The 57,671-nt window shown below is 64.5% G+C and carries 50 protein-coding genes and 1 riboswitch (2 of these 51 running past the window's edge); of the genes, 25 read left to right on the top strand and 25 right to left on the bottom strand.

The window, feature by feature from the left end; all coding sequences use genetic code 11:
- The 3 genes in view from RF638_RS03655 to RF638_RS03645 are tightly spaced (at most 22 nt apart) and all read left to right on the top strand, a layout consistent with a single transcriptional unit that may run on beyond the window.
- Positions 1–561: the 3' portion of an adenylyltransferase/cytidyltransferase family protein gene (locus tag RF638_RS03655; protein WP_368841450.1), read on the top strand. Its footprint begins 24 nt before the window's first position; only the last 561 of its 585 coding nucleotides appear in the window; its start codon lies beyond the left edge, outside the window; the stop codon is at positions 559–561.
- Positions 562–583: 22 nt separating this feature from the next.
- The gene (rfbB, locus tag RF638_RS03650; protein ID WP_095796792.1) at positions 584–1,582 is read left to right on the top strand and encodes a dTDP-glucose 4,6-dehydratase; all 999 of its coding nucleotides are present in this window, start codon (positions 584–586) and stop codon (positions 1,580–1,582) included.
- On the top strand, positions 1,579–3,048 hold the full coding sequence (locus RF638_RS03645) for a sugar nucleotide-binding protein (RefSeq protein WP_315276116.1): 1,470 nt from the start codon (positions 1,579–1,581) through the stop codon (positions 3,046–3,048). Before rfbB ends, RF638_RS03645 begins: the two co-directional genes overlap by 4 nt.
- A gap of 323 nt (positions 3,049–3,371) precedes the next feature.
- On the opposite strand, the gene RF638_RS03640 is transcribed toward RF638_RS03645, so the two are convergent.
- Together RF638_RS03640 and nirB are read right to left on the bottom strand one after the other, a co-directional pair.
- A complete protein-coding gene (locus RF638_RS03640) occupies positions 3,372–3,749 on the bottom strand; it encodes a hypothetical protein (protein ID WP_368841449.1) in 378 nt (125 codons plus the stop codon).
- 92 nt (positions 3,750–3,841) lie between these two features.
- Positions 3,842–6,508 carry a nitrite reductase large subunit NirB gene (gene nirB / locus RF638_RS03635; protein WP_129702259.1) on the bottom strand — a complete coding sequence of 889 codons (2,667 nt, stop codon included), beginning with the start codon at positions 6,506–6,508 and terminating at the stop codon, positions 3,842–3,844.
- Between the two features lie 233 nt (positions 6,509–6,741).
- Between nirB and nirD the strand changes: the two genes are divergently transcribed.
- On the top strand, positions 6,742–7,074 hold the full coding sequence (nirD, locus tag RF638_RS03630; protein ID WP_095796788.1) for a nitrite reductase small subunit NirD: 333 nt from the start codon (positions 6,742–6,744) through the stop codon (positions 7,072–7,074).
- A gap of 137 nt (positions 7,075–7,211) precedes the next feature.
- Here the strand turns inward: nirD and RF638_RS03625 are convergent, their stop codons facing one another.
- Positions 7,212–8,030, bottom strand: coding sequence for a purine-nucleoside phosphorylase (locus tag RF638_RS03625; RefSeq protein ID WP_095796787.1), 819 nt, complete (start codon positions 8,028–8,030; stop codon positions 7,212–7,214).
- A gap of 543 nt (positions 8,031–8,573) precedes the next feature.
- Positions 8,574–9,062: a GNAT family N-acetyltransferase gene (locus tag RF638_RS03620; protein WP_368841448.1), complete on the bottom strand. Its 489-nt coding sequence runs from the start codon at positions 9,060–9,062 to the stop codon at positions 8,574–8,576.
- Between the two features lie 183 nt (positions 9,063–9,245).
- Here RF638_RS03620 and RF638_RS03615 point away from each other — a divergent pair, with 183 nt between their 5' ends.
- Positions 9,246–10,679: an NAD(P)H-quinone dehydrogenase gene (locus tag RF638_RS03615; protein WP_095796785.1), complete on the top strand. Its 1,434-nt coding sequence runs from the start codon at positions 9,246–9,248 to the stop codon at positions 10,677–10,679.
- 92 nt (positions 10,680–10,771) lie between these two features.
- Here RF638_RS03615 and RF638_RS03610 read toward each other — a convergent pair whose 3' ends face one another.
- From RF638_RS03610 to RF638_RS03550, 13 genes are all read right to left on the bottom strand, one after another.
- Complete coding sequence (locus RF638_RS03610; protein ID WP_095796784.1) at positions 10,772–12,190, bottom strand: MFS transporter; 1,419 nt, start codon at positions 12,188–12,190, stop codon at positions 10,772–10,774.
- 213 nt (positions 12,191–12,403) lie between these two features.
- Positions 12,404–14,182: a biotin carboxylase N-terminal domain-containing protein gene (locus RF638_RS03605; RefSeq protein ID WP_368841476.1), complete on the bottom strand. Its 1,779-nt coding sequence runs from the start codon at positions 14,180–14,182 to the stop codon at positions 12,404–12,406.
- Between the two features lie 142 nt (positions 14,183–14,324).
- Positions 14,325–14,963 carry a nucleoside triphosphate pyrophosphatase gene (locus RF638_RS03600; RefSeq protein WP_095796783.1) on the bottom strand — a complete coding sequence of 213 codons (639 nt, stop codon included), beginning with the start codon at positions 14,961–14,963 and terminating at the stop codon, positions 14,325–14,327.
- 449 nt (positions 14,964–15,412) lie between these two features.
- Positions 15,413–15,883 (bottom strand): DUF779 domain-containing protein, encoded by a 471-nt coding sequence (locus RF638_RS03595; protein WP_129702255.1) that lies wholly within the window; start codon positions 15,881–15,883, stop codon positions 15,413–15,415.
- Positions 15,884–15,910: 27 nt separating this feature from the next.
- Complete coding sequence (locus RF638_RS03590) at positions 15,911–17,434, bottom strand: aldehyde dehydrogenase family protein (RefSeq protein WP_315276136.1); 1,524 nt, start codon at positions 17,432–17,434, stop codon at positions 15,911–15,913.
- Between the two features lie 132 nt (positions 17,435–17,566).
- Positions 17,567–19,009 (bottom strand): dicarboxylate/amino acid:cation symporter, encoded by a 1,443-nt coding sequence (locus tag RF638_RS03585; RefSeq protein WP_129702430.1) that lies wholly within the window; start codon positions 19,007–19,009, stop codon positions 17,567–17,569.
- Between the two features lie 114 nt (positions 19,010–19,123).
- Entirely contained in the window at positions 19,124–20,860 is a 1,737-nt protein-coding gene (locus RF638_RS03580) for a DUF885 domain-containing protein (protein WP_238663349.1), read from the bottom strand.
- Positions 20,861–20,875: 15 nt separating this feature from the next.
- A complete protein-coding gene (locus RF638_RS03575) occupies positions 20,876–21,169 on the bottom strand; it encodes a hypothetical protein (RefSeq protein WP_129702429.1) in 294 nt (97 codons plus the stop codon).
- 24 nt (positions 21,170–21,193) lie between these two features.
- The gene (locus tag RF638_RS03570; protein WP_368841447.1) at positions 21,194–22,213 is read right to left on the bottom strand and encodes an MFS transporter; all 1,020 of its coding nucleotides are present in this window, start codon (positions 22,211–22,213) and stop codon (positions 21,194–21,196) included.
- Positions 22,210–23,292, bottom strand: coding sequence for a MauE/DoxX family redox-associated membrane protein (locus RF638_RS03565; RefSeq protein ID WP_158222901.1), 1,083 nt, complete (start codon positions 23,290–23,292; stop codon positions 22,210–22,212). Before RF638_RS03565 ends, RF638_RS03570 begins: the two co-directional genes overlap by 4 nt.
- A 37-nt stretch (positions 23,293–23,329) precedes the next feature.
- Positions 23,330–23,605 carry an acyl-CoA carboxylase subunit epsilon gene (locus RF638_RS03560; protein ID WP_095796777.1) on the bottom strand — a complete coding sequence of 92 codons (276 nt, stop codon included), beginning with the start codon at positions 23,603–23,605 and terminating at the stop codon, positions 23,330–23,332.
- On the bottom strand, positions 23,602–25,185 hold the full coding sequence (locus RF638_RS03555) for an acyl-CoA carboxylase subunit beta (protein ID WP_368841446.1): 1,584 nt from the start codon (positions 25,183–25,185) through the stop codon (positions 23,602–23,604). The genes RF638_RS03560 and RF638_RS03555 overlap by 4 nt, the downstream gene beginning before the upstream one ends.
- Before the next feature lie 152 nt (positions 25,186–25,337).
- Positions 25,338–25,622 carry a YciI family protein gene (locus tag RF638_RS03550; protein WP_259913644.1) on the bottom strand — a complete coding sequence of 95 codons (285 nt, stop codon included), beginning with the start codon at positions 25,620–25,622 and terminating at the stop codon, positions 25,338–25,340.
- 118 nt (positions 25,623–25,740) lie between these two features.
- On the opposite strand from RF638_RS03550, the gene RF638_RS03545 reads away from it, so the two are divergent.
- From RF638_RS03545 to RF638_RS03530, 4 genes are read left to right on the top strand one after another with little or no spacing between them, the layout of a single operon-like run.
- Entirely contained in the window at positions 25,741–26,676 is a 936-nt protein-coding gene (locus RF638_RS03545; protein ID WP_368841445.1) for a biotin--[acetyl-CoA-carboxylase] ligase, read from the top strand.
- Positions 26,673–27,266, top strand: coding sequence for a hypothetical protein (locus RF638_RS03540; RefSeq protein ID WP_129702425.1), 594 nt, complete (start codon positions 26,673–26,675; stop codon positions 27,264–27,266). Before RF638_RS03545 ends, RF638_RS03540 begins: the two co-directional genes overlap by 4 nt.
- A complete protein-coding gene (locus RF638_RS03535) occupies positions 27,259–28,419 on the top strand; it encodes an adenylate/guanylate cyclase domain-containing protein (protein WP_095796772.1) in 1,161 nt (386 codons plus the stop codon). The genes RF638_RS03540 and RF638_RS03535 overlap by 8 nt, the downstream gene beginning before the upstream one ends.
- Complete coding sequence (locus tag RF638_RS03530) at positions 28,416–29,333, top strand: PP2C family serine/threonine-protein phosphatase (RefSeq protein ID WP_129702424.1); 918 nt, start codon at positions 28,416–28,418, stop codon at positions 29,331–29,333. Before RF638_RS03535 ends, RF638_RS03530 begins: the two co-directional genes overlap by 4 nt.
- 65 nt (positions 29,334–29,398) lie before the next feature.
- On the opposite strand, the gene RF638_RS03525 is transcribed toward RF638_RS03530, so the two are convergent.
- Entirely contained in the window at positions 29,399–31,465 is a 2,067-nt protein-coding gene (locus RF638_RS03525; protein ID WP_238663354.1) for an acyl-CoA dehydrogenase, read from the bottom strand.
- Positions 31,466–31,509: 44 nt separating this feature from the next.
- Complete coding sequence (locus RF638_RS03520) at positions 31,510–32,187, bottom strand: TetR/AcrR family transcriptional regulator (RefSeq protein WP_238663348.1); 678 nt, start codon at positions 32,185–32,187, stop codon at positions 31,510–31,512.
- A gap of 73 nt (positions 32,188–32,260) precedes the next feature.
- Between RF638_RS03520 and RF638_RS03515 the strand changes: the two genes are divergently transcribed.
- From RF638_RS03515 to RF638_RS03485, 7 genes are all read left to right on the top strand, one after another.
- Positions 32,261–33,586: an acetyl-CoA C-acetyltransferase gene (locus RF638_RS03515; RefSeq protein ID WP_129702422.1), complete on the top strand. Its 1,326-nt coding sequence runs from the start codon at positions 32,261–32,263 to the stop codon at positions 33,584–33,586.
- 41 nt (positions 33,587–33,627) lie between these two features.
- Entirely contained in the window at positions 33,628–35,010 is a 1,383-nt protein-coding gene (locus RF638_RS03510) for a 3-oxoacyl-ACP reductase (protein WP_129702421.1), read from the top strand.
- 4 nt (positions 35,011–35,014) lie between these two features.
- On the top strand, positions 35,015–36,088 hold the full coding sequence (locus tag RF638_RS03505) for a MaoC/PaaZ C-terminal domain-containing protein (protein ID WP_095796766.1): 1,074 nt from the start codon (positions 35,015–35,017) through the stop codon (positions 36,086–36,088).
- A 157-nt stretch (positions 36,089–36,245) separates the two neighbouring features.
- Positions 36,246–38,564 carry an NAD-dependent DNA ligase LigA gene (gene ligA / locus RF638_RS03500; RefSeq protein ID WP_254049276.1) on the top strand — a complete coding sequence of 773 codons (2,319 nt, stop codon included), beginning with the start codon at positions 36,246–36,248 and terminating at the stop codon, positions 38,562–38,564.
- Positions 38,565–38,568: 4 nt separating this feature from the next.
- The gene (locus RF638_RS03495) at positions 38,569–39,426 is read left to right on the top strand and encodes an inositol monophosphatase family protein (RefSeq protein ID WP_095796765.1); all 858 of its coding nucleotides are present in this window, start codon (positions 38,569–38,571) and stop codon (positions 39,424–39,426) included.
- A gap of 421 nt (positions 39,427–39,847) precedes the next feature.
- A complete protein-coding gene (locus RF638_RS03490) occupies positions 39,848–40,576 on the top strand; it encodes a transglycosylase family protein (RefSeq protein ID WP_095796764.1) in 729 nt (242 codons plus the stop codon).
- Between the two features lie 136 nt (positions 40,577–40,712).
- Positions 40,713–41,819: an NAD(P)/FAD-dependent oxidoreductase gene (locus RF638_RS03485; protein WP_368841444.1), complete on the top strand. Its 1,107-nt coding sequence runs from the start codon at positions 40,713–40,715 to the stop codon at positions 41,817–41,819.
- A gap of 16 nt (positions 41,820–41,835) precedes the next feature.
- Here the strand turns inward: RF638_RS03485 and RF638_RS03480 are convergent, their stop codons facing one another.
- A complete protein-coding gene (locus RF638_RS03480; RefSeq protein WP_259915512.1) occupies positions 41,836–44,040 on the bottom strand; it encodes a S9 family peptidase in 2,205 nt (734 codons plus the stop codon).
- A 36-nt stretch (positions 44,041–44,076) separates the two neighbouring features.
- Here RF638_RS03480 and RF638_RS03475 point away from each other — a divergent pair, with 36 nt between their 5' ends.
- On the top strand, positions 44,077–44,853 hold the full coding sequence (locus tag RF638_RS03475) for a CPBP family intramembrane glutamic endopeptidase (protein ID WP_311198958.1): 777 nt from the start codon (positions 44,077–44,079) through the stop codon (positions 44,851–44,853).
- A 70-nt stretch (positions 44,854–44,923) separates the two neighbouring features.
- On the opposite strand, the gene RF638_RS03470 is transcribed toward RF638_RS03475, so the two are convergent.
- Positions 44,924–45,562, bottom strand: coding sequence for a VOC family protein (locus RF638_RS03470; protein ID WP_259915511.1), 639 nt, complete (start codon positions 45,560–45,562; stop codon positions 44,924–44,926).
- 115 nt (positions 45,563–45,677) lie between these two features.
- Positions 45,678–45,796, top strand: a riboswitch (SAM riboswitch).
- Between the two features lie 76 nt (positions 45,797–45,872).
- On the opposite strand from RF638_RS03470, the gene RF638_RS03465 reads away from it, so the two are divergent.
- Both RF638_RS03465 and RF638_RS03460 read left to right on the top strand, forming a co-directional pair.
- Positions 45,873–47,267, top strand: coding sequence for a bifunctional o-acetylhomoserine/o-acetylserine sulfhydrylase (locus RF638_RS03465; RefSeq protein ID WP_259915510.1), 1,395 nt, complete (start codon positions 45,873–45,875; stop codon positions 47,265–47,267).
- Positions 47,264–48,439 (top strand): homoserine O-acetyltransferase, encoded by a 1,176-nt coding sequence (locus tag RF638_RS03460; protein ID WP_238663346.1) that lies wholly within the window; start codon positions 47,264–47,266, stop codon positions 48,437–48,439. The genes RF638_RS03465 and RF638_RS03460 overlap by 4 nt, the downstream gene beginning before the upstream one ends.
- Here the strand turns inward: RF638_RS03460 and RF638_RS03455 are convergent.
- Positions 48,436–49,260, bottom strand: coding sequence for an SGNH/GDSL hydrolase family protein (locus RF638_RS03455; protein ID WP_095796973.1), 825 nt, complete (start codon positions 49,258–49,260; stop codon positions 48,436–48,438). The two genes, RF638_RS03460 and RF638_RS03455, sit on opposite strands and share 4 nt — an antisense overlap.
- A 181-nt stretch (positions 49,261–49,441) precedes the next feature.
- Here RF638_RS03455 and RF638_RS03450 point away from each other — a divergent pair, with 181 nt between their 5' ends.
- Positions 49,442–50,086 (top strand): alpha/beta hydrolase, encoded by a 645-nt coding sequence (locus RF638_RS03450; RefSeq protein ID WP_259915509.1) that lies wholly within the window; start codon positions 49,442–49,444, stop codon positions 50,084–50,086.
- A gap of 101 nt (positions 50,087–50,187) precedes the next feature.
- Entirely contained in the window at positions 50,188–51,228 is a 1,041-nt protein-coding gene (locus RF638_RS03445; protein ID WP_095796759.1) for a DMT family transporter, read from the top strand.
- Here RF638_RS03445 and RF638_RS03440 read toward each other — a convergent pair.
- A complete protein-coding gene (locus tag RF638_RS03440) occupies positions 51,194–51,454 on the bottom strand; it encodes an RNA-binding S4 domain-containing protein (RefSeq protein WP_095796758.1) in 261 nt (86 codons plus the stop codon). The two genes, RF638_RS03445 and RF638_RS03440, sit on opposite strands and share 35 nt — an antisense overlap.
- Between RF638_RS03440 and RF638_RS03435 the strand changes: the two genes are divergently transcribed.
- The 3 genes from RF638_RS03435 to mmsB all read left to right on the top strand — a co-directional run bounded on the left by RF638_RS03435 (position 51,453) and on the right by mmsB (position 54,757).
- Positions 51,453–52,073 (top strand): cation transporter, encoded by a 621-nt coding sequence (locus RF638_RS03435; protein WP_259915508.1) that lies wholly within the window; start codon positions 51,453–51,455, stop codon positions 52,071–52,073. The two genes, RF638_RS03440 and RF638_RS03435, sit on opposite strands and share 2 nt — an antisense overlap.
- 210 nt (positions 52,074–52,283) lie before the next feature.
- The gene (locus RF638_RS03430) at positions 52,284–53,780 is read left to right on the top strand and encodes a CoA-acylating methylmalonate-semialdehyde dehydrogenase (protein ID WP_095796756.1); all 1,497 of its coding nucleotides are present in this window, start codon (positions 52,284–52,286) and stop codon (positions 53,778–53,780) included.
- A 41-nt stretch (positions 53,781–53,821) separates the two neighbouring features.
- A complete protein-coding gene (gene mmsB, locus RF638_RS03425) occupies positions 53,822–54,757 on the top strand; it encodes a 3-hydroxyisobutyrate dehydrogenase (RefSeq protein WP_368841443.1) in 936 nt (311 codons plus the stop codon).
- A gap of 154 nt (positions 54,758–54,911) precedes the next feature.
- On the opposite strand, the gene RF638_RS03420 is transcribed toward mmsB, so the two are convergent.
- A complete protein-coding gene (locus RF638_RS03420; RefSeq protein ID WP_095796754.1) occupies positions 54,912–55,439 on the bottom strand; it encodes a MarR family winged helix-turn-helix transcriptional regulator in 528 nt (175 codons plus the stop codon).
- Positions 55,440–55,531: 92 nt separating this feature from the next.
- Entirely contained in the window at positions 55,532–57,280 is a 1,749-nt protein-coding gene (locus tag RF638_RS03415; RefSeq protein ID WP_095796753.1) for an AMP-binding protein, read from the bottom strand.
- 182 nt (positions 57,281–57,462) lie between these two features.
- Between RF638_RS03415 and RF638_RS03410 the strand changes: the two genes are divergently transcribed.
- Positions 57,463–57,671, top strand: partial view of an acyl-CoA dehydrogenase family protein gene (locus RF638_RS03410; protein WP_095796752.1) — the 5' end (the start) only. It continues 991 nt past the right edge of the window; the window shows 209 of its 1,200 coding nt (coding positions 1–209); the start codon lies at positions 57,463–57,465; its stop codon lies off the right edge, out of view.

The following is a 57,671-nucleotide window of genomic DNA, read 5'->3' as shown; positions in this document are numbered from 1 at the left end:
TCACTTTCCGAAACGATTTCGGAGCAGGACAGCCACGGGCACAGTGGTTTAGGACTGTCCGCTGCGGAATTACGGGGCTTACCCCAAGACAGCGTGGTGGGATATGCGGCCGGTGCATTTGACCTGTTCCACGTGGGGCACCTTAACATTCTTCGCCAAGCCAAGCGACACTGTGATTACCTGATTGCCGGAGTCGTCAGTGACGAAATGTTGGAGCTGACCAAGGGCCGTGCCCCGGTGGTACCCGCGGCCGAACGCGCCGAGATCGTCTCCCACGTGAAGTTCGTGGACGAGGTCCACATCGAATCCGTCGAGGACAAGCTCGATACCTGGGCCCATGTGCGGTTCGACCTGTTCTTCAAGGGCGACGACTGGAAGGGCACACCGCGCGGTCGTGACCTGGAGGAACGTTTCTCGGAAGTGGGGGTGGAGCTCGTGTACTTCCCGTATACCGTGCATACCTCCTCGACACGGCTGCGCACGGCACTCGATCTGTTGAGCACCCCGCAGGCCAGCAAGGCACCTCAGACACTCAAGGATGGTAGCCAGGTCAGCTCCTGACGTGCCCCTAGGATTGAGGACCATGGGCAAATTACTCGTCACCGGGGGCGCCGGTTTCATCGGATCCAATTTCGTTCGTCACATCCTCGAGAACACAGAACATTCGGCGACGGTATTGGACAAACTCACATACGCGGGAAATCGGGCGAACCTAGACGGTCTTGATCCTCAGCGCTGCGAATTGGTCGCGGGAGATATTACGGACGCTGAGCTCGTGGATTCTTTGGTCCGCGATTCTGACGCGGTGGTGCATTTCGCCGCGGAATCGCACAATGACAATTCTTTGCGCGATCCGTGGCCTTTTGTTCATACCAATCTGATCGGCACGTACACGCTGGTTGAGGCGGTGCGCCACCATGGAACCCGGTTCCACCATGTATCCACGGACGAGGTGTTCGGGGACCTCGAGCTGGATGACCCGGCCAAGTTCACGGAGGAAACTCCCTACAACCCGTCCAGCCCATATTCCTCGACCAAGGCGGGATCGGACCTGTTGGTCCGTGCGTGGGTGCGCTCCTTCGGCGTTGCGGGAACGCTGTCAAATTGCTCCAACAACTACGGTCCGTACCAGCACGTGGAGAAGTTCATTCCGCGTCAGATCACCAACGTGCTCAGCGGCAGCAAACCCAAGCTCTACGGTGCGGGCCACAACGTGCGGGACTGGATCCACGCGGACGATCACTCCGCCGCCGTGCTGCGCGTCCTGGAAGCCGGCGAGATCGGCCGCACCTATCTGATCGGCGCTGATGGCGAGGCGGACAATCTCACGGTGCTGCGAACCATCCTGCGGCTCATGGGCCGGCCGGAGGACGAGTTCGACCATGTCACCGACCGCGCCGGTCACGACCTGCGCTACGCCATCGACGGCGAACGCACTCGCCAGGAGCTGGGCTGGGAGCCGCAGTTCACGGACTTCGAATCCGGCCTGCGGAACACCATCGAGTGGTACACCGAGCACCGCGATTGGTGGGAACCCGTCAAGGAAGCCACCGAGGCCAAGTACCGGGAGGCCGGTCAGTGAGCGCTACGCAGGTCCAGGTCCACACCACGGCGATCGACGGTCTGCTGATCGTCGACCTCCCGCGCCCAGGGGACAATCGCGGTTGGTTCAAGGAGAACTGGCAACGCGCCAAAGCGGTCGAGGCGGGGCTTCCGGACTTCGTTCCCGTGCAGAACAACATCTCCTTCAACGGCACCCGTGGCACTACGCGCGGCATCCACGCCGAGCCGTGGGACAAATACGTCTCCGTGGCCACCGGGTCCATTTTCGGCGCGTGGGTGGACCTGCGCCGCGGTCCCGGCTTCGGCACCGTGGTCACGCACGAGATCACGCCCTCCACCGCCGTGTTCGTGCCACGAGGGGTGGGCAACGCGTTCCAGACCCTCGAGGACGCCACCGCCTACACCTACCTGGTGACCGACCACTGGTCCGCTGACGCGCAGTCGGCCTACAGTTTTGTGAACCTCACGGATCCCCAGTTGGCCATCAATTGGCCCATTGCGCTGGACCAGGCGGAACTGTCCGAGAAAGACCGCAACCACCCGCTGCTCGCAGCCGTTGAGCCATTGCCGCCCGCGCCGGTTCTGGTGATCGGTGCCGGTGGCCAGCTTGGTTCCGCGCTCACACGAGAGCTGATGGAGCGGGACTTGCCTTACACCGCCTACACTCGCTCCGACCTGGACCTCGCCAACCCCGACGGCTGGCCAGAAGACGTCCGCACGGGCGAGGGGCTGCGCCGCTATCGCGCCGTTATCAACGCCGCTGCGCATACCGCGGTCGACGCCGCCGAGACTCCCGAGGGCCGCATTGACGCCTGGGCCGCCAACGCCACGGGCGTTCGTGCCCTGTCCGGAGCGTGTCAGCGCGGGGGGGTGCCCTTGGCACACGTGTCCACGGACTACGTGTTCGACGGTCAGTTGCCGCTCGGGCAGTTCTATACGCCCGACGCCGCTCCGGCACCCGTCTCCGTGTACGGCCAGTCCAAGGCTGCGGGCGAGTGCGCGGTGACCGCGTGGCCCAAGCACTACCTGGTGCGAACCAGCTGGGTGATCGGCTCCGGACACAACTTTGTGGCAACCATGGCCAGGCTCGCGGAGAACGGCGTGGACCCTTCTGTGGTCTCGGATCAGCACGGCCGCCTGACGTCCGCGGCCGATCTAGCCGCGGGACTGCTGCACCTGGTCGACAGCGGAGCTCCGTACGGCACGTACCACCTGACCGGTTCGGGCGAGCCGACCACGTGGGCGGAGATCGCCCGCTGGACGTTCGAGGAACTGGGCCACGATCCGCAGCGGGTGACCCCGGTGACCACCGAGGAGTACACGGCGGGCAAGACCGGCATCGCTCCGCGTCCGAGCAACAGCTGCCTGGACATCTCCAGCCTCGACGTCGTGGGCTTCACGCCCCGGGACAGTGCGGCGGTGGTGCGCGAGGCGCTCGAGCGCCGAACCGAGGACCGAGCCGAGCGGCGTCGTGGACTGAACTGAGAACCAAGCCGAGCGGTGTCGCGGACCAAGCCGAGCGGTACCGAGGACCGATCTGAGCGGTGTCGCGGACTGAACCGAGCGGCGTCGTCGGCTCGTGGCATTCTGTGCGCCGCGGGAACCTGGCCAGACGTTGCCTGCACCGGTAGAGCCCCTGTGGGGTCCCGCGAAGGTCCTCACGCCCCTCAAGGTGATCCTTTCGGCTCTAACGGCCCCTTAGCCGCGCCGTCGTCTGCCTGGCGTCTACTCCACAGGCCTGCAGCCGCGATCACAACGAAAGAACCCCGCCACCGGAACTTCGGTGACGGGGTTCTTTGCGGTGAAACTTAGTGGTTGACCTGGGCCCCATTGGGCACGTTGGGGCGCTGGGCCATTTCGTGCGGGCCGGCGGGCAGGTCCAGCGTGAGCTCGGTGCCACCGGTGGAGTGTTTGGCCGTTGCACCGGAGGTGATGGTGGTGGGCACGAACAACGCGAGACCGTATGCGAGGATGCCCAGCAGGAAGATCCACCAGCTGTTGGGGTAGCTGGCGAACATCCAGAGGCTGGCCACAATGGTGATCATGCCGCCGAGAAGCAGGATCAAGCTCTTGATCGTCTCGCCCTCACCCGAGAAAGTGCGGGGCTTGATGGCGTGGCTTCCGCGTTCGGCCAAGCGACGAGTAGTCTCCTGCTCGTTGACGGAGGCTTCATCTCTTCTGACCATGAGTGCACCCTTTCAGACTGCAACCGCGAGGGGTAAATAAATTCTTTGTCCAGTCTAGACGGTTGACCGCCCCGTTGCTGACATTCCGCCAGTTACGGGGTGGGTGCGCCCACCGGAATTTTTGCCCCGGTGACCAAGACCGGCCCTTCACCGGATTCGGACGCCGCAATTTCCTGCGCGGTGGCCGGACGAATCTGGTCGCGCTCCAGAACATACATGCGTGCACCGTTGTCCTGGGTCTCGGGTTCGTTGACGAACGGGCGGAATCGTCGCAAGCGATCCGGGTCCTTGAGGGTCTCGGCCCACTCATCCCGGTACTCCTTGACGTGGGTTTCCATGGCACGGTCCAAATCTGCGCAGATCCCCAGGGAATCGTCCATGATCACGGAGCGCAGGTGGTCCATGCCGTCACCGTTGTATCGCTCGTCCAGGTCTTCCATCCAGCGGGCGGTGCGCTGCAGCTTGTCCGCAGTCCGGATGTAGTACAACAGGAAACGGTCGATGTAGGTGATCAGGGTTGTCTCGTCCAGACCCTGCGCGAACAGCCGACCGTGCACCGGGTTGGCGCCGCCGTTGCCGGCCAAGAACAGGTTCCACCCGTCGGTGGTGGCCACCACGCCAACGTCCTTGGCCTGTGCCTCCGCGCACTCGCGAGCGCAACCGGAGACACCGAATTTGAACTTGTGGGGTGAGCGCAGCCCCTTGTACCGGTTCTCCAGGTCGATGCCCATGGCCACCGAATCCTGCACACCGAACCGGCACCACGTGCTGCCAATGCAGGACTTCACGTTGCGCAGTGCCTTGCCGTACGCGGAACCGGACTCGAAGCCGGCGTCCACCAGCTGCTTCCAGATCAGGGGGAGCTGTTCCAAGCGGGCACCGAACAGCCCGATGCGCTGGGCCGCAGTGAGCTTGGTGTAGAGGTTGAACTCCTGGCCCACGCGGGCGATGACCGCCAGCTTTTCCGGTGTGATTTCGCCACCGGGGATTCGGGGGACCACCGAGTACGTACCGTCCTTCTGCATATTGGCCAGCGCCCGGTCGTTGGTGTCCTGCAGGGTGCCGCGGCCGGAATCCAGGGCGTAGTCGTGGCGGATCGAGTGCAGGATGGACGCCACGGTGGGCTTGCACACTGCACAGCCGTCTTCGCCCGTGCCGAAGCGCTCGAGTACGGCGGGAAAGTCGGCCAGGCCGGTGACCAGCACGGCCTCGAAGAGTTCTGCGCGGGACATCTCGAAGTGCTCGCACAGCGACTTGGACACGGTGAGGCCCAGCTTGCCGAGTTCCTGGCCCAGCGTCTTCTGCAGCATGGGTACGCACGAACCGCACTGGGTGCCGGCGTTGGTGCAGCCCTTGAGCGCGGGAACGTCGTGGTTACCATCGCGCACGGCCTCGCGCACGGTACCGAACGAGACGGCATTGCAGGAACACAGGATGGCGTCGTCGGGCAGTTCGGTGTCCGGTGCCTCGGAACCGGCGGCGGAAAGGTAAGCGCCGGGTTCACCCGGAAGCGCGCGGCCCAGGAGGGGGCGCAGGGAATCGTAGGGAGCGGCGTCGCCAACGAACACGCCGCCCAACAGGACCGAGGCATCCGAGGACGTCACGATCTTCTGGTACAGGCCTCGCGCGGGATCCGCGTAGACGATTTCCAGGCAGCCCTCAGTGGTGCCACCGGTATCACCGAAGCTCGCGACGTCGATCCCCGAGAACTTGAGTTTGGTCGCGGTGTCGAAGGACTCGACCACCTTGGAGCCGCCGGTGAGCTGTTCGGCGACCACGTCCGCCATGGTGTTGGCCGGTGCCACCAGACCCCACGTGCGGCCCAGGATCGAGGCGACCTCGCCGATGGCCCACACGTGCGGCACGGAGGTGGCGCAGCGCTCGTCGACCACCACGCCGCCGCGGTCGGCCAGGTGGAATCCCGCGCGGCGGGCCAGACCCTCGCGGGGACGAATACCCACGGCGAGGATCACGAGGTCCGCCGGGATGTCATCGCCGTCCTTGACGGAGACCGACACGACCTCGCCCCCGTCCGTGTTGACGCCGGAAATGAAGGTGGAGCAGTGGACGTCGATGCCCACTTGGCCGATCAGTGCGTTGACCGCCTGCCCGCCGCCCTGGTCCATTTCGGTGCTGAGCAGCCATTCGGCCACGTCCAGAATGGTGGCTTCCGCGCCCAGTTCCTTGAGGCCGGCCGCTGCTTCCAGGCCCAGCAGACCGCCGCCCACCACGACGCCGCGCGGGGCACGTCCCAGCTTCTCCTGCAGTCGGTCGATGTCCGCCACGATGCCCTTGACGTCATCCACGGTGCGGAACTTGTGGGTCTTCTGACCGCCAGGAATGTTCAGTGACGCCGCATTGGAACCGGTTGCCAGGATCAACTCGTCATACGGGTAGCGCTGACCGCTCACCGATATGATGCACTGCTCATCCAGATCGATGTCCGCCGCACGTTCACCCACGTGCAGCTCCACGCCCGGGTGCTCCCAGATCTCGCCATTGGCCAGAGTCAGGTCCGTGGAAGTGTCGCCGAAGAGCTTCTCCAGACCCACGCGGTCGTACGGCACGTACTTTTCCTCCGAGAGCACGGTGACCGTGTCATCACCCAGGCCGCGGGACACTAGGCTCGTCACGAAACGGTGCGCTGCCGGTCCACCGCCGACCACCACGATCCTGCGCGCATCGGGGGCGGTTGCCGTCGGTTCGGGAGCGTTGCCGGTGCTGGTTTCGACGGTGACGGGCGGGGTGGTCTGACCCATGCTGACGACCTCTCGGTGTAGGAGTCCCCGGGATCGGTGACGTTGGCCGGTAACCCCGGGGTCGTACAGTGTTTGCGCAGCTGCCGAATATGTTGCTCGGCAAATGCTGCTTTAATTGAAACACGGTTGACCGTCGCACGCAGGCGATGTTGCAGTGAGCATCTTGTCGATTGCGTCACGGTCAGCCGGGTCCACGAACGAACCCCGCACCCAGCACGGAAGGTACAGAAACCATGGCCACTGCCACTTGGCACCGCGTGTGCTCACTGTCGGATTTGGAGCAGGACTGGGCCGAGGCCGCCCTGATCGATGGTCAGCAGATCGCGCTGGTGCGCACCGTGCGCGACGAGGTGTTCGCTTTCGCCCATGAGGACCCCAACTCCGGCGCCCTGGTCATGGCCCGCGGCATCGTGGGCCGCACCGGCGAGCACGATTCCATCACCTCGCCGCTCTACAAGGAAACCTACGATTTGCGCACCGGCGAGTGCCTCACGGGCCAGGACTTCACCCTCCCGGTGTACCCGGTCCAGATCGCCGACGACGGCGCCGTGAACATTCAGGTCTGACGCGCGCCTCTTCTACGCACGCCGCCCGCGCGACCTCCTTCTGGGGAGGCTGCGCGGGCGGTTTACTAGTACGACGACGCTCGAGGTGACCTTGGCCGCGTGGCCGGGGGAGCGACGTCGTCCAAGAGCGTGAAGCCCTAGAGCTTGGCCACGATGTCCGCGAGCAGGCGGGAGATGCGAGGACCGGCGGCGGCGCCGGCCTCGATAACTTCTTCGTGGGAGAGCGCGGTCTCACTGATACCGGCGGCGAGGTTGGTCACCAGCGACATGCCGAAGACCTCCATGCCGGCGTGACGCGCGGCGATGGCTTCGAGGGCCGTGGACATGCCCACCAGATCGGCACCGAGGACCTTGGCCATTTGCACCTCGGCCGGAGTCTCGTAGTGCGGGCCGGGGAACTGGGCGTAGACGCCCTCGTCCAGACTCGGATCGACCTCATGCGCGATCTCGCGGAGGCGAGACGAGTAGAGGTCGGTGAGGTCCACGAACGTTGCACCCTCGAGCGGGGACGTGGCCGTGAGGTTGATATGGTCGCTGATCAGCACCGGGGTGCCGGGCTGCCACGCGGGGTTCAGACCGCCGCAACCGTTGGTCAGGATCATGATTTCGGCACCTGCGGCGGCTGCGGTGCGCACACCGTGGGCGACGGCGCGCACGCCCTTGCCTTCGTAGTAGTGTGTTCGCGCACCAATCACCAGGGCGTGGTGACCGTTGGCGAGCTTGATCGAGCGCAGGGTACCCACGTGGCCTTCCAGCGCGGGGCGTGAGAATCCGGGGATCTCGGTTGCGGGGATCTCGTGCTCGGTTTCACCGATGAGCTCGGCGGCCTCACCCCACCCGGAACCCAGGGTCAGGGCGATGCGGTGGTTCTCCACCCCGGTGCGCTCGCGGATGGCGTCAGCGGCACGGCGGGCAATGTCAAAGGGATCGGCGGTAGCCGTTGCATTCTCAGTCACGCGCCCCACTCTAGAACAGGGCGCGTACGGACGTGTGCCCGGACATCCCGGAACCGGATCGCGCCCTGCGTGCGTTCGGATCGTGAGGGCCGAATAACCACCGACAGTGGGCCGCCATAAACATCTCGGGCAGAGATGCGCAGGAATGGGCGCGGCCGGGAACAATTCGGGCAGAGATCCGCGGTGGCGGGAGTCGCCAAGAACATGTGGGGAAGAGATCCGCGGGGAAGGTGGCGGTGGTGAACATCTCCGGCAGAGGTCGGCGAGTTCGAGGTGCCCGTGAACATGTACGTCAGAGATTAGCGGGCAGTGCGGCGGTATCGAACATCTGGGGTAGAGATGCGCGAGTTCGAGGTGTCCGTGAACATCTGAGGCAGAGATCCGCAGAAAATCGGCCCATATTCTGCGATTTCGAGACTTAAATGTTCATGGTGCGGATCTCTGCCTCAGATGTCAGCACCTAGCGGACCAGTGCCTCTCTCAGGACCTAGATGGTCGGTTCATTGTGTACAGGTGGTCGATCACTCACTAGAACCGGTGGGTCTAATCGGTGAGGTCCTTGAAGTACCGAGCCACCGGCCAACGTTTGAAGCCGAGGTGTTCATAGGTGGCCCTCGCATTGGAGTGGCCCGGGTCATCTCCGGTTTCGACCATGGCCATACTCATCCCCGCGTCCTTGATTCGGCGCATCGAGTGATCCGTGAGAGCGGAGGCGATCCCTCGACGTTGATGATCAGGGTCAACCACTAGGACGTAGACCTCACCCATGTTGTCCTCGGGATGGATCCGCGTGCAGATCCAGCCGACTACCTTGTCATCCTCAAGGGCGAGGTCTACGTTCTGCGGCTCTTGATCAAGGACTTCGGACAGATCCGCCCGCTGTCTGACTTCCCACCCGTTCGGATAGAAGCTGTCGTAGACGAAGCGCGGCACAGTGACCCGAACCTGGGGGAAGACCGGAGCCCACGCACGAATGGCCAGGTCAAGGGCTTCGTCCCGATGCGAAGCGTCAAAGCGAATGATCATCACCATGCTGGATCATTGTACTCAGGGCTAGCCCCAACGGCTGGGACGTGTGAGGCAGAGAGCGCTGGGGAGCGGCAGCGCGTGGGCAGGCACGAGCAGCAGCGGTGACGTGCTTGAAACGTCAATGCGGCGAACCTTCAAGGAACCGAGGTCCCGGTCACGGTAGCTCCCCGTTCAATTGCTGCAACAATGGGGGACGTGAGTGTGCAGACTGAATTTGCGAATCCGAAACTCGTAGTCATTGGTGGCGGCCCCGGCGGTTATGAAGCGGCCCTGGTTGCTTCGTCCCTGGGTGCAGAGGTCACCGTGATCGAACAACAGGGCATGGGTGGCTCAGCGGTGCTGACCGACGTGGTCCCGTCCAAAACCCTGATTGCTTCCGCGGACACCATGAATCGCTTTGCGGAGGCCAAGGATCTGGGCGTCCACATCGTGGGTGGCTCTGGGGACGGTGATGAGATCAATCAACTGTCGGTGGATCTGGAAAAGGTCAATACCCGCCTGTTGCGCCTGGCGGCGACGCAGTCCCGTGACATCAAGCGCGGCCTGGAACGCCAGGGTGTGCACCTGGTCAAGGGCCACGGTCGGTTGACCAGCTCGAACACCGTGCACGTGGAGACCGATGAAGGGCTCGAATACGACCTGGAAGCCCAGTTCGTGCTGCTGGCCGTGGGTGCTTACCCTCGCGAGTTGGACACCGCCAAGCCTGATGGTGAGCGGATCTTCAATTGGAAACAGGTCTACCAGATGCGGGAGATCCCGGAGAAGCTCATTGTGGTGGGTTCCGGTGTCACCGGCGCGGAGTTCGCGTCCGCCTACAACGGGCTGGGCTCGGACGTCACCCTGATTTCCTCCCGCGACCAGGTCCTGCCGGGTGAGGACTCGGATGCGGCGGCGGTTCTGGAGAACGTGTTCGAGCGCCGCGGTTTGACCGTGCTGTCCCGCTCGCGCGCGGATTCCGTGGAAAACACCGGCGACGGCGTTCTGGTCACCCTCGCCGACGGCCGCAAGGTCCAGGGTTCCCACTGCCTGCTGGCCGTGGGCTCCATCCCGCACACCACAGATCTTGGCCTCGAAGAGGTTGGCGTGGTCACGAACAAATCCGGTCACATCGTGGTGGACGCGGTCTCCCGGACCACCGTGCCCGGTATTTATGCCGCTGGCGACTGCACCGGTGTGCTGCCGCTGGCATCCGTGGCCGCGATGCAGGGCCGCATTGCCGTGGCCCACCAGCTGGGGGACGCCGTTCGTCCGCTACGCACCGACCAGGTTGCATCCAACATTTTCACCTCCCCGGAGATTGCATCCGTGGGCGTGGGTCAGAAGGACGCCAAGTCCGATCCGTCCGTGATCGAATACGCCGCGCTTCAGCTGAGCACCAACCCGCGCGCCAAGATGATGGCCGTGGACGACGGTTTCGTGAAGATTTTCGCCCGCCGCGGCACCGGCACCGTGATGGGTGGCGTAGTCGTGGGTCCGCGAGCGTCCGAGCTGATCTACCCGATCGCCCTGGCCGTCACGCACAACCTTAGTGTGGACGATCTCGCGGATACCTTTGCCGTGTACCCGTCGCTGTCCGGCTCCATTTCGGAGGCCGCTCGCCGGTTGCACGTGCACCACTGATTCACAAACTGACGACGCCGCCCCGGCGACCTTTCACACGAAAGGTCACCGGGGCGGCGTCGTACGTCATGGACGATGGAGCGGAAGGTGCGTTACTTCACGACCTTGCGACCCACGGTGTACATGTCCACGTTCTTGGTCTCAGGGGAGAACCAGAGGGCGATCAGGGTGACGACCGCGGCGAAGGACAAGTACATGCCCACCGAGCCCACGCCGAAGTTCGCGTTCAGGATCACCGCGATGTACGGGGTGATGGCTGCGCCCAGGATGGAAGCCACGTTGTACGCGATACCGGAGCCGGTGTAGCGCACGTTGGTGGGGAACAGCTCGGGCAGGATGGCGGACATCGAGCCGAAGGTCAGGCCCATCAGTGTCATGCCGACCGCGAGGAAGAACAGCACGCGGCCCATCGAGACGTTCTCACCGGTGCCCACGAGCGAGGGGTCCATGATCAGGCCGAAGCACAGACCGAACACCACGATCGCGGAGGTGATGACGAGCTGCGAGGAACGGCGGCCGTACTTGTCCGCGAGCCAACCGGAGATCGGTACGGTGATGGCGAACAACAGCACCGCCAACAGCTGGATGATCAGGAAGTCGCGGTACTCGATACCCAAGCCGCCGGCGTCCGGGGAGCCGATGCCGAAGGACAGCACCCACGCGGTCATCAGGTAGAACAGCACATAGGTGGCCAGCATGATGAAGGTGCCCTGGATGATCTGGACCCACGAGGTCTTGAACACCTCGGTCACGGGTGCCTTGACCTTCTCACCCTGCTGTTCGGCCTTCTTGAAGACCGGGGTCTCCTCGAGCTTGATGCGGACCCACAGACCCAGCAGCACCATCACCACGGAAGCGATGAACGGAATACGCCAGCCCCACACGAGGAACGGGTGGTCGCCCACGGCGTGATGCTCGGCGGTTCCGAACTGCATCACGATGGTCAGGATCAGGAAGAAACCGTTGGCCAGGATGAAACCGAACGGTGCACCCAGCTGGGGCCACATGGCCGCGCGGGCGCGCTTGCCCTCTTCCGCGTACTCGGTGGCCAGCAGGGATGCGCCGGACCATTCGCCGCCCAGACCCAGGCCCTGGCAGAAGCGCAGGATGGTCAGGATCAGGGGAGCCCAGATACCAATGGAGTAGTAGGTGGGCAGCAGACCAATTAAGAACGTCGCGATACCCATGGTCAGCAACGCGCCGATCAGGGTGGCCTTACGGCCGATCCGGTCGCCGTAGTGACCGAAGATCACGGAACCGATGGGACGGCCGAAGAACGCGGCAGCGAACGTGGCCATGGACGCCAGAAGCTTGGTGGTCTCGTCCTCACCGGTGAAGAACAGGGCGGGAAACACGGCCACGGCGGCGGTCGCGTAGACGTAGAAGTCGTAGAACTCGATGGTGGTGCCGGCCAGGGACGCGACGATCACGCGCGAACGTGGAACGCGCTCCGCGAGTGACTTATCCGATTCGGGCCCGTGGGAACCCGGTTCAGTCACGGTTGTAGACATGGTGAATCCTCAGATGGGAAGGGGTTTGAATATGTACACGCTAGACCCGTTGTTCCACACTGCGAATTCGAGTGTCCAAAATATGAGATTGGCATTGACACTGGCTGGCTGGCTTCGTCGCCACTCACGCAGGGAGGTTCCTCTCAGTCAGAACGGCGGCCCCCTGTAAAGGGAGCCGCCGTTCTCACTGACTGGTGCTGATCAGCTGAAGCGTCAGTCGGCGATGTTCGCCAGAACCGTGCCGGCCGAAACCGTATCGCCCTGGGAAACCGTCAAGTCCTTGATCACGCCGGACTTGTGCGCGGTCAGGGGCTGTTCCATCTTCATGGCCTCGAGCACCACGATCAAGTCACCCTCGGAGACCGTGTCACCGTTGTCCACAGCGATCTTCACGATGGTGCCCTGCATGGGCGAGGTCAGTGAATCTCCCGAGGCACCGCGAGCCGCTGCGGAGCCGCCGCGGTTGGCGCGGGCCTTGCGCTTGGGCGGGGGACCGCCATTGCCACCGACGCGTGCTGTGCCGGGCAACTGAGGCAGGGTGACTTCCAGGCGCTTGCCGCCCACCTCGACCACCACGGACTGACGCTCGGGTTCCTCGGAGGAGGGTTCGAACGGTGCTTCGAAGGGCTCGATCTCGTTATTGAATTCCGTCTCGATCCAGCGGGTGTGCACCGAGAAGGGGGCGCCGCTCTCGGGTGCGAAGGCGGCGTCGGAAACCACCGCGCGGTGGAACGGGACCACCGTGGGCATGCCCTCGATCAACAGCTCGTCCAGGGCGCGGCGCGAGCGCTGCAGTGCCTGCTCGCGGGTGGCGCCGGTGACGATCAGCTTGGCGAGCATCGAGTCGAAGCTGCCGCCGATGGCCTCGCCGGCCTCAACGCCGGTGTCCACGCGTACGCCGGGGCCGGTGGGCAGGGTGAACTTGGCCAGGGTGCCGGGGGCCGGCATGAAGTTGCGGCCGGCGTCCTCACCGTTGATCCGGAACTCGAAGCTGTGGCCGCGCACCTGAGGGTCGTCGTAGCCGAGTTCTTCGCCGCGTGCGATGCGGAACTGTTCGCGAACCAGGTCCAGACCGGTGACCTCCTCGGAAACCGGGTGCTCGACCTGCAGACGGGTGTTGACCTCCAGGAAGGAGATGGTGCCGTCCTGGCCGACCAGGAACTCGCACGTCCCGGCGCCCTGGTACTGCGCTTCCTTGAGGATGGCCTTGGAAGCCTCGTAGAGACGCTGGTTCTGTTCGTCGGAGAGGAAGGGCGCGGGGGCCTCTTCCACCAGCTTCTGGTTGCGGCGCTGCAGTGAGCAGTCGCGAGTCGAGACGACCACTACATTGCCGTGGCCGTCAGCGAGGCACTGGGTTTCCACGTGGCGCGGGGCGTCCAGGAAGCGCTCGACGAAGCACTCGCCGCGGCCGAAGGCCGCGGTGGCCTCACGCACGGCGGAGTCGAAGAGTTCGGGGATGGCATCGCGTTCGCGGACCACCTTGATACCGCGGCCACCGCCACCGAAGGCAGCCTTGATGGCGATCGGCAATCTGTGTTCATCGGCGAAGGCCAATACCTCGTCCGCGGAGGACACCGGGTCCGCGGTACCCGGAACCTGCGGCGCGTTGACCTTCTCGGCGATGTGGCGTGCGGCCACCTTGTCGCCCAGTTTGGAAATGGCTGCCGGGGGAGGGCCGATCCAGGTCATGCCGGCGTTGATCACGGCCATGGCGAAGTCGGCATTCTCGGACAGGAAACCGTAACCGGGGTGGACAGCGTCCGCGCCGGCGCGAGAAGCGGCGTCGAGAATCTTGTCGATGACCAGGTAGGAATCGGCGGCGGTGGTGCCGCCCAGCGCGTAGGCCTCGTCAGCCATGCGCACGTGCATGGCGTCCCGGTCAGTGTCCGCGTACACGGCCACGGAGGTGATGCCTTCGTCGCGCGCGGCGCGGATGACACGCACCGCGATTTCACCGCGATTGGCCACCAAGACTTTGGTGATGGGGCGCATGTCGGTGGAAGCCTGCTGCTCCGTGGAGGTGGTTGTCACGTGAATAGCTCCTTGTCGATACTCTCCAGCAGATTAGTGCCCCGTACTGGAGATCACCTAAGCGAACGCTCGGATGCGGGCTGAACTGTAGATCTTCTACAAATCATGACGTGGTGGGCTGTGGTGTTGGCCGCCACCAGTGACTCGGGCTGACGTGGCGGGCGGCCAAGAGGTCACGCAGCGTGGAGATGCTTAAACCAATCACCGCATTAGGGTCCCCGTCCACCCGCTCGATGAACACAGAGCCGCGGCCGTCCAGCGTGAACGAGCCGGCGACCTGCAGGGGTTCCCCGGTGGCCACGTAGTTCGTGATTTCTTCGCGGGACATTTCCGAGAAGTAGACGTCCGCAGAGCTGATGGCACCCTCTCCGTGGCTTTCACCGTTGCGGCGATCCACGAGCCAATGGCCGGTGTGCAGGGTGCCTTTCCGTCCGCTCATGGCGGTGATGCGCTCCACCGCCACATCCGCAGTGTAGGGCTTGCCGTAGCTCTCGCCGTCGAGTTCGAAGACCGAGTCGCACCCCAGAACCACACGGCCCTCGGCAATCTCCAGACTCGCCACGGCTTCCGCCTTGGCTCGCGCCAGCAGCAGTGCCGTGTCCGAGGGGCTCAATGGCCCGTGCTCGGCGAGTGCGGCGTCCTCGTCCACGTGCGAGACCACGGTCTCGTACGGAAGGTGTGCGCGCGTCAGCAGGGATGCGCGCGCAGGAGACTGCGAGGCCAGAATGAGAACAGGACGCATGGGTTTCAATATACGAGTCGAACGACGAAGACCCAAAGGCGGTGACGCATGCGGGAGCGCAGCCACCGCCCAGATCCGTCCGGAAATCCTTGTCAACTATTTTCTGTTGACATCATTGACACGTCACGGCTAATAGGTTACTTTTGAGTAACCCCAGCGATGACGGATAGAGTGCGCACTTGGCGTCCTCCCTCGGGGTCACCCGGCGGTGGTTGATGTTTCATTCCCGGGGAGGCGAAACAAGGCCTACACCGCCGGTTCACGGGGGATGTGGGAGCATGCGGAGAATACCGTGGCCAGTCGTGCAAGGCTGGCGCGATGTATCAGGGGACACAAAGTAATCCCCGCGTGCTCCCGCATGAACTTCTCATGAAGCGCGTGGATGACCCAGGGCCGGCGGGTGAAAGGTGGCCTCGCGGTTGTTGACCTACAGGGTGCGTGTTGCGTTCTTACGGGCCTGACTCGACCGGCGGCACGATGCAGAGTTCGCTGCGCGTGAGAAACCTTTTGCCCGTGGGCGCTTCCAGGGAAAACCCCCCGCCCCGACCCGGAATCGCATCGATGATCAAGCGCGTGTGACGCCACACCTCGAATTGTTCGGTCGAGATCCAGAACTCCAAAGGGCCCAGCTCCCCACCGGACGGAGACGGCAACTGGGCAACCCCCAGCAGCGCATCCGCAGCTCCCGTTCGGAATTCTCCGGCGGGAAAGCACATGGGGGATGAACCGTCGCAGCAGCCGCCCGATTGGTGGAACATGAGCGGTCCGTGTTGGTCCCATAGTTCCTGCAGCAAGGCCACGGCGGGCCCGGTGAAGCCCACCCGAGAGGTGGTGTCGCCGGGCACCACCGGGGCGGTCTCGAGCACCACGTGGTACTCAAGACCGCCCAGGTCTTGCGGTTCAAAAGGTTGTGCGCTCATGGCACCTCACTACCTTTCGCTCAGGGTTTAGAAGAAGCCCTGCGGGGTTTCGGTGTAGGACACGAGCAGGTTCTTGGTTTGCTGGTAGTGGTCCAACATCATCAGGTGGTTCTCGCGGCCGATGCCCGAGGACTTGTAGCCACCGAACGCAGAGTGCGCCGGATAGCTGTGGTACTGGTTCACCCACACGCGACCCGCCTGAATGGCACGGCCCGCGCGGTAGGCGATGTTGCCGCTACGCGCCCACACGCCGGCGCCCAGTCCGTACAGCGTGTCATTGGCAACGCTGATCGCCTGGTCGTAGTCGCTGAACTTGGCCACCGACAGCACCGGTCCGAAGATTTCCTCCTGGAAGATGCGCATGTCGTTGGTGCCCTCGAACACGGTGGGCTGGACGTAGAAACCGCCGCCCAGATCGCCGTCGAGCTCGGCACGCTCGCCGCCGATCAGTACCTTGGCGCCCTCCTTCTTGCCGATGTCCAGGTAGGAGAGGATCTTCTCCAGCTGGTCGGTCGAAGCCTGCGCGCCGATCATGGTGTCCGTGTCCAGCGGATTGCCCGCCTTGATCCTGGACACGCGGTCGATGCCGTCCGCCAGGAACTGGTCGTAGATCGACTCCTGGATCAGCGCACGGGACGGGCACGTGCAGACCTCACCCTGATTGAGCGCGAAGAACGCGAAGCCTTCCAGGGCCTTGTCGTAGAAGCCATCCTTCTGCGCCGCGATGTCTTCGAAGAAAATGTTCGGCGACTTACCGCCCAACTCCAGGGTCACCGGAATGATGTTCTCGGACGCGTACTGCATGATCAGGCGGCCCGTGGTGGTTTCACCGGTGAATGCGATCTTGCGGATGCGCTTATTGGAGGCCAGAGGCTGACCGCACTCCACGCCAAAGCCGTTGACGATGTTGACCACACCGTCCGGGATCAGATCCTTGATGAGGTCGATGAGCACCAGGATGGACGCCGGGGTCTGCTCGGCGGGCTTGAGCACCACGCAGTTGCCGGCCGCGAGTGCTGGGGCGAGCTTCCACACGGCCATCAGGATCGGGAAGTTCCAGGGAATGATCTGACCGACCACGCCCAGAGGCTCGTGGTAGTGGTACGCCACCGTGTCCTCGTCCAGCTGGGAGAGGTGTCCCTCTTGCGCGCGGATAGCGCCCGCGAAATAGCGGAAGTGGTCGATCGCGAGCGGAATGTCCGCGTTGAGGCTCTCGCGCACCGGCTTGCCGTTGTCCCACGTCTCCGCGACGGCAATGGCTTCGAGGTTCTCCTCCATGCGGTCCGCGATTTTGTTCAACATGAGCGCACGTTCGGCCGGTGACGTGGCATTCCACGACGGCGCTGCGGCCCAGGCGGCGTCCAGCGCGGCCTCGATGTCCTCGGCCGTGCCGCGACCCACCTCGGTGAACGGCTGACCCGTGATGGGCGTGATGTCTTCGAAATACTGACCCTTCACGGGCGCGACCCAATCGCCGCCGATGAAGTGCTCGTAGCGGGGCTTGAACGTGACCTTGGCGCCGTCTTTACCGGGTTGTTGGTAGACCGTCATGGTGTGAATCTCCTACGTCATTGTGGTGATGTAACTCACAGTCTAATGGTTCTGTCCGGACAGACAAGGAGCGGCACGGGGTCACCCGTGCCGCTCCTTGTCTGCGACGCAAAGCCGGTTTCAGGACGTGGTTCAATCCACGCGTTGCCCGTCATTCGGGCCCGACGGCGCGTGGGCGTGTGAGCCCTCGCCGGTTCCGGTCCGCGCGTCCTGCGGTGTGAGCTCACCGTGGCTGTCCTCGTCCGAGAACGGCTCGCCGGAACGCTGCGCGTTGTAGAGGTCCATGTCGATGATGCCCTCTCGCTTGGATACGATCGCGGCCACGAGTGCCTGTCCCGTGACGTTGAGTGCGGTGCGGCCCATGTCCAGGATCGGGTCCACGGCCAGGAGCAGTCCGACACCCTCGAGCGGGAGGCCCAGGGTCGACAGTGTCAAGGTCAGCATCACGGTGGCACCCGTGGTGCCCGCGGTCGCGGCGGAGCCGAGCACGGACACCAGGGCGATCAATACGAAGTGCATGGGCGTCAGGGGAACACCGTAGAACTGGGCCACGAAGATCGCGGCAATGGCGGGGTAGATCGCGGCGCAACCGTCCATCTTGGTCGTGGCGCCCAGGGGGATCGCGAAGGACGCGTAGTGCTTGGGGACACCCAGGTTCCGCTCGGTCACCCGCTGGGTCAGCGGCATGGTGCCCAGGGAGGAACGGGACACGAAGCCCAACTGCATGGCCGGCCACACACCGGAGAAGAACTGCTTGATGGACAGCCCGTTGAGCTTGATCAAGATCGGGTACACCACGAAGCCCACGAGCAGCAGGCCCACGTACACGGTGATCACGAAACTGATCAGGGTGCCCATGGAGGTCCAGCCGTACTCGAACACCGCGCGGCCGATCAGACCCAGAGTTCCCAACGGGGCCAGGCGAATGATCCACCACACGATCTTCTGCATGATAGCCAGGCCGGACTGCATGAACGTCAGGAACGGTTCGGCGGCCTTACCGACCTTCAAGGCGGCAATACCCACCACTGCCGAGATCACCAGGATCTGCAGCACGTTGAAGTTCAGCGCGGTGGTCACGGTTTCCGCATCCGGCATCTTGGAGGTGGCTTCCAAGCCCAGGAAATTCACCGGGATGATGCCCTTGAGGAAGCCCAGCCACGAACCCTCGGTACCCGTGTACTCACCGGGTTGCGCTTGACCCGTGCCCACACCGGGCTGGATCACAACACCCAGCACCATGCCGATGAGCACGGCGATCAGTGCCGTGATCGCGAACCACACCAGTGTCTTCCACGCCAGACGGGCGGCGTTGGAGACATCGCGGAGGTTGGCGATCGAGGCGATCACGGCCGTGACCACCAGCGGTACCACCGCGGCCTTCAACAGCGTGACGTAGCTGGAACCAATGGTGTCCAGCACGATCATCAACCAGTTGGGGTTCTCTTCGGGATCGCCACCCATGGCGGTGGCCAAGGAGCCCAGGAGAACACCCAGGATCAGGGCGATCAGAATCTGCCAACCGAAGGAGGTCATCCATTTCGGTAGACGCCGGGTATTTTCTGCGGAATTCATGTGAGCCAGGGTAGGCCGCGGAATCATAAAGCGCACACGGGGTGTGACGAAATGTTACGTGCCGGGCGGCGTCGTCGGCCTCGTGGTGGCCAAGGCCCGCGAGAACTCGCGGAACTAGAGCGTCATGGCGTGGGCCAGTGTGTCCAATCCCACCGAACCGAGCCGCAGCGCACGGCTGTGAAAGTGCTTGAGATCGAATTGGTCACCTTCGCGCGCTTTCACCTGCTTGCGCAGGTCCAGCCACAGTTCCTGGCCCAGCTTGTACGACGGCGCCTGGCCCGGCCAGCCCATGTAGCGCAGCCATTCGAAGCGCAGCACGGCCGGGTCCATGATCACGTTGTGGGACAAGAAGTCCCAGCCGTCCTGCGGGGACCAGATCTCACCGGCACGAGCCCCACCGAGCATCTCGCCGAGTTCCGCGGGCACGGTGTAGCCACAATGGAATCCGACGTCGAAGATCACGCGGACGGTGCGCAACCGCTGCGAATCAAGCATGCCCATGCGGTCGCCGGGATCGTCCAAGTAGCCCAGCTCCTCCATGAGGCGCTCGGCGTACAGGGCCCATCCCTCGCCGTGCCCGGAAACCCAGATGCCCATGCGGCGCCAGTTGTTGAGTTCGCTCGCATTGGCCAAGGCGGTCGCGAATTGCAGGTGATGACCGGGGACGCCCTCGTGGTAGACCGTGGTCGTTTCCTCCCACGTCGCGTGCCGTGAGGTGCCCTCGGGTACGGACCACCACATGCGGCCGGGGCGGGAGAAGTCGCTGCTGGGCGGGGTGTAGTAGATGCCGCCGTCCTGGGTGGGCGCGATCATGCACTCCAGGTTGCGCATGGCCTCCGTGAACTCGAAATGGTTCTTGGACAACTCGGAGACTGCCTGATCGGAGAGGTCTTGCATCCAGTGCTGCAACTCCTCGGTGGAGTTCAGCCGGCGGGCGGGGTCCTCGTTGAGGAGCTTCATGGACTCGCGGATGGAGACACCGGGGGAGATCTGATGCGCCACGAGTCGCTGTTCCTCATCCAGCAGTCTTAACTGTTCAATGCCCCACTCATAGACCTCGCGGGGTTCGAGCTTGGCACCCAGGAAGGACTGGAGGTGGAGTCGGTAGGCGTCCTCGCCGACGGCATCTGTGTCCCGTGCGGTCGCGGCGAAGTCTTCGTGGAACGAACGCACCAGGCTCGCATAGGCCTGGCGGGCGTCGGTGACGGCGTCTTCCAAGGGTTCACTGAGCGAGACGGGCACCGAGTCGTGGGTCAACAACGATCCCAGCGGGCCCTTGAGTTCCGAGTACGCCTCCGCCTGAGCACCGGCCTCCCGGATCTGGGTCATCGAGGCCAACTTCCCGAGCGAGGCCGCTTCCCGCAGCCCCTCCGTGTAGCTCTCCAACGCACGAGGCACGTGTCGCAACCGCTCGACGACCTGCTGCCAGTCCTCAGGCGTGGCAGTGGGCATGTTGTCGAAGATTTCGCGCACCCACTGCACCGGGGACGCGATGTTGTTGACCGGAGCGACGTCCAGATCGGCGGAGTACAGGTCTGATTCCAGCTGCAACCGATGACGCAGGGCGTGAATCGTCACACGATCCACATCGTCGCGGGGCTGTGCCGTCTCCAAGGCGCTCAGCGTCTCCGTGCGCAAGTGCGCGCGATCGGTGCGGCCCTGGGGGCCGTAGTCCGGGTAGCCGGGACCGTAACCGACCAGTCCGTTCAACGTGGCCGCCAGGGGATCCAGTCGCATCGAGCGGTCGAAGAACTGGTTGGCCAGCTCGTCCACCGGGGTTACGGGCCGGTGAACAGTGCCTAGTGGGGGGAATGCGGCGGTTGAACGGTCAGTGGATTGGTTCTCGATCACGAGAAGCCACATTAGTCACCCTCGGCCAGATGACAAGGTGGGACCGGTGCGGTGCGCGAACCCCAACCACCAACTCGCGAGCAATCCGACCACCGCAAAGCTCACGGTGACCCACCACGTCGCGTGCCAACCGCCCGCGTTCTGGACCAGGAATGCCACGGCCACCGGACCAGCGAACTGACCCAGCGCATTGAACTGCTGGCCTAGACCCAAACTGGTGCTCACGGTGTCCGGCGCGGGAGCCAGCGCCATTTGTTGCGAGATAGCGGTCGACGGGATCAGGCCGCCCACCGCAGAAAACCCGATCACCGCTCCGTAGCGCAGTCCGAAGCGTCATTCCTCGGCGATCAGGGGAGCGATCCCGAATGCAATCACCGCGCACACGGCCATGGTGACGAATCCAATGGTCCACAGGGTCACGGGCTTGACCCCTCGGCCCAGTGCCTGCCCGGCGCTCAGATTGCCCAGGGCATTACATGCCGCGGCTCCGGCACTCAATGCACCGGCGGCCCCCGCCGCAATTCCGGCCTCCGCATAGATCGTGGGGAGGAACTGGATCACGCCATTCCATTGCGCCGTATAACAACCCATGACCAGGGCGGCAGCCCACAGGGGTCCCGTGCTCAGCGTTGCCTTCGCCCGAACACCCACCGAGCGCGCGGCCGGCGGTAGCGTATCCGTCGTCGAGGTCGCGGCCACCGATGACGACGCCGCTCGCGGCCCGCCGTCGTTGCCTCGCCGCGGCGCGGTGCTCGCGTCAGGCGGAATGACCGTGGCCATGGCCACGCCCACGGCCACGGCGAGTGCTGCGGCGCCCAACCACCAGGCACGCCAGCCGATCGTGTCCACGAGGAAACCGCCCGTGAGCTGAGAAATGGCGGCGGCCACGGGGAAGAAGCAACCCCACAGTCCCACGATCGGGGCCAACCGGCGCGGGGGTACGAGCCTGCGAATCAGCGCGGGTGAGGCCACGCAGACCACCAAGAAACCCACGCCCTCCAGGACGCGAGAGGCCAGCAGCAGCCCGGGGCCGCGCGCCATAGCACCCAGCACCGAGCCGACCGCCAGGAAGCCGAAACCCCACAGACAGCCCCGGCGCAGCCCGATCGAGTCGTTGAACAGACCCACGATCATGCCCAGCACCATGCCGGCCACCTGAATCACCGCCACGAGCACTCCGGCCTGACCCAGGCTCATGTTCAGCTGCTCGGACAGCGTGCCCAGCGCTGGAGAGAGTTTCCAGACGTGCAGCGCAGCGACCACGCCGCCCGCCACGACCAGCAGTGCCTTGAACGTGCCGTGCTCGTCTCTACTCGACGACTCATGGTTGAGCGTCGAGGCGCTGGTTGTCACGCGCGGGGAGCCGTTTCGAAACGCTCCACGAGCTCGTCCAACAACTGGGTCACGGCACCGCTGCCCGCTTCGGGTCCGCCCGCCAGCAAGCCGTCTGTGCCCAGGACCACGGCCCACGGGTTGGAAACCATGCCGAACGAACTGGCCAGGGAACGGTCCGGATCCACCAGGGCGTTGGCTCGCAACGACTCCGGCAGTTCGTGGAGTGAGCTGTCGTGGGCCACGATCGTGTGAATGGCCACCGGTCCCAACGTCGCGGGAAGTTCTTGGAGCCGCTCCATGACCGTGATGCACGGACCACAACCGGGGCTCACGTAGAAGAGTGCCCGCGCCTGTGTCTGTGCCATGGTCCGCATGGACACGCGCTGACCGTCACTGTCGACGGCCGAGACGAAAGGAACGGGCAGCCGGACGTAGTCATCGGCGTCGCCAATTTCGTCATCGGGGTGAGTCATGCCGTCGGTGCCGGATGCGACGGGCTGAGAGGTGGCACGCTGAGGATCGAGGTGCTCGGGGAGGGATGGAACGTTGCTCAGCCGACCCGCGCTCAACCCGCGAGGGCTGGCGTGGCCGCGTTCCGTCCACACGATCACGCCGAGGACCAGCAAGGGGACAGCCGCCGCGACCACGGTCCACCACGGCACGGGCAACGCGGGACCCTGGTAAGAACCGGTACTCGTGACGATGAAGGCAAAGGCAGCCAGGGCTACGAACACCAGATTGCGCACCACGGTGCGCCAGGACATGGGTGCGCGGGACAGCGAACCAAAGCATCCACAGGATGCAGGATCACCCTGGCGCACACCGATGCCCACGAACACCGTGAACGCCACGAACAGCACCACGGCCGCGGCTGTGGCCGCCCACAACACGATTCCCGAACTCAAGATGAGCGTCAGAGCCAGGAGGATTTCCACCCAGGGGAGCGCGGTGCGCACGGCCCGCGTATTCACCATGGCGGGCAACGCCAAGACGTTCAGGGCACTCTCATCAGTTTTGCTGGTGAGCAATTTGGCCACACCGCTGGCGATCAATAAGAGGGACAGACTCCACAGCACGCTCGCGACAATGACATTCACGCCCACCATTATGCTGCGGAATTCATGGAAACCGGGGTTAGCTTTCCGGCCGTGTGCGACGCCACGCGCCCCACCCCGGGCGCAGCTTCATGCCCAGGCGCATACGGCGGGATTGCACCCTCGGCACGCGCACGGGAGCGGCGTGTGAATCGTCCGCGGCGGCGTCGTGGGCCATGAACACCGCGGTGAGCGCCGCGAGTTCCTCGGCCGTGGGGTTGCCACGTGTGACCGTGAACAGTGGCTCGCGCTTGTCGTCTGCGTCCACGGAATCCAACCGGGACACCGCCTCGTGTGCCTTGTCGCGGGCGGTCACAGCGGAATGTTCCCGTGCTTCTTGGCGGGCATCGAGGCACGCTTATCGGCCAGGCCGCGCAACGCCTTAATGATTTGCGTGCGGGTCTCGGAGGGAATGATGACCGAATCCACGAAACCGAGCTCGGCGGCCTGGTAGGGGTTCAGCAGATCTTCCTCGAACTTCTGGGCGAGCTCGGCACGCAACTCGGCGGTGTCCTCGCCGTTCTCTGCGGCGGCCTTGAGATCACGACGGTAGAGAATCTCCACCGCACCCTGAGCGCCCATCACGCCGATCTGAGCGGTGGGCCACGCCAGATTGATGTCCGCGCCCAACTTCTTGGACCCCATCACGATGTACGCGCCACCGTAGGCCTTGCGGGTGATCAGCGTAACCATGGGAACGGTCGCTTCGGCATACGCGTATAGCAACTTGGCGCCGCGGCGGATGATGCCGTTGAATTCCTGGTCCGTGCCGGGCAGGAAGCCGGGGACGTCCACGAAGGTCAGAATCGGAATGTTGAAGGCATCGCAGTGGCGCACGAAACGCGCGGCCTTCTCCGACGCTGCGATGTCCAGGGTGCCGGCGAATTGCATCGGCTGGTTGGCCACGATGCCCACCGTCTGACCCTCCACGCGACCGTAACCGACCATCACGTTGGGGGCGTAGAGCTCCTGAATCTGCATGAAGTGACCGTCGTCCACCACGGTCTCGATCACGGTGCGCATGTCGTAGGGCTGATTGGCCGAATCCGGAATGAGCGTGTCCAGCTCCAGATCCTCGTCGTCGATCTCCAAGATTTGATCGTGCTCCATGCGCGGGGAGTCCTGCAGGTTGTTGCCCGGCAGGTACTCGAGCAGCTCGTGCACGAAGTCGAAGGCATCCTGCTCATCGGCCGCCAGGTAGGCCGCGGTGCCGGTGCGCTCGTTGTGGGAGCGGGCACCACCCAGGGTTTCCATGTCCACTTCTTCACCGGTGACGGTCTTGATCACGTCCGGGCCGGTGATGAACATGTGGGAGGTCTTGTCCACCATGACCACGAAGTCCGTCAGGGCGGGGGAGTACGCGGCACCGCCGGCGCACGGGCCCATGATGAGCGAGATCTGGGGAACCACACCCGAGGAACGCACGTTCATGCGGAAGATGTCCGCGAACATCGCCAGGGAAGCCACGCCCTCCTGAATGCGAGCGCCACCGCCGTCGTTGATGCCGATCACGGGGCAACCGTTACGCAGAGCGAACTTCTGGACCTTGACGATCTTTTCGCCGTTGACCTGGGACAGCGAACCGCCGAACACGCCGAAGTCCTGGGAGTACACGGCCACCAAACGTCCGTCCACGGTGCCATAACCGGTCACCACGCCGTCGCCCAGCAGCTTCTTCTTCTCCATGCCGAACATGGTGCTGTGGTGCACGGCCATGGCATCGAACTCGACGAAGGAGTCCAGGTCCAGCAGCATCTCGATGCGCTCACGGGCGGTGTTCTTACCGCGCGAGTGCTGCTTCTCGACCGCCGCCTCGCCAGCGGGCCGCTCGGACTTCTCACGGCGCTCGCGGAAATCGGCGATCTTGCCTGCGGTGGTGGTCAGGTCGTGGCTCATGGCACCTCGCGTTGTCTCGGTCCGGTACAAGGGTGGGAGTACCGGTGTCCCAGGTTCAGGACGTCACAAGTTTATTCTGCGGGGTGACCCATGCCTTTGTAGGGGTCCCACAATCCCGTGACGGGTTCTTTCACGTGATCATTCCCAGGAGGTCACGACCACGCGCCGGTATTGATGCTCCATTCCCGCACGGTGTGTTCGGTGACGGCACCGTGGACGACCAGCGGGTCGTCGGCCAGAATGTCGTGGACCTCCTGGGCGCTTTCGGCCGAGAACACGAGCAGCGCTCCCGCAGCGCCGTCGTCCGTGAAAGGCCCGGACCCCATGACCTTGCCCCGCTGGGCCAGCTCACCCAGGTAGGCGCGGTGTGCGGGCCGGTGTTCGTTGAGAACCTCCACCGGGCCACCGTAGGAATAGGTCACTGCAAAAATGCTCATGGTTGCCTTTCACCGGCCGTCATGTTGGATTACTCCCGTTCAGCTTATGCCCCGACAGCGGCGGTAGACATAAGCTGAGAAACATCGATCTTCACGTCCCCTCTAAGGAGTCGCCCGCATGGACCCCACTGCCCTGGAACCGGCAGCGGATTTCCACGCTGATCAGCTGCAGGCCGAGCTGACAGACTCTGGATTCTCTTCCGTGACCGTGCTCGATCAGGTCGAATCGACCAATGTGTGGCTCGCCGACCAGGTGAGGCAGACTGGCTGCACTGATCTGAGCGCCGTCGTCACCGGTTTTCAGAGCGCAGGCAAGGGCCGGCTGGACCGACACTGGTTCACACCCCCGGGCGTGGCGCTCACCTTTTCCGTGGCCTGCACACCGCGCACGGCGGCGGGTGTTCCGTGGCCTGTGGAATACGTCCCGTGGCTCACGCTGCTGATGGCCCACAGCGTGACGCGTGCGGTTCGGGGCACCGCACGCGTTCCCGCGGTGATCAAGTGGCCCAATGACGTGCTTGTTGACTCACGCAAGTTGTGCGGCGTGTTGGCCACACTGATCAACCACCCGGGTAGTTCCGTTCCCAGCGCTGTGGTGGGTGCCGGACTGAACGTGAGCCAGCGTCACCTCCCGATCCCCACAGCCACGTCCCTGCGCCTTGAGGCAGGCAACGACGCCGCCGTGCCCGACCGCCAGACGCTGCTCACCGAGATCTTGCGAGAGTTCGCTCGCTGCTATCACCTGGTGAGCCAGGACCCCGGTGCAGCGCTCGGTCCGGGTGGCGACATGCGCGCCGTCCTGGAATCCGAGCTGGATACTCTCGGTCGTCGCGTGGCGCTCCACCTACCCGGTTCCACCGTGCCCGAACAGGCCGTGGCCGAAGGTTTGGGAACCTCGGGCGAGCTGATCGTGCGCGGCGATCAAGGAACGGCGCGCGCCTTGTCCGCCGGCGACGTCGTCCACGTGCGTCCCGCACCCGGCGCGGCCAGGACGGCTGCCGAGCAGTGCGCACTCGACGACGTCGCTCGAATCACCGCGGGAGAGCGGGCATGAGGCCGAAAAACCGCCTGGTCCTCAGGCAGGGCGAGGAAACGATCGTGTCCACCCGTGCGCACCCCATCCGGCTGGTGGGGCCCGCCGTGATTGCGTGGTGCACCGTGCTGCTGTACTCGGCGCTGCAGCGACTCCTGGACCTGACCTGGCGACCCTACGAAGCGCCGTGGACCACCCTGCACTCGCTGGTCGGTTGGATCATCACCCTGGCGGCCCTGTGGGTGGCCTACCGTTACGTGCTGCTCCCGGCGTGGCGCTGGCTGCGCACCGTGTTCGTGCTGACCAATCAACGCCTCGCCCTTACCGGCCCTCCGGCCAAGGACAACGTGGTGGCCCTGCCGTTGGACGCCCTGCGCGGCGCGCGAGTGGTAGCGCCCACGGGACTGTTCGCCATGCTGACCCGCGGAGTGGACCGGGGAACGGTCATGGCGGACTTCGGGGCGCTGGGTGGCCTCAAACTGGCGGCGTGTCCGCAACCGGACGCCATGGTTGACCTGGTCCAACAGTCCGGACGGCCCGCTGGCAATTACAGTAGGTCTGGCATGACCACATCATCGAGCAGCAGTTTCCAAGGAGGGCCGCGTGGCTGAAGACCCCAACGAGCGCCCAGACCAGCCCGTGGTCGGTCCCCAGACCGAGCAGATCAACCTCAATCTCCACAACCCGGTGCAGTCCAACCTGTACGGGTCGGAGGAGTCCAAAGCGGCCGTGAAGAACCTCGATCAGCTGCTGCTGGGTTCCGAGCGCAACCTCAAACGCCGAGAGACCGCGCATGCCGCGGAACTGTCCACGGCGTCCGCGCGGAAGATCTGGCGAGCGCTGGGATTTCCGAATCTCAGCGAGGACGAGGTGTATTTCACCCAGGAGGACGTCCGGGCCCTGCGCGTGGTGTCAGACCTCGTGCAGCGGGACCGACTGTCGGAAGAAGCAGCGCTGTCCCTGGCCCGTTCCGTGGCCCAGCTCTCCGACCGCATGGTCGTGTGGCAGATCGAGGCGCTCGTCGAGGACATGGTGGCTCACCAGGGCATGACGGACGCTCAGGCACGGCGCGAACTGCTCCATGTCCTGCCGGAGATGGTGGGCCCGCTCAAGAAGCTGCTCGACTATTCCTGGCGGCGCCAGCTCTCGGCTGCCGTGCAGCGACTCGCAATGCGCGGTGAACGCGCGGACGGTTCCACGGAAAGCCTGGGTGAACACGTCTCGGACGTGGGCGGATCGTCGCTGCCGCTGGCCCGCGGCGTGGGATTCGCTGACCTGGTCTCCTATACATCCCTGTCACGACAAATGAACGAGCGCACCCTGGCGAATCTGGTGCAGCGCTTCGAAAAGCGGTGCGCGGAAATCATTTCCATGGGTGGCGGACGCGTGATCAAGACCATCGGCGACGAGGTCATGTTCCTGTCGGAGACACCCCAGGGCGGTGCCCAGATCTCATTGGCCCTGTCCCGACTGATCAAGAACGACCCGCTGCTTCCGCAGGCCCGAGTGGCCTTCGTCTGGGGGCGCGTGCTGCCGCGACTGGGTGACCTCTACGGCCCCACCGTGAACCTGGCCTCCCGGCTGGTTGCGCTCACCGATCCCGGTGGAGTGGTGGTGGATGCGTCCACGGCATCGGTGCTGAAGAACGACGACCGTTTCGTGTTGACCCCGCAACCTTCCCGGAACGTGCGTGGCTTTGGCGACGTGCAACCGGTGTCCATTACCCAGGGTCAAGGGCCCCGGCTGGAAGACGAGGACGAATGAGCATTTCTCTGGCCATCCGATCGGGCGGTGTCACCGATCGTGGGCTGCGCCGGGAATCCAATGAGGATGCCCTGGTCGTCACCGACAACATGGTTGCCGTCGCGGACGGTATGGGCGGTCACGAGGCCGGCGAGGTCGCCAGTGCCCTGTGCGTCTCCACCCTGGGCTCATCCGAGCTGTTCACGCTCGAGAACTTCTTGGACTACCAGATCGTGGAACCCCAACCCGGACTGGACGTGTCCCGGTTCCGGGCCACGATCGACCGTCAGCTGAAGCTCGATCCGGACGTCCCCAACGAGGCGCTCGAGGCCGTGCACCGCTTGCGGTCCGTACTGTGGGAAGCCGACCAGTCCATCCAGGACCAGTGCGGCACCCGCGCCGGCACCACGGTCACCGGTGCGTGGCTCGTGGAAATCGCGGGGCACTGGTTGTGGCTGATCTTCAACGTGGGCGACTCGCGCACCTATGAACTCACGGGTCCCGGTGTGGGCGAGCGACCCACCGATCCCGAGCACCCCGTTGGCGTGAGCCAGTTGACCGTGGATCACTCCGAGGTCCAGTACCTCGTGTCCATCGGACAGCTCACCCCCGCTCAGGCACTGGTGCACCCGCGACGCAACGTGATCACCCGCGCCCTGGGCACCGGCCAGGTGTGGGAACCTGACATCATCGTGATTCCGGCCCGCCCGGGTCAGCGACTGCTCATGTGCTCGGACGGTCTCACCGGGGAGCTGTCCCCGGCGCACATCGCCCGGGTCCTGCACGCGGTGCAGCACCCCAAGGAAGCCGCGGACGTGCTGCTCCAGGCCGCCCTTCGCACCGGTGGTCGGGACAACGTGACGCTGATCGTCGCGGACGTCCTCGAGGCCGACGACCCCCGCGTCAACACCGGCAGCATCAAACGCATCAGCTAGGACGTTGAACGCCGACGCCGCCCGCGAGAGTCTCGCGGGCGGCGTCGGCGTTTTCGGGTTGAATCTTACGCGTGGTGACCGCGCGTCTCGGCCTTGGGGTCGCGGGCCGGCTTGGCCTCCTTGGCGGGGGCGTCACCGCTGGCGCGCAAGCGACGGAAGTACGCGTCCGCCTCCTGCTGGCGCTCTTCCTCCACGGTTCCCGCGATTTCGGCGCGCAGCAGCTCGGGGCTGAGACCGAAGGAGTCCACGAGTTGCAGGGCGTACGGACGCAAACGGGCGATCAACCGGTTCACGTAGCTTTCCAACGCGCGGCCGCGGCGCATCGAGAGCCGACCGTAGGCCAGGTACCAGCCCAGGTTCTCCTCGAGCAGGTGCAGTCCGAACAGATCACGCAGCCAGGTGAGCACGCGCTTGGTGCCGGGGTCCTGGATCTTCTCGAGGCCCTCGGTGAAGGCTTCCCACTGCAGCAGCTGAGCGTGTGACCGGGCGGCCTCGATCAGTCGATGCTGGTTGTTGTTGAAGACCTCGGCCTTCTCACTCTTGGACTTGCGTGCCACTGCGCGCATCTCGTCCGCGACGTCCTCGATGATCGTTTCGACGCGGTCCATCAGGAGGGCGCGCTGGGCCTCGGGATCGCGCAGGGCGTTGACCGACTTGCGGGCGTCCCCGGTGTCCGTGAAGGCCTGTGTGAGCTTGCGCAACCCGGAGCGGTTGAATCCCGCCTCGGTGGCTCGGTCCGCCACGTAGCGAGCCATCACGCCCACATCCGCGTTCTTGAACTCGTCCGAGTAATCGGTCAGTAGGCGCTTGGCGACCAGCTGCAGGAGCACCGTGTTGTCGCCCTCGAAAGTCGCGTAGATATCCAGGTCGGCACGCAGCTGGGGGATGCGGTTCTTGGCCATGAACCCGGCGCCGCCGCAGGCCTCGCGGGCCTCCTGGAGGGTGTCCAGGGCACTCCACGTGGACATCGACTTGAAGGCGGCGGCCAGGGTTTCCAGGTCCTGACGGTTGCCGTCCGAGTCGTCCTCGCCGGAGAAGACCTCGTGGAATTTATCCAACAGTTGCTGGTGCGCAAAGATCATCGCGTAGGTCTCCGCAATGCGGGGGATCAGTCGACGCTGGTGCTGCTGGTAGTCCAAGAGTGTCTGCTCGCGAATATCAGAGTCCGTGTTGAACTGGCGGCGCTGCTCGGCGTAGCGAACGGCAATGCTCAGGGCCATCTGATTGGCCAGCACGGCTGCACCGTCCAAGGAGACGCGACCTTGCACCAGGGTGCCGATCATCGTGAAGAAGCGGCGTCCCGGAGAGACGATGGGGGAGGAGTACTCGCCGTTCTCGTCCACCGCGCCGTACTTGTTGAGCAAATTGAACCGCGGAACTCGCACGTTGGTGAAGTGCAGGCGGCCGTTGTCCACGCCGTTGAGTCCACCCTTGCGGCCGTCGTCCTCGCCGCCGACACCCGGCAGGAACTCACCGTTGTCATTGCGGATGGGCACGTACAGGCAGTGCACTCCGTGGTTGACACCCTTGACGATCAGCTGGGCGAAGACCACCGCGGCCTTGCCGTGGACAGCCGCGTTACCGAGGTAGTCCTTCCAGGCAGCCTTGAACGGGGTGTGGATCTCGAACTCGTCCGACTCGGGAAGGTACGTGGCGGTCGTGCCGATGGATGCGACGTCGGAGCCGTGACCGATCTCCGTCATCGCGAACACACCGGGAGTGTTGAGGTTCAGGATGTCCGGGAGCCACTCGAGGTGGTGCTCCTTGGAGCCCAGGTTGAGCACGGCCGAACCGAATAGCCCCCACTGCACACCGGACTTGATCTGCAGGGAAGGGTCAGCCAGTACCAGCTCCTCGAAGGCGGAGACATTGGCTCCCGGGCTGTTGGATCCACCCAAGTACTCGGGCACACCCACTAGTGCGGTGCCGGCATCGCGCAGGATCTTGACCTGCTCGAACGTCAGTTCGCGCTGATCCTCGAAGGTGAGGTTGTGATTGCTGTGCAGCCGCGGATCCAGGGCGCGTTCGCGGGCGGCCTTGCGGGCTTCGGGCCAGCGACCCAACAGCACTTCGCCCAGACCGGCCACGTCGATGTGCGTAGGCAGCGCGGCGTCCTCGGACACCCGGGCCATGTGCTGAGTGGAGGTGTGCGCTTCGGGGCGGGAAGTTGTAGTCATCATGACTCCTGAGGGGTTGTCTGAGCAGAGGTTTCGTCTGCGGAGAGCGTGGTGTATGTGTCCGGCCGTAAGCCCTGAACGGCCCAGTCGGTGATGAGTTGGCTCATGGCGGGCCGGTCCGGTTTGTCCTCGGTGTCCGGCAAGGCGAGCCAGGCCTCGCCGGCACCGCGGACCATGCCCACCGTGGACGCTGCCCAGCACTGCAACAGCGCCTCGGGCATGGCCTGTTCGCCGCGGTGGCGAATGTGCTGGTCCATGAGCAATTGGCAGACAGAATCCAGGAACTGTTCGATGGCCGAATCCCCATCCGCCGGAGCGGTGACCACGAACCGGTAGACATCCGCGGAGGCCTCCACCGACTTGAGGTACTCCTTCACCAACGCGTGCACCGTGGCCGCGAACGAGTCCGCCTCGTGTGCTGCCGCGACCATGCGGGTTCGCATTCGGGATACGAAGTATTCACCCACGGCCGCTTGTACGCCGGACTTGTCTTTGAAATACCGGTAGAAGACCGACTTGGAGGTGCCGCACGCGGTGGCGATTTCCTCCATGGAAATGCCCGCACCGTGGGTGGCCACCGCGTCTCGCGCGGCGGTGATCAGTTCGATGCGTCGTTTGGCGCGGTGACGCTGCCACCGCGAATTCCGACCATCAACGTTCTCTGAGACCTGTTTCACGATACCGAGAGTATCAGCTACTCTGGGTTTCAGGTGATTCGCACCACATCAATCTACGAGGAGCAGCTCTTTCATGGACAACATCCAGCAGAACGCCCAGCAGTCCCTTCGCCGCGCCGTGGTGGTCGCGGGCAACCGCATTCCCTTCGCTCGCGCGGGTGGTGCTCACGCGAACGCCTCGAACCAGGACATGCTCACCGCAGCCATTGACGGCCTGGTGGCACGCGCCGGGATCTCGGGCGAACGTCTGGGCGCCGTGGCCGGCGGCGCCGTGCTCAAGCACTCCCGGGATTTCAACCTCACGCGCGAGGCCGTGCTGGGCTCTGCCCTGGACCCCGCAACCCCGGCGTTCGACATTCAGATGGCCTGCGCGACCGGCATGGAAACCGTGAGCACGATCTCCAACAAGATCCGCGTGGGCCAGATCGAGGCCGGTATCGCCGGTGGCGTGGACTCCGCCTCGGACGCCCCAATTGCCGTGAGCGAGGGCTTGCGCCGCGCCCTGCTGCAGTTGCAGCGCGCCAAGACCCCCACTCAGAAGCTCAAGGCGCTCAAGAACCTGCGCCCCAACGATTTGGTGCCCGCCGCTCCCACCACGGGCGAGCCCCGCACCGGACTGAGCATGGGTGAACACCAGGCCCTGACCACCCAGCAGTGGGGCGTGAGCCGCGAGGACCAGGACCAGATCGCGGCGTCGTCGCACCAGAACCTGGCGGCCGCCTACGATCGCGGCTTCTTTGACGACCTGGTCACCCCGTTCAAGGGCGTGTCCAAGGATAACAACATGCGCGCGGACTCCACCGTGGAGAAGCTATCGACCCTGAACCCCGTGTTCGGCAAGAAGCTCTCCGGCGAGGCCACCATGACCGCCGGTAATTCCACGCCACTCACGGACGGCGCCTCCGCCGTGCTGATCACCAGCGAGGACTGGGCCAGCGAGCACCACCTCACACCCATGGCCGAGGTGGTCGACTCCGAGGCCGCCGCGGTGGACTTCGTCAGCGGCAACGAGGGCCTGCTCATGGCCCCCGCCTACGCCGTGCCGCGTCTGTTGGCCCGTCAGGGTCTGACGCTGCAGGACATGGATCTGATCGAGATCCACGAGGCCTTTGCCTCCACCGTGCTGGCCATCATGGCCGCGTGGGAGTCCGAGGAGTTCTGCCGCGACCGCCTGGGCCTGTCCGAGCCCGTGGGCACCGTGGACCGGTCCAAGCTCAACGTGAACGGCTCGTCGCTGGCCGCAGGACACCCGTTCGCCGCGACCGGCGGCCGCATTGTGGCCTCCACCGCCAAGGAACTCGCCGCCCGCGCCAAGGCAGAAGGCCGTCCGCAGACCGCGCTGATCTCGGTGTGCGCCGCCGGTGGTCAGGGTGTGGCCATGATCCTGCGTTCCGTCTAAGACGCATTCCCCCACAGATTTACGACATACAGGAGCTTCGAGTGGCAGACACATATTTGGACCTGGTCAATTCCGGACTGGGTAAGCAGGTCGCGAGCAAGCTGGGCCTCCCCGAACCGACCAAACTGCGCCGCTACCGCGCCGGTAGTGATTTCCCCGAGGGTTCCGTTCTGGTCCTGGGCAAGGGTCAGGCCGCCGACGCCGCCGCCCAGGCCATGCTCGACTGGAACCTTGACGTGCGCCGCCACGCCCAGGAAGTGGACCGCGTGGGTGCGGTGGTCATCGACTACACCGACGCCAAGACCCCGTCGGATCTGGGCAAGGCCGCCCTCGAGCTGTCCTCGGTGCTGCGCAAGCTGCGGTCCGGGGGACGGGTCATCACGCTGTCGCGACCCGCGGCAGGCATCGGTACCGGAGCGGCGTCGGGAACCCCGGCGGACACCGCTGCCCAGGAACCCGCAGTGGCTGCGGCGCGCCAGGGCGTGGTGGGCCTGTTACGTTCGGCCGCCCAGGAAATGCGCGGCGGTACCACGGCCAACGGCATCCTGATTGCCGACGGCGTGGCAGCGGACGCGCCGTCCGTGGTGGGTGCTCTGCGGTTCTTCCTGTCCGGGCGCAGCGCGTTCGTGGACGGGCAGTTCCTCACGGTGACCGATGAGCGCGGCGAGTCCACCGAGAACTGGGATCAGCCGGTGGCCGGCAAGGTCGCGGTGGTGACCGGAGCCGCCCGTGGCATCGGCGCACAGATCGCCCGGACGCTGGCGCAGGCCGGTGCCAGGGTCATCGTGGTGGACGTTCCCGCAGCCGGTGAGGCGCTCACCAAGCTCGCCAACGAGCTGCACATCTCCGCCCTTCAGCTGGACGTGACGGACCCGAAGGCGGGGGAGAAGATTCTCAATCTGGCGTCCGAGCGCTACGGAAAGCTGGACCTGCTGGTCCACAATGCGGGCATCACACGCGACAAGATGCTGGCCAACATGGATCAGGCCAAGTGGGACTCCGTGATCGCGGTGAACATCGAGTCCCAGCTGCGCATTACCCAGGCCGTGCTGGACTCCGACAAGCTCGGGGAGCACCCGCGCATCGTGTGCCTGGCCTCGACGAGTGGTGTTGCCGGTAACCGCGGCCAGACCAATTACGCGGCCTCCAAGGCGGGCGTCATCGGCGCCGTTGCGGCCACGGCCTCACTGATCGCGGAGAAGGGCGGCACCATCAACGCGGTGGCACCGGGGTTCATCGAGTCCGAGATGACGGCCAAGATCCCGGCGGCCCGCCGCCAGATCTCACGTCGCCTCAACTCCCTGCAGCAGGGCGGTCTCCCGGAGGACGTCGCGCAGACCATCACCTTCCTGCTGTCGGACGCAGCGGGCGGAATCAACGGCCAGACACTCCGCGTGTGCGGCCAGAACCTTGTGGGAGCGTAGGACCATGACCCGTTCAGCTGAACAGTTACCCACCGTCCCCGAGAACTACGAACAAGTCCAACCGGCCGCCAAGCCGAACCTTGGGCTCTTGTACGCCACGGCCGGTGCCAGCGCCGCCGGTGGTTTCGCGAGCGACGCCGCCGCACGCGCCTTGCCGGCATTGCGCAAGTCCCCGCTGGGCAAGGTGCTCCCCGCATCACTCCTGAACCGCGGGGGAGACCGGTTGCGAGCCGCCTTGGAAGTTCCCAAGATCGCGCACGTGGTCGAGGGCCTGACAGTGGATGCCGAGTGGCACGAGAAATTCTGCCGCGTGGTGCACGCGACTCCCAGACCGTTGGTTCCTGGATCGTCCGAGACCGCGGTGTTCTCCGGTGCCCTGCACTCCTTGGCATTCCCCGTAGCCATGTCCGTGCTGACCCGGCAGGATTTCCCTTTGCCCGTTATGGGCATGGTGCACCTGACCAACAGCGTGCAGCACGTCATGAACGTGGCAGTGGGTGAAGAACTCACCGCCACGGCCTGGACGGAGAACCTGCGCACCCACCGCGCTGGGACTGTTGTGGACGCCGTCGTCACCCTGACCCGAAACGACGGAACCGTCGTGTGGGCGGGGCGTTCCGGTTATCTGGCCAAGGGCCAAACCGCGGCCATCGCCGGTGAAGGTGCGCGTACGAGCGAGGAAGAGTGGACGGACTCCTCGTTGACCGTGCCTTTCAATGCCCCCCAGCAAACCGCGCAGTGGTCGCTCAAAGCGGACACGGGGCGTGAGTACGCCGGGGTGAGCGGGGACTACAACCCCATTCACCTCTCGGGTCCGTCGGCCAAGGCGTTGGGCATGAAGGGTGCAATCGCGCACGGGATGTACACCGCGTCCCGCGCGCTCGCGGCCACCGGGGTGCCTTCCGAGGTGCCGTTCTCTTGGTCGGTCGAGTTCGCAGCACCCGTGTTGCTGCCCGCAACCGTGGCCGTGTCCGTTCACGACGACGGGCGCCGCGAACACTGGAACGGCTCCCGCGTGATCGCCTGGAACCCCAAGCGGAACAAGCCGCACTTGGAACTGGTGGTCAAGCCGTTGTAACGGCACATGAGGACGGTTTGATCCGACGCGTGTGAAGGACGGTGCGACCGAGATGCAAATGGTCTCGGTTGCACCGTCCTTTTCGCTGTGGGCCGGCCGATGACCACTGCAGCATGTCCGAGCCGTGGGACACAATGGTGTGGTGAGCGAGAACAAGGTGACGAAAACTCAGCAGGCCACGGATGCGTCCGGGCAGGATCTCAATCCGGACGAGCCCAGTGAGGCGCTGCGTGAGGAGTACGCGGAACTGTCGGATCGTGTCCGAGAGGCACGAACCGCGTATTACGTGAACGACCAGCCCAGCATCTCGGACGCCGAGTACGACGAGCTGTACCGCAAGCTCGAAGAGTTCGAGGCTCTGAACCCTCACCTCGTGGCCAATGATTCGCCCACGCAAGAAGTGGGTGGCGAGGTCTCCGCAGCCTTCGCGCCGGTCAAGCACCTTGAGAAGATGTACTCCCTGGAGGACGTGTTCTCGACCGACGAGCTCACCGCCTGGCTCACGCGGGCCGAAGCGCAGATCGCCAATCTCCCTGGCGCACCCAAGGTCCAGTGGCTGTCCGAGGTCAAGATCGACGGTCTGGCCGTGAACTTGCTCTATCGAAACGGCGATCTCGTGCGAGCCGCGACCCGCGGTGACGGCACAACCGGTGAAGACATCACCCACAACGTGGCAACCATCAAGGACATCCCACAGAAGCTCACCGGCGAGAATCTCCCGCAGGAGGTCGAGATCCGCGGTGAAGTGTTCATCTCGTCCAAGGACTTCCGAACGCTCAACGAGCACATCGTGGAGGAAGGGCGAGCTCCGTTCGCCAACCCGCGTAATGCCGCGGCAGGGTCGCTGAGGCAGAAGGACCCGCAGGTCACCGCGCGCAGGCCGCTGTCGATGTTCGTGCACGGCATTGGCGCCGCGCAGGGCTTCGACTTGGAGAGCCAGTCCGAGGCCTATGACGTATTGAAGTCCTGGGGGCTTCCGGTCAGCCCGTACTCCAAGGTGCTGGACAGCATCGACCAGGTGTTGACGTTCATCGAGGAGTTCGGCACCCAGCGCCACGACCTGCTCCATGAGATCGACGGCATTGTCATCAAGGTCAACGACCGCCGCACCCAGTTCCGACTGGGCTACACCTCTCGCGTGCCCCGCTGGGCCGTGGCCTATAAGTACCCGCCGGAAGAGGTCAATACCAAACTCCTGGACATTCGGGTCAACGTGGGGCGCACCGGTCGCGTGACCCCGTACGGCGTGATGGAACCCGTGAAAGTTGCCGGTTCCACGGTCGAGATGGCCACCCTGCACAACCAGGACGTCGTCAAGGCCAAGGGCGTGCTGATCGGGGACACAGTGGTGCTCCGCAAGGCAGGGGACGTGATTCCGGAGATCGTGGGCCCGGTGGTGGCTCTGCGTGACGGTTCCGAACGCGAGTTCGTGATGCCCACGCACTGTCCCAACTGCGGCACCGAGCTGCGCCCCGCCAAGGAGGGCGATGTTGATATTCGCTGCCCCAACGCCGAAAGCTGCCCAGCCCAACTCATGGAGCGGGTATCCCACGCAGCCGGCCGCGGCGCGTTCGATATCGAAGCACTCGGCGACGAAGCCGCCAAGGCGCTTACCCAGCCCGTACCGCTGGACGCGCCCGATGGCACCGAGTTCTCCGAGCCGCCCCTGCGCAATGAGGCACGGTTGTTCGATCTGACAGCGGCGGACCTCGAACACATCCAGATCTGGCGCGAGGCCAAGCGAACGACCACGGACAAGGAAACCGGCGAGAAAACCCAGAAAGTCACCCTCCAGCTGGTTCCGTACTTCTGGACCAAGGCCACCAAGACCAAACCCAGCGTCCCGTCGAAGACCACGGAGCAGATGTTCGAGGAGCTCGAGAAGGCCAAGTCCAAGGAACTGTGGCGCGTGTTGGTAGCACTGTCGATCCGTCACGTGGGACCGACCGCCGCGCGCTCGCTCGCCACTGCCTTCCGCTCGATGCAGGCGATTCGTGACGCGGACGAGGAAACGCTGGCGGGCACCGACGGCGTGGGGCCGGTTATCGCACAGGCGGTCAAGGAGTTCTTCAGCGAGGACTGGCGCCGGAACGTGGTCGATACGTGGGCTGCGGCTGGCGTCCGCATGGAAGAAGAGATCGACGAATCCACGCCACGAACTCTGGAGGGCGTGACCGTGGTGGTCACGGGATCGCTGGAGAATTACAGCCGCGACTCCGCCAAGGAAGCCATCCTGGTGCGCGGGGGCAAAGCGTCTGGCTCGGTATCCAAGAAGACTGACTTCTTGGTCGCGGGGGAGAATGCGGGGTCCAAGCTGGACAAGGCCGAGTCTTTGGGAGTCCCGGTGCTGGACGAGGCCGGATTCGAACAACTGCTCACAGAGGGGCCTTCAGCCTTCGGTGATGATGACGGCGATAATGCCGCCGAGCACGACGCAGGCACAGCAGAAAACCCGACCGAAATGCAGGAGAGCTGAACACATGGATCGCGTACTCGAGGGCCTGGGCCCGGACACCACCGAACTCGAAGAGCTTCTGGAAACGGCATTCCACGCTGCGGCTGCCGGCGCGGCAGTTCTGGAGAAGCGGGACGAGTCCGAGTTCGACGCCGTCAACAAGACGTCCGCGGGGGACTGGGTCACTGCCTTCGACGTCGCCGCGGAGAACGCCGTGGTCGACGTGCTGCGCGCCGAGCGCCCCTGGGACGCCATCACGGGTGAGGAATCGGGCACGCACGTGCCGGAGAACCGCTCGCCGGTGCGCTGGTCCGTGGACCCCTTGGACGGCACTACGAACTTCATCCGGGACATCGTTTACTACGCCACATCGGTGGCCGCCTGTGACGACCAGGGCAATTGGCTCGTGGGCGTGGTACACGCGCCGGCTCTCGGACGCATCTACTACGCCGTGCGCGGCATGGGTGCGTGGGTGCGCCGTGACGGCAAGGACTCGAGACTCACGGGGCCTGTGCCGGATCGAACCGGCGCCCTCTATGGAACCGGGTTCTCCTACGATCCCGTGATCCGCCGCGAACAGTTCGGAAATTTTCTGGACACCATGGACCACTACACGGACATGCGTAGGCTCGGAGCGGCGTCGTTGGATCTCTGCATGGTGGCTGACGGGACACTGGACGGTTACTCGGAACGAGGGCTCCACGAACACGACTGGGCTGCGGGAGCATTGATCGCCGAGGAAGCAGGCGCTCACGTGCAGCGCCCAGACCTGCCGGCACCCACCGCACTTCGTGGTTCCGACCAGGACGAACACGGTTACGCGGAGCACTATGAGCGGGTGCGGAGCACCACGATCATCGGAGCCTCCGCGCGCGCTACATAGCCGTTCTACGCCACCGTTATCAAATCTCTATCATCCCGTTACATGTGCTTAACCTCACACACAGTTGACCCCTAGCGACCGGGTGTCATAGCGTGGCATGCGTCGTGCGCCCCGCGGGTGCACGGGCTGTGTCCCCCAAAGGGATGCGCCAGAACTTTGGGAATTGATTTGGCGTAACGAGAATTGTTACGCTATCGTTATCAACGACTTCCCCGAAGGACTCTCCTTACGCGGGAGTCCGCAACGCTTGAGGCGGACATGATCTGCGCCTCAAGACATGCTGGATGCTGCTGCAACACCGTACGTCGTCTACAGGGCAGCATTCCGTAGTTACTACCCCTGAACTCAACTTTTCATGGGTAGACGACGGCGCGAAGACACCCAGGGATGGGAACGAGCGTAGGTGGCCTTACGGAGCATGATGAAGACTTCGAACGTTATTCGCCGTGGTGCCGCTGCTTTCGTGATCGGCGGTGCAGCTGTAGGTGCTATGGCCATGCCGGCCAACGCAGCTCCCGCTTCGCCCTGGGACGCACTCGCTGAGTGCGAGTCCGGTGGCAACTGGGGCACCTCCACCGGTAACGGTTTTTCCGGTGGTTTGCAGTTCACCCCGTCCACCTGGGCTGCCTTCGGTGGTACCGGGAATGCTGCAAACGCTTCCAAGGCTGAGCAGATTCGCGTTGCAACCAATGTTCAGGCGGAGCAGGGTTGGGGCGCATGGCCCGCATGCTCGGCCAAGCTGGGCCTCTCCGGCACCCCGGCCCCCGCTGCTGCCGAGCAGCCCGTTGCTGCTGCCGCTGCTGTGGCTCCCCAGGCCAACGAGGTCAAGCAGGAGCAGGCCGCTCCGGCTCCGGCCCCCGCTGCTGAGGCTCCCGTTGCTGCTCCGGCCGCTCCCGCTGCTCCGGTTGAGGCTCCGGCCGCTCCGGCTGCCGCCCCCGCCGCTGTGGAGTACTCCGCTCCGGCTGCTCCCGTGGCCCCGGCTGCTTCGACCGGTGCTTCCTACACCGTTCAGGCCGGCGACACCATGGGCACCATCGCTGCCAAGCTCGGCGTGAACGGCGGCTGGGAAGCTCTCCACGCTGCTAACGCTGACTCCGTGGCGAACGCTAACTTGATCTTCCCGGGCCAGGTTCTGAACATTCCTGCCTGATTGATCTGAACATCGATTCGATGGTTGATCCCCGCTAGCGGTTCGCCGCTGCAGGATCACCGAAAGCCCCGTCCGTATGATGCGGACGGGGCTTTCGCATATCCGCAGTCAATAGTGAAAATGAAAGAATGATCACATGATGGTGGACACGGTAATCATTGGTGGCGGCATAGCCGGCTTGTCGTTGGCTTCCGAATCCGCGGATTGTCGGGGATCGGGGGAGGGGATCACGCTTGTCGAAGCGGAAACCGCGCTGGCGCATCACACCTCCTCCCGATCGGCCCAGCAACTCATTCCCAGCTACGGCCCGGAACCGGTTCTCGAATTGACCAGGCTCACCATTCCCGCTCTGGTCAAGCCCACCCGCGCTGCTCCGGTTCCACTCGCCTGGCCCAGCCCCTTCGTGGTGGCGGGTTCACCCGCCGACGTCGCTTCAATGACCGTCCCGGGTCTGCGCGCCTTGTCGAGCGAGGAACTTTTCGAGTACTGCCCGGAGCTGGCGGGCAACCCCGAGCGCTACAGTGCAGCGATCATCGACGATTCTGCGGTACGTACCAATGCCACTGCGCTCGTGGAATGGCACCGACAACGAGCCGAGCAGGCCGGCGTTCGGATCCTTACGGGCGCCAAAGTCACGGCGGCAAAGCCGTCAGATGACGGCACCTGGGCGCTGACCGTCGGTGACGATCAATTGATAGCTCACACGGTGGTCAACGCCGCCGGTGCATGGGCGGATCACGTGGCGGAACTCTTCGGCGCGGTGCCACAGCAGTTGCAGCCGCTGCGACGGACCGCGGCACTGGTTTCCCTGAGCGAGCCTCTGGGCGCGACGCATCCCATGGTCGACGACGCCGGATCCGGGTGGTACTACCGCCCCGACGAGGACGGCGCCATGATCTCGTGGGGCGAAGCCGAACCGAGTCCTGCTTGTGATGCCCAGCCTCGCCCGAACGCTATAGACGATCTCATCGCAACCGTGGAACGAGAAACGTCATTGACAGTTACGGGCGTCCGCAAGGCATGGACTGGCCTGCGTACCGAGGCTCCGTCCGGCGTGCCGATCTGTGGTTGGGATCCGCAGGTCAGCAACTTCCTGTGGCTCGCTGGACAGGGAGGCTACGGTTTCCAAACGAGCAGCGCCATGGCCCGTGCCGCCACAGATCTACTGGTGGACGGCCGGATCGAAGATTGGCTCAGTGCTGACACCGCGGCCGCTCTCCAACCTCAGCCGATCTCCACCTGATCCACGGAGAACCGGCCTAGCCCGCAACACCCAACTTCTCCGCGAGCCACGCGTACTCCCACGCGGTGTCCTTCCACTGGGAATAGCGGCCGGACGCACCGCCGTGGCCGCCGGCCATCTCGCACCGCAGCAGCACGGTCTCAGGATGCTCGGCGTGCTCGCGCAGCGCAGCGACCCACTTGGCTGGTTCCACGTAGAGCACGCGCGTGTCATTGAGGCTCGTGACCGCCAAGACCGGTGGGTAGTTCGCATCCCGCAGGTTCTCGTAGGGGGAGTAGGAGCGCATGTACTCGTAGACCTCGGGGTCTTCCATGGGGTTACCCCACTCTTCCCATTCGAGGGCGGTGAGTGGAAGTTCAGGCATCAACATGGACGTCAACGGGTCCACGAAGGGCACCGCAGCCAGGGCACCGCAGTACAGGTCGGGTGCCAAGTTGAGGACCGCGCCCACGAGCAGGCCGCCGGCGGAACCGCCGAGAACTGCGATGCGAGCGGCGTCGACATCCTGACGCTGCGCGAGGTGGCGGGTGACGGCAACGTAGTCCGTGAACGTGTTCTTCTTAGTGAACTTCTTGCCGTCGTCGTACCACGAGCGGCCCAGTTCGCCGCCGCCGCGCACGTGGGCCACGACCCACGCCACTCCGCGGTCCAAGAGAGACAGGCGGGAGATGGAGAACCCGGGGTCGGTGCTGGCCTCGTACGAACCGTAGGCGTACTGCACCACGGGAGCTGGCACGGACGCGTCGAAGTCTGCGCGGCGGACCAGGGAGATCGGGATCCGGGTGCCGTCCTCAGCGACCGCCCAATCGCGCTCCACCGTGTAGTCCGACCGGTTATAACCGCCCAACACCGTAGTTTCGCGTCGCATGATGGGTGCGCCCACGCCGAACTCGTCCAGATTCTCATCATCCACGGGGCCTGTGGGGATGTCGTAGACCCGCGGCGGCGTGACGAAGGACGTGTAGGACACCCGAATCACCGGGTTGTCGTAGCGCGCAGACACCACTGATGCGGTGAACAGATCCTCGTCGAAGGCGGGTTCCGTACCGGTCAGGGAGCCGGTAGTGAAGGAACCGGTCACCAGACCGTCAAGGCTGGCTCGCGGGATGAGCCGCACGCGTGGAGTGGTCTCGGATCGCAGAGACACGACCAGGTGCGTGGCGGTGGGTTCGCACACCTCAATCCGGGTCTGCTCGCTCGCGGGAATCACGTCGATCAGATCGACATCCGCAATACTCGACCCCGCCGTGGAAAGCGGCATCAGGCTGACCCGGGAATTCGGGGCCGCATAGTCGTGCGTCAACAGAACATAGTCTGCGCCGGCCACGGTGATGGGCTCGGCCGTGTAGAGCACCCGGTCGCTTTCCGGAATCACGGTGAGCCACGGATCCCGGGGTGCATCGACCTTGCGAATGCGGTACTCCCCATACTCCGAGCACGCGGACGCGACCATCAGCCACTGCTTGTCGGCCGACAGCTCGACACCCAGCCACAACCCAGGGTTGTCTTCTTGGTAGATCAGCTCGTCCTCGGAAACGGGAGTGCCGATCACATGGCGATACACCCGCCAGGGGCGCCAAGCGTCGTCGACTACCGTGTAGATGAGCTCGGACGCATCGGGAGTGAGGAAGGCCCCGTAGGAGGTCTGAGTAATGCGGTCCGTCAGCATCTCGCCAGAGGCAAGGTCCTTGATGTACACGGTGAACCGCTCATCGCCCGCCGTGTCTTCGGACCACGCGAGGCGGGTGCCGTCCTCGGACACACTGAAACTGCCCAGGGCGTAGAAATCGTGCGTTTCGGACGCCGCGTTGGCATCCAGTAATGTCTCCTCGCCGGGGAGGCTGACGCCCGGTTCCACGGTCGGAGGTGTCCAGGCCCGCTCGGTGTCGGCACTGTCAACGGCCGGGACCCGACAGAAGACCTGGTGGGCGCCGCCCTCCACCGTGCGGGCGAAATACCACCAGTCCCCGTTGCGGGACGGCACGGACATGTCCGTCTCTTGAGTGCGGTCCTTGATCTCGCCGTAAATGCGCTCCCGCAATGGTTGCAGGTGGGCCGTCACGGCCTCCGCGTACTCGTTCTCGAGGCCCAGGTGCGCCCGCACCTGATCCGAGTTCTTATCGCGCAACCACTCGAAATGATCGTCGAACGTGTGGTCATGAAAACTGCGCTGGACGGTACGGCGAACGGCTACGGGATATGCGGGCTTCTCGGAACTCATGATCCCCAGTCTAGGGAGCACGGCACAATGGTGTTCGTGTTGACAGACTCCCAGCGCCCGCAGCCCCTCGAACAACGCCCCGCACGCTCGGAGCTGTGGTTCCACATTGTGTTGGTCCTAGGCGTCTCGCTGGGCTCATCAGCGGTGTACGCCGTGCTCAATCTCGCCGAAACACTGTCTCGTGGGCCGCTCTCGGATGCCCAAGCCACCTTGAATCAGGTCCTGAGTCCGGTCCCGGCCATCGACCTGCTCAGGCAGCTTGCCAGCATCGGTTTCGCCCTGGTCCCGGTGGCCCTGGCGCTGTATCTCATGGCGGGTTCTCTGCCGCGGATCAAGGGCGTGCTGCGTCGCATCGGCATGGACGGTCGCCGCCCCGTGCGGGATGCACTGTGGGGACTCGGTTTGTTCCTGGTCATGGGGCTGGGAACCCTGGGGCTCTACCAGGCCGGACGCGAACTGGGCCTCACCGCAGCCATCAACACCTCGGCGCTCGATGAGCACTGGTGGACGGTGCCCGTCCTGATCCTCTCCGCGTTGCGCCACAGTCTGGTCGAGGAAATCATCGTGGTTGCTTTCCTGTGCGATCGACTGCGCCGCATCGGGTGGTCCTGGGTCACGATCGCGGTCCTCACCTCGGTCTTCCGCGCCAGCTACCACCTGTATCAAGGCTTTGGGCCCGCCCTGGGCAATCTGGTCATGGGTCTCGTGTTCGTGTGGGTGTACCGGCGCTACGGTCGCCTCGCACCGCTGCTCATCGCCCACGCGCTCCTGGACATCACCGGTTTCCTGCTCCCGCAACTACTGGCGGGTTAATCGACGACGACGCCGCTGCAGCCACCTTTTCGAGCGAAAGGTTGCGGCAGCGGCGTCGTCGACGGGAAAACTAAATGGTGACCAAGCCGTCCGGCGTAGCGAAGGAAACCGCCATGACGCCGGGCGTCCCGTTGGGAGCGGACCAGATGACGTCGAGTGAGGCCAGCACGTCCTCGACCGGGCCACCCAGCCACTCGGTCACGCGCTCGGGCGAGCCGGCAATGTCCATACCGGCCAACTGAACGTCCGTGATGCGCGCCTGGGAGGGATGCATATCGGACTCGGAATCGAAGCGAACCATGAACGGCAACTGGGGATCCGAGATCAAACCCTTCACGCCGATCTGATGCCACTCCAACTGACGACCGTCCGGGAACAACCGGGAACCGGGTACGGAGGGGCGGCCCAACTTGTCCTCGTAGGGCGTGAGGTCCTGCACCTCGACCACCCAACCGAGCCAACCGCCGCCGGCTTCGGAACGTGCGCGGACGGCCTGACCGAACGGCGCCTTGTCTGCGGCGGGGTGCTCGAGAACCTCGACCACTTCCACGTACTGGTGCCCGGTGAGCGGCAGGATCATGTTTCGCGTACCGAAGCGCGGGTGAATGCCGCCCTTGACCGGCTCGATCCCTAGCTGATCGGCAATCCGTTCCGTGGTGGCTTCAAGACCATCGGATTGAGCTGCGAATGAGACATGATCCAGTTTCATGGTCACATCGTGGCACCGCGCACAGTGGTCTCCAAATCGAGAGCTGAAACATGACCGTGTGACGCGGGTAACTCGGCTTGACGTTCGAGGTACCGGCTCCGGACAATGAAGGGCAGGTCACGAGAGTCAGCGACAAGCCCCAGCTAGCTGACCGGCAACCCTCCCTCCGCGGTGGGGTGCCCTGGGTGAGGACCAGGCCGCATCGAAATACTTCGGTGTTGGCAAGCGCGGGTCACAGGTGCCCGATCGCTGCACGGGCACCGTGCTGCGGATCGATCACCGGGCCCCTGATCCTGAGAGGGAGTGCGGTATGAGCCCCGCAGCCACCCCGTCCAACCCAGAGGGTTGGGCCTTCGAAACTCGACAGATCCACGCGGGTCAGGAACCCGATCCCACCACGGGGTCCCGGGCGCTGCCGATCCACCAGACCACGTCCTACGTGTTCCCGGATGCGGAGACGGCAGCCAACCGGTTTGCCCTGGCCGAGCTTGGGCCCATCTACACGCGCCTGACGAACCCGACCACGGAAGTGGTCGAGAACCGCGTGGCCTCCCTGGAGGGAGGCGTGGGTGCACTCATGCTCAGCTCGGGCCAGGCCGCCTCCACGTTCGCGATCCTGAACCTGGGCGGCGCCGGAACTCACGTGGTGGCTAGCCCATCCATGTACGGCGGCACGTACAACCTGTTGCGCCACACGCTGCCCAAACTGGGTGTGGAGACCACGTTCGTCTCCGACCCTGACGATCCCGAGGCGTGGCGCGCGGCGGTCAAGTCCAACACCGTGGCGTTCTTCGGGGAGACCATCCCCAATCCGCGTAACGATGTGCTGGACATCGAGACCATTTCCGCGGTGGCACACGAGTCCGGTGTGCCGCTGATCGTGGACAACACCATTGCCACGCCGTACCTCATCCGCCCGATCGAGTGGGGCGCTGACATTGTGGTGCATTCCGCGACCAAGTTCATGGGTGGTCATGGCACGTCCATCGGCGGCATGATCGTGGACGCGGGTAACTTCGATTTCGGCCAGGACCCGCAGCGCTTCCCGGCTTTCAACGAGCCGGACGATTCCTACAACGGCCTGGTCTACGCACAGGCGCTCGGTAAGGACGGGATCTTCGGGGTGAACCTGTCGTACATCCTGAAGGCGCGCGTGCAGTTGCTGCGTGACCTGGGATCGTCGATTTCCCCGTTCAACGCGTTCCTCATCGAGCAGGGGATCGAGACGCTGTCCTTGCGTATGGATCGGCACGTTGCGAACGCACAGAAGGTCGCGGAGTGGCTCGAGGCGCGCGACGACGTTCGCGCCGTTTCCTATGCGGGCCTCGCCTCCTCGCCGTGGCACGACCGCGCCCAGAAGTACTCGCCCAAGGGTGCCGGTTCCGTGCTCGGATTCGTGCTCGACGGCGGGCGCGAGGCGGGTACCGCGTTCGTGGATGCCCTGACCCTGCACTCCAACGTGGCCAACATTGGCGATGCCCGTTCGTTGGTGATCCACCCTGCCTCCACCACGCACTCACAGCTGACCGAAGAGGAGCAGCGGGCCACGGGTATCGAACCCGGGTTTGTGCGGCTGTCCGTGGGCTTGGAGTCCATCGATGACATCGTGGCCGACCTGGAATCCGGATTCGAGGCCGTGGCCGCGCTGGGTGAGGCTGCGGCGTCGTCGACGATCGGCTCGGATGGAGAGGGAACGCGGGCGTGACCATCGTGGGAGGCGGGACCACCGATTCGCTCGTGCGCGAGGACGGCGTAGTGGGCTATATCGACGTGGGTCCCTTGACCTTGGAATCCGGGTACCGTCTCCCACGCGCGCGCTTGGCCTACGAAACGTGGGGGCACCTCAACGAGGACGCCTCCAACGCCGTGTTGATCGAGCACGCACTGACCGGGGACTCCCACGTCGCACGCGGCCAGTCGCGCGAACACGCGCCCGAGGTTGAGCGCTTGGCCGCGGAAGCGGGCGGATGGTGGGATGGACTGGTGGGTCCGGGGGCGGCCATCGACACCGATAAGTACTTCGTGGTGTGCGCCAACATTCTCGGTGGTTGCTACGGCAGCACCGGTCCGGCCACCCAGGCACCACCGGAAGTGGACCCGGACCAAAAATCGTGGGGTTCCCGTTTCCCGCGCATCACCGTGCGGGACACGGTGATCGCGGAGGCCGTTCTGTCCGATGCTTTGGGAATCGAGCGTTGGCGACTGGTGATCGGCGGCTCCATGGGGGGTGCCCGGGCTCTCGAGTGGGCCGTGATGTACCCGGATCGAGTGGCGGCGTGCGGCGTGATCGCGGCGTGTGCTTCGGCCAGCGCGGAACTGCTCGCATGGGGACAGGCCCAAGCGCTCGCGATCCGGCAGGACCCGAATTTCCGCGGCGGGGACTACTACGACAGTGAGTTCCCGGAAGCGGGACTGGGCCTCGCGCGGCGCATCGCCCACATCACCTACCGCTCAGCCGCGGAGTTGCACTATCGGTTCGGCCGTGAGGCCCAGCCGAATGAGGACGTGGACGGGACCTACACGGCCGAGCGAGGCCGCTACCGCGTGGAAAGCTACCTGGACCACCAGGCCTCCAAGCTCGCGGGTCGCTTTGACGCGAACTCGTACCTGAGCGTCAACGAGACCCTGATGTCCCACGACATCACGCGTGGCCGCGGCAGCTTGGAAGAAGTGCTGGCAGGCACCTCGTGCGAGTGGCTCGTGGCCGGGGTCGATTCGGACCGGTTGTTCTTCCCTGCGGAATCGGCCGAACTCGTGCGGGCGCTGCCGGGTGAGCAGACCCTGCACATGATCAGCTCGCCGAGCGGTCACGACGGGTTCTTGATCGAGGCACCTCAGCTGGGCATGCTGCTCAAGAAGTCGGTGTTGAAGGACTAACCCTGTCCGGCCTCCGGGTCGGAGGGGTGCCGGTCGCTTGAAATCTGCGCATTCGCTTGTTCACCCGCACCCGGGATCACGGCTCGGCCGAATTTCGGCCGCTTGGCGGTGATGGAGTCTCCCGAACTGCGCTTGGTGAGGCGGCGGGCAACCCACGGCGCAAAGTGCTTCCGAGCCCACACGAGATCATCCCTGCGGACTTCCCGCTTTGTCCTGGCAGGTTGTGCTTCCAGGGCATCGGGAACTAGTCCGTGGTCGACGCCCAGGGAATCCAGGACTTCCACCGCGATCCGCTGATGACCCAGGGGAGAGAAGTGCAGTCGATCCGGCGCCCACATCAACGGATCGGCCAGTTCATGCAATCCCCACAGATCGGTCATCACTGCACCGTGGCGAGCCGCAATCACACGCACGTTCTCATTCCAAATGGCCACGCGGCCGCGGATGCTGCGGAGCACCGGAGTGTTGCCCACATCGGGCCCGTCGAACATCACCACGGTGGCGCCGGTCTCCGCGATGTGCGCGATCACGCCGTCCAGTTTCTGCGCGATGGCGTCCGGGTCCGCCCCGGGGCGCAGCATGTCGTTGCCACCCGCGCTGATGGTGACGAGGTCCGGCTCCAGAGCGAGCGCCGGTTCCAACTGTTCGTCGATGATCGGTTGGTAAAGACGACCGCGAATGGCCAGATTGGCGTAGGCGAAGTCATCCGTGAGCCGGTCCAGTTCTTCGGCCACGCGGTCGGCCCAACCGCGGTGCCCGCCGGGGACCTGCTCGTCAGGGTCGCCCACCCCTTCCGTGAAGGAATCGCCGATGGACACCATGCGGTGCCAGGGGTGGGCCGGGGGAGTGGGGTGTTCGTCTCTTTCGGAGGCCGTGTGGTTCTGGGGTTCGTCGTGCTCGGGGGAAGTTTCAGGTAAAGCCATACGCGCTTTTCTACCACTCACCACCCAGTGATGCACGGGCCGAATATGAGGCACCCGCGAGTCATGTCAGGATGGTCACATGAGTGATACCCCGTTTGTGATCTGGAACAACGAGCCCGCCCAACGTGCCGACACCCCGCTCGTGGTGTTGTTCCACGGCTACGGATCCCACGAAGAGGACCTGATGGCCTTGATTCCGGCCCTCCTACCGGGAGCCACCTACGCTTCGGTGCGGGCTCCCCAGCGAGCGCAGATGGGCTACCAATGGTTCCCGTTGTCAGCGGACGCGAGTTTCTCGACCGAGGCCGTGGTGGACTCGGTTCGTCCCGTGGCGGAGTGGGTCGAGGAACAAGCCAAGAACCACTCACGCGTGTTCCTGCTCGGCTTCTCCCAGGGCATGGCGGTCGCCACGAGCGTGGCCCGGCACATTCCCGAAACCGTGGACGCCGTGGTCGGCCTGTCCGGTTTTGTAGTGCCGATCGCCGACGACGACGCTCACGCGGACTTCTTCCGCGACGACTACCTCGTGGAGCACCCCCTGCAGATGTTCTGGGGCCGCGATCCCGAGGACCCGGTCATTCCGCAGGCCATGGTGGATGCAACGGCGGACTGGTGCGTTGATCATGCCGAGGTGACCAAGGTGCAGTACCGGGGAATCGGCCACGGAGTGTCCCCGCAGGAATTGGGGCACGTCAAGGAGTACCTGCAGCACGTGGTGCGGTGACGCCCACCGGTTCCACGTAACGGCTCCGCAGCGAGTCCGATTGCTACGAAGCGTGACAGGCGGCGTGCCCTGAGGGGCATGCCGCACCTACATTGGGCGCCATGACTGTTCAAACCACGGTGGAATCCAAGACTTCGCCTGCGGCCGGAAACAAGAAACCCCCGGTGGCGTCCGCGCGCGGTGCCGTGGCGCTGACCGTGGGCCTCGTCGTGAGCTTGCTCGCTGGCACCGCCCAGGCATTGCAATCCAGGGTCAACGGTGAGCTGGGACATGCCGTGAGTGATCCCTACGGGGCAGCGCTCGTCAGCTTTTCCTCCGCATTTCTGATCATCCTGGTCGTCACTATCGTGACTCCCGCCGGCCGCCGGGGTGCTTCTCGAATTCCCGCGGCGGTGAAGAGCGGCGAGGTTCCGTGGTGGTATCTCACCGCGGGTGTGCTGGGTGGCTTCATGATCGTCACGCAAGCGATGACCACGGTGGTCTTGGGCCTGTCCGTCTACATCCTGGGGCTCGTGTTCGGTAAGTCGGTCGGTTCGCTGATCGTCGATCGCTTTGGCGTGGGCCCGGGAGGCGTCAAGTACCTGACCAGCTACCGCGTGGTGGGGACCGCCATCATCATCGTGGCCGCCCTGGTGGCCATGGCCCCGCGATTCGCGGCGACCGATCTGGCGGCATCACTGCCGCTGCTCATTCTTTTCGCCACGCTGTCCGTGCTGGCGGGTCTGGGAAACGCGATTATGACTGCCTGGAACGCCGGCATCGGTGCCAAGGCAGGTACGCCCATCACACCCACGCTGACGAATTTCGCCGCGGGCACGCTCGCGCTCATCGTGACCGTGCTCATTGCGCGCGGAATCTCGGATCCCGGACCGTGGGTGTGGCCCGGTCAGTGGTGGCTCTACGCCGGAGGCATCTTGGGCATCATCCACGTGGCCGCGTCCAGTGTGCTGCCCAAGCACTTCGGCGTGCTGGAAACCAGCCTGGGCATGGTGGCGGGCATGCTGATTTCCGCACTCGTGCTGGACCTGATCGTGCCTACACCCAATACCATCGTCACCCCGGTCACGATCATTGGAACGCTGGTGACGCTGCTGGGGCTGGTGGTCGTCACTCTTCCGTGGAAACCTCGCCCGCAGGGCTGACGATCTTCACCGCTGGGAGGTCTGCTCCCAGGACCTCAATGACATCGCCGTGGTGCAACTGAGCACCGCGGCGTTGTTCTTCCTTGCCGTTCACGATCACCACGCCTTCGGCAATGAGCTCCTTGGCGTGGTTGCCGTCGTCGGCCAGATTGGCCAGTTTGAGCGCCTGACCCAAACGGATCATGTCATCGCGGATGGGCAGTTCTTCGGTAATCTCTTCGCTCATGGGCCCATCCTCTCAGCTCGTCCGGTCACTGCGCATCACGGTTCTCGTGGTCGCGGCGTTGAACCTCAGTTATTTTTTCGTGGAAATGGGGGTTGCTCTGAGCATCGGCTCAGTGGCCCTGTTTGCGGACGGCGTGGACTTCCTAGAGGACGTGGCCATCAATCTGCTCATTTTCATTGCGCTGGGCTGGACGGTACGGGCCCAGGCCGTCGCCGGACGGATCATGGCGATCATCATTCTGATCCCCGCGCTCGCGGCCGCCGTGCAATTGGTGCGTAAGGCCTTCGACCCGCAAGCCCCGGATCCGTTCCTGCTGGCAATCACCGCCGGGGGAGCGGCCGTGGTCAATCTCGTGTGTGCCCTGCTGCTGGCGCGCCATCGGAAACACGCCGGATCCATGGGAACCGCTGCGTTCCTGGCGGCCCGCAACGATGTGCTCATCAACATCGCGATCATCGTGATGGGCGGGATCACGGCACTGACCATGTCCGGCTGGCCGGACATCATTCTGGGACTGTTCATCGTGATTCTCACCTTCTCCGCGGCCCGTGAGGTCTGGGAAGCCGCGGAGGAGGAGAGCCTGGGAGCCAAGGCGCTCGCGGGTGAAGACATCGACTGACCTCGTCAACGGAACCGCCCGTCGTCGCACGCAGCGTGATCGCAGAGTTGGTGCCCGCGAATCAACCCGTCCGAACCGCGAGGCCGGACCGAGCGGCGTCGGCGTGGAGAACGAACCGAAAAAATTAGTTGCATGTCCAATGGTTTGTCGTTAGATTATCTGTGAGACACACGTCACAGCGCGACGCACCAACCATTCAGGAGAGCACCAATGACTCAGGTTCCTCACTTCATTTCCGGCCGCCGCGTAGAAGGCACGTCCGGACGCTTCCAAGACGTCTACAACCCGGTCAAGGGTGAGGTAGCCGCTCAGGTTCCTCTGGCCTCGGTCGAGGAAGTAGAGAATGCGATCGATTCCTCGCAGCAGGCCTTCGCCAAGTGGTCCACCACCAATGCGCAGCGCCGCGGTCGAGTGTTGCTCAAGTGGGTGGATCTCATCAACGAGAACATGGACGAGCTGGCCACGCTGCTCTCCAACGAGCACGGCAAGACCTTCCCGGATGCCAAGGGCGACATCCAGCGAGGTGTCGAGGTGGTCGAGTTCGCTGCAGGTGCACCCCATCTGCTCAAGGGTGAGTACTCGACCGCGGCGGGTACCGGGATCGACGTGCACTCGCTACGTCAGCCGCTCGGGGTGGTCGCGGGTATCACCCCGTTCAACTTCCCCGCCATGATCCCGCTGTGGAAGGCCGGCATTGCCCTGGCCGCCGGTAACACCTTTGTCCTCAAGCCCTCCGAGCGTGACCCATCCGTGCCCGTTCGCCTGGCCGAGCTGGCTCTTGAGGCCGGTATGCCCGAGGGCACCCTGAACGTGATCCACGGTGACAAGACCGCGGTGGACACTCTCATCGAAGATCCCCGCATCAAGGCCATCGGATTTGTCGGTTCCTCTCCGATCGCCCAGTCGATCTACATGGGAGCGGCCAAGCACAACAAGCGCGCGCAGTGCTTCGGCGGCGCCAAGAACCATATGGTGATCATGCCGGACGCGGATCTCGAGCAGGCTGCCGATGCCCTCATGGGTGCGGCATACGGTTCTGCCGGTGAGCGTTGCATGGCGATCTCCGTGGCCGTTCCCGTGGGTGAGGCCACCGCGGACAAGCTCGTGGAGTTGCTGCGCGAACGCATTGACAAGCTCACGTTGGGCCCGTCGCTGGATGAATCTTCCGACTTCGGTCCCGTGGTCGGCAAGGACGCCAAGGAGCGCATCGAGAACTACATCGGAATTGGTGTGGACGAGGGCGCTGAGCTGCTCGTGGACGGACGCGGTGCGACCGTTGACGGTCACCCCAACGGTTTCTGGGTCGGTGCCACGTTGTTCGACCGCGTGACCCCGGATATGCGCATCTACAAGGAAGAGATCTTCGGCCCGGTGCTGTGCATCGCCCGTGCCGCGGACTACGAGGAAGCCCTCCGACTGCCCAGCGAGCACGAATACGGCAACGGCGTGGCCATCTTCACTCGCGACGGTGACACGGCCCGTGACTTCACCACCCGTGTGGAGGTCGGCATGGTGGGTGTCAATGTCCCGATTCCCGTGCCGATTGCGTACTACACCTTCGGCGGCTGGAAAGCCTCGGGCTTCGGCGATTTGAACCAGCACGGTACGGACGGTCTGAAGTTCTACACCAAGACCAAAACGGTCACCACGCGCTGGCCCTCGGGTGCCAAGGAAGGCGCCAGCTTCGTGATGCCCGAAGGTAGCTGACGTCATACCGAGTCCCTGATTTCCGAACTCGAAGGAGAGTCATGAACACTTCACCGACAGCCACCCCGCCGCGCGTAGCGTTCCTGGGGTTGGGGCACATGGGCGGGCCGATGGCCGTGAACCTGGTTCAAGCGGGCGTCCCCGTGACCGGTTTCGACGTGGTCCCCGCTGCGCTCGATGTCGCTCGTGAAAACGGGATCACCGTGGCGGACAGCCCTCAGGAGGCCGTGCGGGACGCGCAGGTGGTCGTCACCATGTTCCCCTCCGGCCAGCACGTGAAGGCCGCCTACACGGGTGCCGACGGCGCCGAGGGCCTTCTCGCCGCGGCCCCGGCCGGTGCCACTTTCCTGGATTGCTCGACCATCAACATCTCCGAGGCTCAGGAGGTGGCCACCCTGGCCAAGGAGGCCGGTTTCAAGGCTGCCGACGCCCCGGTCTCCGGCGGTGTGGTGGGTGCTCAGGCCGGAACTCTCGCGTTCATGGTGGGCGCACCGGACGACGTGTATCAGGAGATCTACCCCCTCCTGGACATCATGGGTGCCCGGATCGTGCACTGCGGTGACAACGGCATGGGACAGGCCGCGAAGATCTGCAACAACGTGATCCTGGGGATCTCCATGGTGGCCGTCAGTGAGGCCTTCGTCCTCGCCGAGAAGCTCGGGTTGGAACATCAGGCCATGTACGACGTGGTCTCCAAGGCTTCCGGCCAGTGCTGGGCACTGACCACCAACTGCCCCGTGCCGGGGCCGGTTCCCACGAGCCCGGCCAACAACGACTACCAGCCCGGTTTCGGTGGTGCGCTGATGTCCAAAGACCTCAACCTGGCCGTGACCGCCATTGAGCAGACGGGCGTGGATGCCCAAATGGGTCAGTTGGCTGCGGAGATCTACAAGAAGTTCTCCGACGGTGAGGGTGCCCGACAGGACTTCTCCGGAATCATCAACACCATCCGTGAGGACAGCGGCAACGCGAAGTAGCGTCCCAACAGAACTCGTGCCCCGTCTCCGATCTCCCGGAGGCGGGGCACGAGTCTTGCCTGGCTCCCAGCGTCATGACTGAGTGGCGGAAACGACCGAAAATCCGGACCCTACGCGGCCAGTTGTTTCGGGCCGGATGTACCGGATTCAGTGCTCACGGGGCAGTTGGCGAGTCCTCGAAGTCCCCGGAACGGGCGCGGAAGCGACTCAGAATGCTGATCAACGAGTCCACCTCGTCGGGCTCGAAACCTGTTTGCAGGAATAACTCCTGGTTCAAGGCCGCCGTGGCCTCGGCCGCGATCTTTTTCCCCTTGGCGGTCAGCACGATGGTCATGGCCCGACGGTCCGTCTTGAGGGGCTCGCGCTTGACCAGGCCGGCGTCCTCCAGTCGATCCACCGCATTGGTCACCGACGTCGGGTGAACCTGCAGCAGGGCGCTGGCGCGCTTCATGAGCATCTGCTGTTCCCGCGTGAAGCTGAGCAGGGCAATGAGCTCGTAGCGGGCGAAGGTCAGTTTGAAGGGCTTGAGTACCTGCTCGGCCTCTGCCAGCAGGATCTGCTGGACCCGCATGATGGCCGTGACGGCAGCCATGGGACCCGAGGCATCTTCCCAGCCATTGCGCACCCAGTTGCGCTGGGCTTCCGCAATCGGATCTTTCGTGAGCGTACGACTATTGGACATTGGACCATTCTATTCCGGGGGTTGGGGGAACTCTGACCGGGGGAGGAGCAACGGCCGGTGTCATATCTGCGCCACCGGCCGTTGAAGGAGCTCTAGCGCTTGAGCGTCAGGTCTTCCTCACGGAATTCCGTGCCGTAGCCCTCCGGCGCCTCACCCGATTCGGACCGTTGTTCCTCCGCCTTCCGGAGCTCCACACGCCGAATCTTGCCGGAGATCGTCTTGGGCAGTTCCAAGAACTCGATCCGGCGGATGCGCTTGTACGGAGGCAACTTGCTCAGGCAGAACTGCAGGATTTCCGTGGCAGTCTCCGCGGTGGGCTCGTACCCCGAACTCAAGGTCACGAAGGCCTTGGGGATGGCCAACCGCAGCTCGTCGGGGGTCGGCACAATGGCCGCTTCCATGACCGCCGGGTGCTCGACCAGAACCGATTCCAACTCGAACGGCGAGACCTTGTAGTCACTGGACTTGAACACGTCATCCGCGCGGCCCACGTAGGTGAAGATGCCGTTCTCGTCACGGGAGACCACGTCACCGGTGTGATAGAGACCGTTGCGGAACACATCATCGGTCTTGGCCTTGTCGCCGTAGTAGCCGCGCATCAGACCCACCGGGCGGGGGTCCAGACGCAGACAGAGTTCTCCCTCGTCCGCTTCCTCATCGGTCATCGGATCGATGAGCACCACATCGAAACCGGGAAGCGGTACGCCCATGGAGCCAATCACGATGCGGCGTCCGGGGGTGTTGGCCACCTGCAGGGAGGATTCCGTCTGGCCGAAGCCGTCGCGAATCGTGCAACCCCAGGCCCGGTTGACCTGCTCGATGACCTCGGCGTTGAGTGGCTCACCAGCCGACACGGTCTTCTGGGGTGCAGTCTGCAACAGGCTCAGATCTGCCTTGATGAGCATGCGCCACACGGTGGGCGGTGCGCACAGGCTGGTCACGCCGATCTTGTCCATCACGCTCATGAGCGCGGCGGCGTCGAACTTGCGGAAGTTGTACACGAAGATGGTGGCCTCGGCGATCCAGGGAGCAAAGAAGTTGGACCACGCGTGCTTGGCCCAACCCGGCGAGGCCACGTTGAGGTGGATGTCGCCGGGTTCCAGTCCGATCCAGTACATGGTGGACAGGTGCCCCACGGGGTAGGAGGTGTGCGTGTGCTCCACGAGTTTGGGCTTAGACGTGGTGCCGGAGGTGAAATAGAGCAGTAGGGTCTCATCCGCACCGGTGGGGGAGTCCTGGCTCAGTTCGGGGGAGGCGTCGTAGGCCTCATTGTAGTTGATGACGGTGCGGCCACCGGCTTGCGGCTCCTTGACCTGGTCGGCCGGGGTGTAGACGCCGGGCACATAGATCACGGTGTAGTCGCCGTCCACCGGGGCGAACTTGGGGGCGTCCTGCATACCCACGATGGCCCACTTGGCTTCGGCGCGGGTCACCCGGTCCTCGAGGTCTGCGGGTCCCATTTGTGTGGTGGTGGGAACCATGACGGCCTCGAGCTTGATGCAGGCGAGCATCGACTCCCACAGTTCCACCTGGTTGTTGAGCATGAGAATGACGCGGTCACCGCGCTGCACGCCCTGCTCCCGCAGCCAGTTGGCCACCTTGTTCGAGTCGCGGCCGAGCTCGCCGAAGGTCCGGCGCAACTCTGAGCCGTCCTCTTCGAGAATGATCAGCGCATCCTGGTCCTTGCGCTCGGGGGATGCTGCAACCTGGTCGAACCAGTCGAAACCGAAGTTGAAGTGGTCGAAGCGAGGCCACACAAATTCCTCGCGGGCACGCTCCCAGTCCTGTTGGAGTGACACCAGGTGGTCACGGGCGGTGCGAAATTCGTTCGTCACGGTCATGGCTTTCGAGGCCTCCTAGATATGCGGTCGTGATCCTGACGTGCCGTGCTCACCAGGTGGCGGCAACGGCTCTGAAGAGTCCGTTGGCAAGAAAGTGTGACTCACGACACCACAATATACTTGGAAGGCCTATAGTTGGAAAGACCACAATCGGAATACCGAGAAATTTGAGGACCACGATCATGACCAGCGCGACCCTCTCCCAGTCCGGTAAGGCACCACAGAGCCTCTTGCCGGACGTCGACCTTCTGCACGTGGAGTCCCTCCTCGATCCGGCCGAACGTGAGCGCTTGGCCATGATCAAGGAGCATTTGCAGACCCACGTGCGCAAGCAGTCCATCGACCCGTGGAATCGTGAGCACCTGCCCACCGAGCTGCTGCCCGCGCTCGC

The sequence above is a fragment of the Kocuria sp. CPCC 205235 genome, from assembly GCF_040980905.1.
Taxonomy (GTDB): Bacteria; Actinomycetota; Actinomycetes; order Actinomycetales; family Micrococcaceae; genus Kocuria; species Kocuria carniphila.
This window is presented reverse-complemented; position numbering and strand designations above follow the sequence as displayed.

What these genes read in the sequence shown, in the direction of transcription:
- RF638_RS03590 (WP_315276136.1), bottom strand. Translation starts at nt 17,434, where the DNA reads ATGACGGTCTACCAACAACCCGGTAAAGACGGCGCCAAGGTCACGTTC.
- RF638_RS03605 (WP_368841476.1), bottom strand. Translation starts at nt 14,182, where the DNA reads ATGCGCCCCATCACCAAAGTCTTGGTGGCCAATCGCGGTGAAATCGCG.
- RF638_RS03555 (WP_368841446.1), bottom strand. Translation starts at nt 25,185, where the DNA reads ATGAGCCACGACCTGACCACCACCGCAGGCAAGATCGCCGATTTCCGC.
- RF638_RS03615 (WP_095796785.1), top strand. Translation starts at nt 9,246, where the DNA reads ATGGGGGACGTGAGTGTGCAGACTGAATTTGCGAATCCGAAACTCGTA.
- RF638_RS03550 (WP_259913644.1), bottom strand. Translation starts at nt 25,622, where the DNA reads ATGAGCATTTTTGCAGTGACCTATTCCTACGGTGGCCCGGTGGAGGTT.
- RF638_RS03530 (WP_129702424.1), top strand. Translation starts at nt 28,416, where the DNA reads ATGAGCATTTCTCTGGCCATCCGATCGGGCGGTGTCACCGATCGTGGG.
- RF638_RS03440 (WP_095796758.1), bottom strand. Translation starts at nt 51,454, where the DNA reads ATGAGCGAAGAGATTACCGAAGAACTGCCCATCCGCGATGACATGATC.
- RF638_RS03470 (WP_259915511.1), bottom strand. Translation starts at nt 45,562, where the DNA reads ATGAAACTGGATCATGTCTCATTCGCAGCTCAATCCGATGGTCTTGAA.
- nirD (WP_095796788.1), top strand. Translation starts at nt 6,742, where the DNA reads ATGGCCACTGCCACTTGGCACCGCGTGTGCTCACTGTCGGATTTGGAG.
- RF638_RS03585 (WP_129702430.1), bottom strand. Translation starts at nt 19,009, where the DNA reads ATGAATTCCGCAGAAAATACCCGGCGTCTACCGAAATGGATGACCTCC.
- RF638_RS03415 (WP_095796753.1), bottom strand. Translation starts at nt 57,280, where the DNA reads ATGACCGTGACGAACGAATTTCGCACCGCCCGTGACCACCTGGTGTCA.
- RF638_RS03495 (WP_095796765.1), top strand. Translation starts at nt 38,569, where the DNA reads ATGGATCGCGTACTCGAGGGCCTGGGCCCGGACACCACCGAACTCGAA.
- RF638_RS03620 (WP_368841448.1), bottom strand. Translation starts at nt 9,062, where the DNA reads ATGGTGATGATCATTCGCTTTGACGCTTCGCATCGGGACGAAGCCCTT.
- nirB (WP_129702259.1), bottom strand. Translation starts at nt 6,508, where the DNA reads ATGGGTCAGACCACCCCGCCCGTCACCGTCGAAACCAGCACCGGCAAC.
- RF638_RS03490 (WP_095796764.1), top strand. Translation starts at nt 39,848, where the DNA reads ATGAAGACTTCGAACGTTATTCGCCGTGGTGCCGCTGCTTTCGTGATC.
- RF638_RS03540 (WP_129702425.1), top strand. Translation starts at nt 26,673, where the DNA reads ATGAGGCCGAAAAACCGCCTGGTCCTCAGGCAGGGCGAGGAAACGATC.
- mmsB (WP_368841443.1), top strand. Translation starts at nt 53,822, where the DNA reads ATGAACACTTCACCGACAGCCACCCCGCCGCGCGTAGCGTTCCTGGGG.
- rfbB (WP_095796792.1), top strand. Translation starts at nt 584, where the DNA reads ATGGGCAAATTACTCGTCACCGGGGGCGCCGGTTTCATCGGATCCAAT.
- RF638_RS03430 (WP_095796756.1), top strand. Translation starts at nt 52,284, where the DNA reads ATGACTCAGGTTCCTCACTTCATTTCCGGCCGCCGCGTAGAAGGCACG.
- RF638_RS03525 (WP_238663354.1), bottom strand. Translation starts at nt 31,465, where the DNA reads ATGGCCCGGGTGTCCGAGGACGCCGCGCTGCCTACGCACATCGACGTG.
- RF638_RS03450 (WP_259915509.1), top strand. Translation starts at nt 49,442, where the DNA reads ATGAGTGATACCCCGTTTGTGATCTGGAACAACGAGCCCGCCCAACGT.
- RF638_RS03595 (WP_129702255.1), bottom strand. Translation starts at nt 15,883, where the DNA reads ATGAGCGCACAACCTTTTGAACCGCAAGACCTGGGCGGTCTTGAGTAC.
- RF638_RS03640 (WP_368841449.1), bottom strand. Translation starts at nt 3,749, where the DNA reads ATGGTCAGAAGAGATGAAGCCTCCGTCAACGAGCAGGAGACTACTCGT.
- RF638_RS03505 (WP_095796766.1), top strand. Translation starts at nt 35,015, where the DNA reads ATGACCCGTTCAGCTGAACAGTTACCCACCGTCCCCGAGAACTACGAA.
- RF638_RS03445 (WP_095796759.1), top strand. Translation starts at nt 50,188, where the DNA reads ATGACTGTTCAAACCACGGTGGAATCCAAGACTTCGCCTGCGGCCGGA.
- RF638_RS03480 (WP_259915512.1), bottom strand. Translation starts at nt 44,040, where the DNA reads ATGAGTTCCGAGAAGCCCGCATATCCCGTAGCCGTTCGCCGTACCGTC.
- RF638_RS03435 (WP_259915508.1), top strand. Translation starts at nt 51,453, where the DNA reads ATGGGCCCATCCTCTCAGCTCGTCCGGTCACTGCGCATCACGGTTCTC.
- RF638_RS03485 (WP_368841444.1), top strand. Translation starts at nt 40,713, where the DNA reads ATGATGGTGGACACGGTAATCATTGGTGGCGGCATAGCCGGCTTGTCG.
- RF638_RS03515 (WP_129702422.1), top strand. Translation starts at nt 32,261, where the DNA reads ATGGACAACATCCAGCAGAACGCCCAGCAGTCCCTTCGCCGCGCCGTG.
- RF638_RS03545 (WP_368841445.1), top strand. Translation starts at nt 25,741, where the DNA reads ATGGACCCCACTGCCCTGGAACCGGCAGCGGATTTCCACGCTGATCAG.
- RF638_RS03455 (WP_095796973.1), bottom strand. Translation starts at nt 49,260, where the DNA reads ATGGTGTCCATCGGCGATTCCTTCACGGAAGGGGTGGGCGACCCTGAC.
- RF638_RS03420 (WP_095796754.1), bottom strand. Translation starts at nt 55,439, where the DNA reads ATGTCCAATAGTCGTACGCTCACGAAAGATCCGATTGCGGAAGCCCAG.
- RF638_RS03465 (WP_259915510.1), top strand. Translation starts at nt 45,873, where the DNA reads ATGAGCCCCGCAGCCACCCCGTCCAACCCAGAGGGTTGGGCCTTCGAA.
- RF638_RS03600 (WP_095796783.1), bottom strand. Translation starts at nt 14,963, where the DNA reads ATGCGTCCTGTTCTCATTCTGGCCTCGCAGTCTCCTGCGCGCGCATCC.
- RF638_RS03610 (WP_095796784.1), bottom strand. Translation starts at nt 12,190, where the DNA reads ATGTCTACAACCGTGACTGAACCGGGTTCCCACGGGCCCGAATCGGAT.